Origin of the sequence: Amycolatopsis sp. NPDC051071 (assembly GCF_040682875.1) — a bacterium.
Lineage (GTDB): Bacteria > Actinomycetota > Actinomycetes > Mycobacteriales > Pseudonocardiaceae > Amycolatopsis.
The window spans coordinates 1-44,043 of sequence record NZ_JBFBBY010000062.1 but is presented as its reverse complement, the minus strand read 5'-3'; the positions used below and the strand labels follow the sequence as shown (position 1 = coordinate 44,043).

The window sequence follows — 44,043 nt, the reverse complement described above, 5'->3', positions numbered from 1 at the left end:
TACTTCCTCCGGTGCCCCTCCGGCGCGGTACTACTTTACCACCACCCCACCCTTCTCCTACGTCTTGTCCTGGTGGGGTCCCCATAGGACAATTTTTGTCCTATGGGGACCCCTCATGACATCTCTAGACACGGGGGATCAGGACACAGCGGCTTCGAACGGCTGGACGTTCGGCTGGAACACCTGGCCGTTGGCCGGAACCTTCAGGTCGATCAGGTAGTCGGCCGTCACCTTGTCCACGCCGAGCGAGTCACCCAGGATGCAGTGCCCGAAGGCGTCGACCGAGAGCAGGCGGGCGTTGCCCAGCTGGTCGGCCATCCGCTTCGCGAACAGGTACTGGGTCGCCGGGTCGTAGTAGTTGCCCACGACCAGCACCGGGGTGTCGGTCTTGGCCCGCCACGGGCCGCGGTAGACGTCCGGCCTCTTCGCAGGCCACACCGGGCAGCCCGCGACGTCGGAGAATGCCTGGTAGCGACCGAAAGTGGGCGATTCCTTCTCCCACTTCGCGGCGATCTCGGGAACCTTCTCCTGCTTGACCGTGATCTTCTTGTCCGAGCAGTTGACGGCGAAGTAGGAGTCGTCACCGACGTACGGGCTGTCCGGGTCCGCGTCGGCCCGCCCGTTCGCGCCCGACCGCAGCACCTTCAGCTGGACGGCCTGCGCCGTCTGTACCTGTGCCGACGGCGGGTGGATGGCGTTGTACAGCGCCTGCAGGTCGTCGGCCAGCGGCGGGAACGACGTCGGCGAGTACAGCACTCCGGAGACCGTGCTGGTGAACGCGTTAATGTCGTAGCTGCTCCCGTCCGGCAGCTTGATCGGCTGCCGGCGCAGGTAGGTCCGGATCTCGTCGAACTTCTGGCGCGGCGTGCCCGAGCTGAACGAGCACTTCGGCCCGACCTGCCCGCATTTGCGCAGGAAGCCGTCGAGCGAGATCTCGAACCCGCGAGCGCGTTCCCGGTCGTACTGCACGCCGTCGTTGGTGCGCAGTGCCGGGTCGACGTTGCCGTCGATGACGATCGCCCGGCTCTGCTTCGGGAACATGCCGGTGTACGTCGACCCGATCAGGGTCCCGTACGAGAAGCCGACGAAGGTCAGCTTCTGGTCGCCGACGCCCGCTCGCATCTTGTCGAGGTCACGCACGACGTCCTTGGTGGACATGTGGTTCAGCAGCGCACCGGCGTTGTTCTTGCAGAACTGGCCGTAGTCCCGGTACGCGGCGAGCGTGCCGGAGATCTCCTGCCTCGACAGCGGAACGGGGACCTGCGCGCCGAAGACGTCATTGGCGTCTTCCTGCGTGGTGAAGCATTTGAGCGGGTTGCTGTCGCCGACACCGCGCGGGTCGAACCCGATCAGATCGAACCGGTCCAGCACCTGCGGCTGGAAGTAGTTCGTCGCGCCGATCGGCATCCGGAATCCGGAGCCGCCCGGGCCACCCGGGTTGAGGAACAGCGAGCCGATCTTCTTGTCGGGGGTCTTCGCCGCCCGCTTCAGCATCGCGATGTCGATGGTGCCGAGAGCCGCGTTGTCGTGGTCGATCGGCACGCGGTACCGCGCGCAGCTGTAGAACTTCGCCTGGTCGGCGGGAACACCGCGGATCTGGTCCGCCGTGCAGGCACCCCAGTTCACCGGTGGCGTCGCACCGACCTGGGCGGCGGGTGTGCCCGCCGCCTCGGCGGCCACCGCCGTTCCCGGCATCCCGGTCAACGCGGCGCCGGCCACGAGTGCCCCGACCAGTGCGAGACCGCGCACCGGCTTCCTTGTGGATCTGGGCAAAACGACTCCTCCCTCGGCTGGCGACGTGCCTGGACACGTCGCGCGATGCGCCGTCGACGTCACGGCGCGTAACATCAAGCGAGCCTCGCACAAGCCAGTAACCCAGTCACCGTCCGAAAGGATGGTACGAACCTATCGAGTGGTGGGCTTTAAGGCGAAAATCGGTAACACGCGGCGAGCGGCCTTCTCTTCCATAGAGTAGCCCGGCCAGAAGGCCAGCAGCAGCGTCCACATCGCGTCGTACTCGTCACCGAGCAACTCCCTGGCCAGCACCGGAATCTCCTTACCTGCCAGCGCGACGACCGCCTCGGGTTTCGACCGCAGGTTGTAGGTCCACGCGGGATCGGCCGGTCTCCCCCAGTTGGAGCCGACGAGCACGAAATCCCCCTCGTGCGGGAAGTACAGCAGGTTGGTGCCGCGAGGCAGGCCACTCTTGCGGCCGATCGTGGTCAGCCGCAGGGAAGGGAGCCCGGCCAGCGCGACCAGGCTCACCTTCCCCTTGAACAGCCGGTGGAGTTTCTTGTCCACCCAGATGATCCCGCCCGCGAGCCCCATCAGCCACGGTTTCGTGCCGAGCGCGCGAGCGAGGACGGTAAGAGGGTTAGCCACGGACAGATCTTGCCAGGCTCACCCCGAAGCGCGATTTCGAGTCCGTCCACCATTTCTCCACCGCGAATCCAGCGTCGGCCAGCTCGGCGGCGATCCCCTCGCGCCGGAATTTCGCGGAGATCTCGGTGCGCACGTACTCGCCCTCGGCGAACTTCACCAGCAGATCGGTACCCGGGATGTCGACGGTCATCGACTCACGGGCGCGAAGCCGCATTTCGATCCATTCGTTCTCTTCGTCCCAATACGAGACGTGGTCGAAGGCGGCCGGATCGAAGTTCGCGCCGAGGCCGTTGTTGATCACGTGCAGGACGTTGCGGTTGAACTCGGCGGTCACCCCGGCCGCGTCGTCATAGGCGCGTTCCAGCGTCTCCCTCTCCTTCACCAGATCCGTCCCGAGGAGGAGCCACTCCCCCTCGTCGAGCACCTCCCGCACCGAGTGCAGGAAGGTCGCGCGGTCGGCGGGCAGGAAGTTGCCGATCGTGCCACCGAGGAACACCACCAGCCGCGGCCGGTCACCCGGCAGCAGGTCCAGGTGCTGGGTGAAGTCCCCGACCACACCGCGGACTTTGAGAGCCGGGTAGTCCGCCTTGATGGCTTCGGCGGCCTCGGCGAGCGCGGTCTCGGAGACGTCGAGCGGCACGAACTCCTTGAGCGTGCCGTGACTCGTGAGCGCGTCGAGCAGGAGCCGGGTCTTTTCACTCGACCCGGACCCAAGTTCGACGAGCGTATGCGCACCGGAGCTTTCCGCGATCTCGCCGCCGCGTTCGGCGAGCACCTCCCGTTCGCTGCGGGTCGGGTAGTACTCGGGCAGTGCGGTGATCTTCTCGAACAGTTCGCTGCCGCGCGCGTCGTAGAACCACTTGGGCGACAACCACTTCTGGTCCGCCTCCAGGCCGGCGCGGACATCCGCGCGCAGCTGCTCGGTGATGTCCGATTCACTGCGGTGTACGTCGAGGTCCACTTCGGTCATCGTGCCTCAGTGCTCCGATCGGCTTCGAGGGGAAGGATTTCCACGCCTTCACCGGTGACCCGGACGGCGTGGTGTTCGGGAACGGGAGTCCATTCCGGACTGTCGTCGCACGGTTCGGAGGCGACGACGACGCCACCGCCGATGTCCCGGTAGGACAACGCGTGCGTCCATGCGGTGCCGATGAGGGTCCCGCCGTCGGTCAACAGGAGGTTGAGCCGTGAACCCGGCCCCACCTCCTCGACGGCTCCGGTCAGCCAGGTGACGGCCACGAGCGGGTCTTCGCCCGCTTCGAGCCGCTCACGTAGCAAAGCCCACAACAGCAAGGAGTCCGTCGTCGCTTCCAGGGTCAGCAGTCGGGTGATGGGCAGCTTCGCGGCCAGCTCGGCCATCGAGCCGGGCCAGCCCTTCACCATCCCGTTGTGGCTGAAGAGGAACCCGCCGCCGGTGAACGGCGCGTTGGCCGCCTCGGCGACCGGCATCCCGGTCGTGCCGTTACGGACCGCCGCCATGAAGGCGTGCGACCGCACCGACTCGGCCAGCGCGGGCAAGTCCCCGTCCGTCCACAAGGGAGCGGATCGGCGAAGCCGCACGGGATCGGGACTCTCGGCGTACCAGCCGAGGCCGTACCCGTCCGCGTTGACCGATCCGCCGCCACGCATGTCGGCCGGGGCGTAGGACTGCACGAGCAGGGAATGCGCCGCATGGAAGAGCAGCTCGGCCGGCGAACGCGGCTCGCCGAGATACGCGAGATGACGGCACATGCCGCTCAGGCCACCTCACCCTGCCGCGCGTCCCGGGCACAGCGGAACCCGGAGAAGATCTGCCGCCGGATCGGATGATCCCAGTTGCGGAACGTGCCGCGGATGGCCGCCGCGTCCGTGCCGAACGAGCCGCCACGCAGGATCCGATAGTCACCGCCGAAGAACACGTCGGAGTACTCCTTGTACGGGAACGCGCTGAAGCCGGGGTAGGCCTCGAATCCGCTGCTGGTCCACTCCCAGACGTCACCGATCAGCTGGTGCACGCCCAGCGGTGACGCCCCGGCCGGATACGCGCCTGCTTCCGCGGGCCGCAGATGCCGCTGGCCGAGGTTGGCGTGTTCCGGGGTGGGTTCCTCGTCGCCCCAAGGAAAACGCCGCGAACGGCCGGTCGCCGGGTCGAACCGGGCCGCCTTCTCCCATTCCCGTTCGGTGGGCAGGCGCCTGCCTGCCCAGGCCGCGTACGCCTCGGCCTCGTAGAACGAGACGTGGACGACCGGCTCGGCGGCCGGGACCTTCTCGTAGACGCCGAAGCGGGTTCGCCACCAGCCGTCCTGCTCCCGTTTCCAGAAGCGCGGCGCGTCGATGCCGTTCTCGCCGCGGTATGCCCAGCCGCGCTCACTCCACCACCTCGGGTCCTGGTAACCACCGGAATCGAGGAACTCTGCGTACGCCCCGCAGGTGACGGGCACGGTGTCGATGAAGAACGCCTCGACGGCGACCTCGTGCGCGGGGCGTTCGTTGTCCAGCGCCCACGGTTCGGCCGACGTGCCCATGGTGAAGACGCCGCCGGGTACGAAGACCTCCGACGGCAGCCGCCCGGACCGCGAGGACGGCGGAGACGGCGCGTGCAGCACCGGATCGCCCTTGCGGAGCTGGTGGGTGGCCAGCATCGTCTCGTCGTGCTGCTGTTCGTGCTGAGTGATCATGCCGAAGGCGAAAGCGTCCTCGGTGAGGCGCCTGCCTTGCAGTGGAACGTTTTCCAGGATGTCGAAGGATTTGTCCCTGACCTCGCGGACGTACTTGCGCGTCTCCTCCGGACCGAGCAGCGGCAGCTCCGGACGATCCGCGCGGGCGTGCTGGAACGCGTCGTAGATGTCGTCGATGTCCGGGCGCAGCGCCTCGCGGCCGCCGACGTCGCGGACCAGCCAGAGTTCCTCCTGGCTGCCGATATGCGCCAGATCCCAGACCAGCGGCGACATCAGTTTCGAATGCTGGCGGATCAGGTCTTCGTCGTCGACGGCGTCGGTCAGCGCGACACTGCGCTCGCGGGCCCTCGTGAGTGCTTCGGCCGCGTGGGCCCGCAGGTCTTGCGGGCTCAGCGCGCGAAGCGGGTTGGTCTCGGTGCTTTCCACGCTCATGACTGGCGGCTCCTCGAACCGTGCACGAGGGACTGCACACCCTCGCTGATCTCCGTGATGATCTCCGGCGGCAGACCGGTCATGCCCAGTTCGGCACAGCCGAGGTCCACCACCTCGCTCGCGACATCGGCGATCGCCCGGTCGGCAAGGCCGAACCGGGCCGCGCACTCCCAGCCGCCCATGACCGGTTCGCACAGTTCGAGCACCTTGTCCACTGTGGACGGGCGCGCGAGCAGTGCGGCCAGCAGGGCCACCGGGTGCAGCCACCTGGCGGCGGGCTGGGCGTCCAGGTAGCGGATCTCGAGATACCCCTGCGGACGGACCGGTGTGAAGAAGGTCGTCAGGTGATAGGCCAGGTCGTCCTCGGTCGGCTTGCCGAGTCCGGCGCCCTCACCGCGTCCGTCGATCCAGTCGGCGAAGGTCAGGAAATCCGGCGCGTCCCAGCCGTGATCAGGCATCACCATCAGCGGGGTGTCCAGGACCCTGCGTGCCCATTCCCCCGCCGGATCCCGGGACGGTTCCGCCGACCGGGTACGGGCCTTTTCGGTGTCCATCACGCCCAGCCAGCGCGCGGACGCGTGACCGGTGTCGCGCCCGGCGTAGACCCGGGAGTTGGCGAAGGTGGCCAGCAGCGGCGGACCGAGTGCGTGGACGGCGGCCCAGCGGGCGGGCAGCTCCCCAGCCTCGCCGGTGTCCACACAGACTTGCAGGCCCGCGGTGCTGCACATCATCGTCGCTCCACCTTGACCCATCGGGGCGAAGCGGCGTTCCATCGCGGCGTAGCGGGGGGTGCCGAGTTTGCGCGCGGGGGCGCGATGCCTGTCTATCCCGGTGTCACCCAGGTACAGGCCTCGGGCGGTGAGAAGGGTTTCGAGGTGGGCCAGATCGGCCGAGACGACGGCGTCCAGGTGGCGCAGCGTGGTCTGGGGTTGAGCGGAGATCTCCACCTGACATCCGGGCTCGAGGCTCAGCGGTGAACCTGCCGGAAGCGGGAGGGCGGGGCTGTCGGGGCGCAACGTCCGCGGGGTGTGCGGGCCGAGCGCGGCGGCGAGATCGTCGGGATCGAGAGGCCGGGCGGGCTCGTCGGCGTAGTGCACGGTGAATTCCAGCTCCACGCCGAGAAGTCTCGGCGGGCCGTGCTTGAAGCACACGGAAGCCACATACGCCTCACCCTCGGCGCGGTCCGACAGGACCTTCGCCGTCGCGTTCGACGCGCTCCCGGACTTCTCGGGGAAATCATGAACAGTTGTCATCTTTCCGCCGTCCAGTCGGTTGTCCGATACTTGAGAAACCTTGACTTCGGACGCTACACGCGGGGTCCGACAAATTCAGGTGCGTTCTTGCCGGGCAGGATCGGCGGACCACCTATTAGGACTGGACGAATCAGGGCAAAGCGGGCTCGGTGCCCAAGCCCAATGCCGCGGCGGCGTTGCGGACGGCTTCGATCACCAGCTGCAAGGCGGGTCGCCGGGACGACGTCGTCCGGTAAGCGATCGAAACCGTTCGGAGCAACGGAGTGGTCAACGCCACGACGTCGATTCCCGCCGGCCGGAGGCCGAGTCCGAGGTCGGAGACGAGGGTGACACCGAGCCCGGCGCGGACCATCGCCATCGCCGTCGACTGCTCTTCGACCTCGTGGTTGATCTTGGGCTCGAATCCGTGCCGGTGACAGGCAGTGCGCACCGCCCGGCCGAAATGACTCTTCGGGCTGGCAAGGATCCACGGATGCTCGGCCAGTTCGAGCAGGGACGCGCTCCCGGCGGGAACCGCACCGGCAGGCACCGCCGCGTGCAGCCGTTCGACCGCGATCACCGCCCGCTCCAGGCCGGCGTCCCACGGCATCGGCGCGTCGGAGTAGTCGATGACGAACGACAGGTCCAATTCGCCGTCACGAACGGCGTCGGCGGTGTCCTCGGGCGCCAGTTCACGGGTCCTGACCTGGATTCCGGGATGCTCGCCCGCGAGCGCGGCCAGCGCGTGCGGCAGAAGTCCCGAGGCGACCGAGGCCCACACCCCGGCCATGAGGCGGACCGAAACCGTCGCCTGCGCCTCCTCCAGCGCGAGCGTCGCCCGCTCGACCGACCCCAGTATCTCTTCGGCGTGCTCGGTGAGCAGCAACCCCAGTTCGGTCAGCTGCACCCGTCTGCCGAATCGCTCGAACAGCTTCGCGCCCACGTCCCGTTCCAGCTGCGCCAACTGCTGCGACACCGCCGAAGCGGTGTAATGCAGCGAAGCAGCGGCCGCCGTGACGGTGCCGCGCCTGCTCAGCTCGCGGAGCATCCGCAGGCGGTGCAACGAAAGCTCCATGTCACCAACGTAATCGGGTGCGGTCGCGGATGCCGGATGGCGCGTTACACCAGTTTCTCTGCACGACATCGTTCAGATTCGGTAAATGGACGGCGGCGCCAGGGGAGGCGCACCCTCGGTGGTGGCGCAGGAACGACACCGAAACCCGAAGGAGGTGGCCGTATGGCCGCGAGGAACGCCGAACCGCTGATGAGGCTCATCTGGACCGACCCCGTCACCGGAGCCACCGGCTACCTCGTTGTGCACAGCCTGGTCTCCGGGATCGCGACCGGCGGGACCCGGATGCGCGCGGGCTGCACGATGTCCGAGGTCGAGGACCTGGCGAGGGGGATGGCGAACAAGACCGCGACCTTCGGCCTGCCGGTCGGCGGGGCGAAGGGCGGCATCGACTTCGACCCCAAGGACGAACGTGCTTTCGGTGTGCTGGAACGGTTCTGCGCGTTCCTGCGGCCATGGATCGACGACCACTGGGTGACCGCCGAAGACCTCGGCGTGCCGCAGCACCTGATCGACGAGGTGTTCGCGAAGCTCGGGCTGGAGCAGTCGTACCACGCCGCCATCCGCCGTTCGGCCGATCCGGCACACACCCTTCGCCGCGTACAGGCCGGACTGAGCACCCCGGTCCCCGGCGGTCTCCTGCTCGGTGACGTCGTCGGTGGCTACGGCGTCGCGCAGGCCTGCCTCGGTGTCGCCGACGCGTGGGAGTGGGCGGCCGGGAAGACCACCGTCGCCGTACAGGGCATCGGCACCATGGGTGGCGGCGCGGCCTGGTACCTGCACGAAGCCGGTATGCGCGTCGTCGCGGTCGCCGACGCGGCCGGGACGCTGTACCGGCCCGAAGGCCTCGACATCCCGGCATTGCTGGACCTGCGTGACGAATACGGCGAGATCGACCGAAGCCGGCTGCCCGCCGACGTCCAGCTTCTCCCCCGCGACGAGATCGTCTCGACGGAGGCCGACATCTTCGTCCCGGCGGCGATCTCCTACGCCCTGCGTGCCGCGAACCAGGGCGATGTCAAGGCGAAGGTTGTCATCGAAGCGGCCAACGCCGCGACCACACCCGACGCCGAAGCGGGCCTGACGGCTCGCGGCATCCCGGTGATCCCGGACTTCGTCGCCAACGCCGGTGCCGCCGCGTGGGCGTGGTGGCTGCTGCTTGGCGAGGTCGGCGCCGACCCGGCCGACTCGTTCCTGCGGCTGCGGACCGAGATGCGGGCGAAGGTAGCGCTGCTGCTGAGTTCGTGGAACCTCGACCGGATCTCACCACGCAGCACGGGACTGCGGCTCGCCGAAACCACCCGTTCGGACGCCACCAATCCGGAGTCGGCACCCGTTCTGGTCATTCCCTAGACGTCGCACGCGTGAAGGCCCCCTTCTTCGGGAGGGGGCCTCCACTTCGTCAGGCGGCGAAACGATCGGTGGCGCCGATGAGGACCTCGCGCATCGGCTCGTCCGCGGTGCTGTGCCCGACCTCGTCGATGACCACCAGCTCACTGCCCGGCCAGGCGTGCGCCAGCTCCCACGGAGTACCGACGAGGTTGCTGAGGTCGAGGCTTCCTTCGGCGAGCAACGCGGGGATGTGGGCCAGCGTCTTGGCCTCCCGCAGCACCACGCCTTCGTCCAAAAAGGACCCATGGCTCCAGTAGTGCGTGACCAGCCTGGCGAAGGCCAGCCGGAACGCGGGTGTCTCGAAACTCTTGTACGGCGGGGAAGTCGGGATGATCGCGTCCTCCCAGGCACACCAGTCGGCCGCCGCCTTCCCGTGCACCGCGGGGTCCGGATCCATGAGCAGCTTGAGATAGGCAGCCGCGAGATCGCCGTCGCGGTCCGCTTCGGGAACGCCGTCGCGGAACTTCGCCCACGCCTCGGGGAAGACGCCGCCGAGGCCGCGGACGAGCAGGTCGGTCTCGCATTGCCGTCCGGTGGCCAGGCCCATCAGGACCATCTCCGAAACGCGGCCGGGATGGCGCTCGGCGTAGACCAAGCCGAGCACGGAACCCCAGGAGCCGCCGAAGATCAGCCACATGTCGATGCCGAGGTGCTCCCGGAGTTTCTCCATGTCGGCGATCAGGTGGTCGGTGGTGTTGGCCGAGAGGTCGGCGCCGGGCTCGCTCGCGTGCGGCGTGCTGCGGCCGCAACCACGCTGGTCGAAGAGCACCACGCGGTACTTGGCCGGGTCGAAGTAGCGGCGCAGGCCCGTGCTGCAACCGGTGCCGGGGCCGCCATGCAACGTGACGGCGGGTTTGCCGTCGGGATTTCCGCAGACCTCCCAGTACACGAGGTGCCCGTCTCCGACGTCGAGCATCCCGTGGTCGTACGGTTCGATTTCCGGATACAGCCTTGTCACGTTCTCGTCCTTCCAGGCCAGGGAGTCGTGAGTGTTTTGGGTCGTTAGAACGACCCAAAACACTCACGAGAACCCGAGCGTCCCCGAGACGTGCCGGAGCGCGTCCGCCAGTTCCGCCGGTCCCGCGGGTCCGATGTGGACCACCGCGTCGTTGCCGTGCCCGGTGGTGTAGCTGAGGTAGCGGCCCCAGTCGGTGTCGGCGAAGTGCAGCGGGTCCTCGACGGCCAGATGCCTGCCGAGTTCGTCCCGCTTACCGACGTAAAGCTCACCGCTCCCCTCGACCGGCCGCTGCACCAGGCTGACGATATCCGCGATCACCGGCGGCAGGGAATGCGTGTCCGGGCCGCGCCGCGCGGCTTCTTCGAGTTCGTACGCGCGGACCGTACGCAGCCGGCCGCCGCCAGCCGGGACGGGCGGTAGTTGTTCGACGAGCGTCTCCGCCAGACGGCGCCGGTCGATCTCCTGCAGTCCCACCCAGTCACCGGACGACACCGCCAGCACCGCCTGCAACCCCAGCGAAGCCGCCAAGAGCCCATACGTCTGGCCCCCGGCGTTCACCCAGCCGTAGTACTCGATCGCCGGTTTGGTGAGCACCGGCAGCCAGTCCAGGAAATCGACCGACGCGCGGCCACTCGAGTCCAGGAGCCCGGCCTGCGCCAAGGCGGCTTCCACCCGCTTGTCCGCCTCCGCGCGGGCGGTCCGTGAGAGCCAGCGCGGTTCCGGGCGCAGCGTGATGTGCAGGTCGCCGACGCGTTCGCGTTCGGCGAGCACCGCCAAGGCTTCGACCGGGACGTCCACCCGGCCTGTTCTGACCGTCATCCGCTACTCGCCGATGACCGGCGGACTGGTCCGCTGGTCGGTGCCGAAGATCGCGTCGGGGTCGGCCTCGATCAGGTAGTCGGGACGCTGGTGCTCGTCGTCCTCGTCACCTTCGCCGCGCCTGCCGCCGGCTCCCATCGGACCCATCTGGCCGCCGCGTCCACCGGCGCCGCGGCCGCCCGCCGCGCCTCCGCCCGGCATGCCGCCACCCATACCGCCCATGCCCGAACCCTTGCCCGCGCCGAGACCACCCGAACCGGGACCACCAGGCCCGCCCGTACGGCCACCGGGGCCTCCTTCACCGCCGAGCAGCCTGCTCCCTGCGCTGCCGGGGCCAGGAGTGTTACGGCCGCTGGTGCTTCCGGGCGGGTTGGAGCCGCCTCCGCCGCCGGGGCCGTAGCTCTGCCCGGAGTTGTTGGGCAGGCCGATGACGTCGGTCGGGTCGCCCGGAGGACGGCCGAAGTCCCGCCCACCGGGGAGTTCGGTGGTCCCGCCCGGTTTGCCCTTGCCTCCGCCGACGCCGGTCGGGATCGTCGTATCCCCCGGCCCAGGCTTCTTCGTCGGCGTCGTGATGTTGGGATCGGGCCGGTTCGGGGGCCGATCGTCGCCACCCGGCTTGTTCTGGTTCTGGTTCTGGTTTTGATTCTGATTCTGGTTTTGATTTTGGTGCTGGTTCTGGTTGTTGTCCGTGTTGTTCGCGCCGCTCGTGTCGGTGCCGTCGTTCTCGTCGTCCCCACCGCCCTTGTTGACGCGCTTCGGCGGGATGACGGGCGGCGGCTTGATCGGCGGCGGCCCACCACCGACCTTGATGCTGACGTTCGCGCCGTCGTTCTTGAGCACGCCGTAGTCGGTCGGCAGACTGGACCTGGTGCTGCTGGTGGACGAGTCGTACTGGTCCATCACCCGGACGTTGTTCTGGTTCGCCGCCTCGTGCTTCGCGACGCCCTCTTGGTAGTTCTTGATGTCGTTGTTGACCATGAACGGCCCGGCGATCGGGATCGCGCCCTTGAGGCCGGTGGTCCACGGGTTCGGCTTGTCCGGCTTCGGCGGCACCGGGACGACGGTCTTCCCCGAGTCGTCGAAGCTGTCGGCCTGCGTGGTGACCGAATCCCTGGTCTTGAAGAGCGGATCCGCAGTCTCGCGGAAGGCCTGCTCGAGCGGACCCGCGCCCGCGTTCGCGGCGTCGGCGGCGCTACCGGTCCAGGACGACTTCATCCGCTCCTGGAGACCCTTGATGCTCATGCCGCGGTCGATGTACGCGTTCGAAAGGTCCGCGACGCGATCGGCCGCCGTGCGGAGGTTCCGGGTGTCGCCCTGAGTGAAGTTCTCGAAGATCTGCTTGCCGTCCACCCTCATGCCCCCTTGAGTGTCTTGATCACGGCCGACGCGAGCTTCTGCGCGGTCCCGCAGGAATCCTGTTCACCCTGATAACTCTTGGCCAGGGTGCCGATGGCCAGATCGTCGGCGACGCCGACGGCCATGGTGCAGTTCCCCTCGGCCCGCTCGTCGGACAGTCCGTAGAAGACCGTCGGATAGCCGTCGACCTCCGGTCCGGGCGCGACGAACTTCATCCGTCCCGTCTCCTTGGCCTGGTAGAAGCCGGCGAGCCCGCCGGTCCCCTTCTCGCGGTTTCCCGTTCCGATGAGGACCTGGAGTCCGTTGCCCTTGCCCTGTTTGGACATCGACCACCCGCACGACGGGTTGGTCCCTTCGGATCCGCTCGCACCGCCACCCGGGCGGCCCGCGTCGGTGTACCCCAGCGCGGAGAGGTCGGCTTGCGGCACGACGGTGCACGGTTCGGTCAGGAACGAATCGCGAACAGTGAGAGGTGAGGACACCTTCGGGACGTTCGGGTCGGCTGGCGCCGAAGACGCGCCCGGCGACGACTCCGCTCCCGAAGAAGGACTCGGCTTGCCCGGGTTCTCACCTGAGCATGCGACCAGAGCCGCCGAGACGAACACCAGCGTCGCGGCGGCCACACAGCTCTTCAGCACGTTATGCATCCTCAGCTCGACCGCATGGTGTTCGCCGCGTCGGTGGCCATCGTCTTCGTCTTGGCGAGCTCGAGCTTCGCGATGTAGCCGACGATGTATTCCTTCATGGACTCGTTCTGCTTCTTCAGCGCCTGCAAGGACTCCAGACCGGAATCCACGTAGCTGGAGCTGACGTCGTCCTGACCAGGGGGCATCAACTCGAAGAGAATGTCCTCGATCTTGTCGCCGTCGTCGGAAACCTTCTGCAGCTCGTCCTGCCACAGGCCGATGACGGTCTGGAGCTCCGACGGGCTCATTTCGAAACCGCCGCTCCCGCCGCCTCCACCGCCGTAAACGGTCGGTTCCGGCGGCGTGAGGAGGTCGCCCCAGACGGCCTTTATCGCGCTCGCGGCGTCGCCGATCAAGTTCACGCCCGCACCTTCCCCTCAGCATTCACCCACCGTGATGGACAAAGAGTAGCCAAGTGGCGGACGGCGTGTCAGCCGATCCGGCCGAGTGGTCGGACGCGTGTCGAGCCTGCCCGGTTCCTCTGGCGGACGAAGATCCCAGGAACTGGTCACAGTACGTACGTACGGATTGCATTAACCCGGTTCCCGGTGACAGGATTCCAGGATGCCACGGGTCAGCCAGGATCACCTCGACGCACGCCGGCGCCAGATCCTCGACGGCTCCCGCGTGTGCTTCGCGCGCTACGGCTACGAGGGTGCCACGGTCCGGCGCCTCGAGGAAGCCACCAGCTTGTCCCGCGGCGCGATCTTCCATCATTTCCGGGACAAGGAGTCCCTCTTCCTCGCTCTCGCGGAGGACGACGCGGTCCGCATGGCCGACGTCGTCGCCGAACAGGGCCTCGTCCAGGTGATGCGCGACCTGCTGTCGAATCGCAGTGAGCATCCGGCCGACTGGCTCGGCACGCGGCTGGAGGTCTCCCGACGGCTGCGCACCGATCCGGAGTTCCGCGCCCGCTGGGCGGAGCGATCCCATCAGCTGACCGCCGCCACCCGCCGCCGTCTGCTGCGTCAGCGTGACGCCGGGATCCTCCGCGACGACGTCGATGTCGACGTCCTGACCGCGTATCTCGAACTCGTCCTCGAAGGACTCGTCTCCCATCTCGCGATGGGCCTACCCGGGGACGATCTCGGGCCCGTCCTCGACCTGGTCGAGGAGAGCGTGCGGCGGCACCGCGCCCGCGCGGGTGGAGCAACGCGTTAAGATTGTCCCATCGCCGCAGGCAGTGGCGGTCTGGTTGATTCATCCGATTGAGGAGTGACTCTTTTCGTGCGCGACGCGCAGTCACCTGGTGACAGTATCGAGCCGGGTGGCACACCCGGCTGTTCCGTGAACATCCTCGCCGAGACCGTTCCGGTCGGTGAGGAATGATGGAAGTCCTGCTCGCCGTTCTCGGAATTCTCCTGTTCCTCTTGCTGACCATCGGAACCGGCCTGGCCGTCGCCGCCGAGTTCTCTCTCACCGCGCTCGAACGCAGCACGGTCGACGCGAACGTCCGCCAGGTCGGCGACCGTCGCGCGCACACCGTGCAGAAAGCGCACCGAACCCTCTCGTTCCAGCTTTCCGGCGCGCAGGTGGCGATCACCATCACCACACTGATCACCGGTTACCTCGCGGAACCGGTCATCGGCGACCTGCTGCACCCGCTGTTCGCCGGGATGGGCCTGTCGGAGGGCGTCGCGAACGGCGCCTCGCTGGCCGTCGCCCTGGTCCTGGCCACCTCGCTGTCGATGATCCTCGGCGAGATGATGCCGAAGAACCTCGCGATCGCCCGGCCGCTGCAGACCGCGCGCGCCGTCGCGGGGTACCACTCGCGGTTCTCGTCCTTGTTCCGCTGGCTCATCACGCTGATGAACAACAGCGCCAACTTCCTGGTCCGCAAGTTCGGTGTCGAGCCGCAGGAGGAACTGCGGTCGGCCCGTTCGCCGCAGGAACTCGGTTCGATCGTGCGCTCCAGCGCCGAAAGCGGCACGCTCGACACGTCGACGGCCGAACTGCTGGACAAGTCGCTGCGCTTCGGCGAGCGGACCGCGGAGGAGCTGATGACCCCGCGCGTCCAGCTCGAATCGCTGTCCGTCGACGACACGATCTACGACCTCATCGAGATTTCCCGTCGCACCGGGTTCTCGCGGTTCCCGGTCCACACCGAGGATCTCGACGACGTGCAGGGCGCGGTGCACATCAAGCAGGCCTTCACCGTCCCGGCGCCGCAACGCGCCACGGTGCGGATCGGCTCGGTCATGCGTCCTATCCCGACAGTGCCCGAATCCTTGCCCGGCGACTCCCTGCTCAACCGGCTGCGCGACTCCCGTTTCCAGCTCGCGATCGTTGTCGACGAGTACGGCGGCACCGCCGGACTGGTGACACTGGAGGACGTCGTCGAGGAGATCATCGGCGACGTCCGTGACGAGCACGACGAGCGGGAAGCGCCGTCCTCGCAACAGGTCGGCACCGACAGCTGGCTCGTTTCGGGACAGCTCCGCGCCGACGAGGTCACCGACGAGACCGGTTTCCGGATGCCGGACGGCGACTACGAGACCATCGCCGGCCTGATCCTCGAACGGCTCGGGCTGATCCCCTCCCCCGGCGCCACCACCGATCTCGACGGCTGGCGGCTCACCGTGACCAAAATGGACCGTCTCCGGATCGCCGAGGTCGAAGTCCGCCGGGTCGACGAAAACACCGCGAACACCGCGCCCGAGCAGGAGCCCGCCCGATGAGCGACTGGTTCAACATCTTCCTCGTCGTCGTCCTGCTGTTGCTCAACGCGTTCTTCGTCGGCGCCGAGTTCACGCTGATCTCGTCGCGGCGCGACAGGCTGGAAGCCTTGCTGGCGCAAGGAAAGACGCGTGCGCAGATCGTGATCAACGCGAGCAAGAACGTCTCACTCATGCTCGCCGGGGCGCAGCTCGGCATCACCATCTGCTCGCTGCTGCTCGGACGGCTTGGGGAGCCAGCGATCGCGCATCAGCTGGCGGGGTTCTTCGAGCTGCTCGGGATCCCCGACGTGCTGCTGCACCCGATCTCGTTCGCGATCGCGCTGGCGTTCATCACCGTCCTGCACGTCCTCATCGGCGAGATGGTGCCGAAGAACCTCGCCATCGCCGAGCCGGAGCGCCTGGCGCTGTGGCTGGTGCCGGTGCACGTGGGCTGGGTGAAGATCGCCAACCCGTTCATCTGGCTGCTGAACTTCGTGGCGAACTCGCTGCTGCGGTTGTTCAAGGTCGAGCCGAAGGACGAACTCGAAACCGCCTACACCTCCGACGAACTCGCCGAACTGCTCAGCGAGTCGCGGCGCGAGGGGCTGCTGGAACAATCCGAGCATCAGCGGCTGAGCAAGACGCTGTCCTCGGTGGAGAAGACGGTGGCCGACGTCCTGGTCCCGACGGCGCAGCTGACCACGCTGCCCTGTTCGCCCACGCTGGGTGACGTCGAGCGTGCGGTGTCGTCGACCGGGTTCTCGCGTTTCCCGGTGTGCACCGACGACGGGACGCTGAACGGCTACATCCACGTCAAGGACATCCTCGACCTCGTGGGCGAGGACCCGTCGACGGTGGTGCCGTCGGGCAAGACACGCACGCTGACCGAACTCCGCGCGGACGCCAGGCTGGACGAGGCGTTGTCGGCGATGCGCAAGGAAGGCAGCCACATGGCACGGGCGCTGAGCTCCGGCGGGGACGCCGTCGGCGTCGTCGCGCTGGAGGACCTCGTCGAGGAATACGTGGGAACTGTCCGCGACGGTACCCACGTCAGGTCGTGACCGGCGTGATCGTCCTCCCCGAGCCTGCCTGGCTGGCCAGGGAGGACGACCACGTGACGCGGATGCGGCGCTGGACCACCCCGCATCAGCGCCGCCGCTCGCGGGGCGAGAAGCATCCCGTGCTCGACTTCCTCTTCACCTACTACTCGCACCGCCCCGGCCACCTCGAACGCTGGCAGCCGGGGCCGCGTGTGGTGCTCGAAGGCCCGTCCGCGCACCGGTTCCTGGAGCGGAAGGGCTACGTCCAGACGGCGGACGGCGTCATGCTGGATCCGGCCGGGTTCACCGAAGGCCGGGCCAAGACCGCCGAATTCGTGCTGGGGCTGCTGTCGGCGACCGCGTCCCGCGCGCCGAGGCTCAGTTGTTTCGGGCTTCATGAATGGGCGATGGTTTACCGGGAATCGGCAAATGAGGTTCGTCACTCACAACTGCCGTTGCGGCTCGGTTCGGCGGGGACGGACGGCGTCGTCGAGTCACTGGAGATCCGATGCGGACATTTCGACGCGTTTCGGTTCTTCACCGAGCCCGCCCGGCCGCGCAACACGCTCCAGCCGGCACGGGAAAACCAGATCGAGTTCGAACAGCCGGGCTGCCTGCACGCCAACATGGATCTGTTCAAATGGGCGTACAAACTCGACCCGTTCGTCCCCGCCGAGCTGGTCGGGGACTGCTTCGAGCTGGCGGCGGACGTCCGGGCGCTGGACATGCGGGCCAGCCCGTACGACCTCGCGGCGTTCGGCTACCCGCCCGTGCGGATCGAGACCCCGGAGGGCAGGGCCGAGTACGCCCGCGCCCAGGCCGGTTTCGCCCGCCGGGCCGCGCCGCTGCGTGAGCACCTGATAGCGCATTGCCAACAGCTCCTGAGCGAGTTAAGGAAGACGTCCGCAACACGCGGAAAACAACTGTGAGTCATCGCATTCCCCGTAACATCCTCCCCTGTTAGAGTGATAACGGTTTGATTGCATACACTGCGCGTGCGCGCACGTTTCGAAAGGACAACGATGGGGCGACACAGCGTTGCCGAAGAGCCGGTACCGCACCCCCTCGACCCGCCGAAGCGACCTCAAGGCCGTGGTGAGGCGACTGGTTCACACCGGGTCATCGGGAAGAAGGCGCCTCGGCGCCGGATCGCCATGTGGCCCATCGCCTGCCTGGTACTGGTGGTGCTGATCGTGATCGGCGTGTTCAGCTGGAACTGGGCGGACGGCGAGCTCAACACCCGTGCGGAAGCCCAGGCCAAGGCCTGCAGCGCCGGCGACACCTCGATGCGGGTCATCGTCACCCCCAGCGTCGAGAAGCCGGTCCGCGTCGCGGCTGAACGGTGGAACAAGGCCGCGACCGTGGTCCGCGACCACTGCGTCGTGATCCAGATCGACGCGCTCTCCTCCGCTTCGGTGCTCGACGCGCTCGTCGGCCGGACCAACCTCGACGCCATCGGCGGCCTCCCCGCCGCCTGGCTGCCCGAGTCGTCCTACTGGGTGACCGAGCTGAACACCGCCAAACCGGAACTGGTCGGCTCGCCCGCCCAGTCCGTCGCGACCGCGCGGTCGGCCGACTACCCGCTCGTCGGGCTCGCGGGCAAGAACATCGACGAGGTCCAGATGCGCGCCTCGCAGACGTTCCGGCAGTTCCTGCAGCAGCCGGCCCAGCAAGCGGACTTCGCCGCCGCGGGCATCAAGGCCATCTGAGGCCTCTAAAGGTCCGAAGTACGTGAAGGCCCCCTTGCTTGCGTCTAGCGCAAGCAAGGGGGCCTTCACGTACTTCGGACCCTCATTAGACGAGGTCGAAGGTCTCCGGGTCCGGGCCGGTGCGTGTGCCGTCGTCGAAGTCGGCGAGCGCGGCCAGGTCGTCGTCGGCGAGTTCGAAGTCGAAGATGTCGAGGTTCTCGCGGATCCGGGACGGCGTCACGGATTTCGGGATCGCCACCGTGCCGAGCTGCAGATGCCACCGCAGCACCAGCTGCGCGGGACTCTTGCCGTACTTCGCCGCGAGCGCGGTCAGTGTCGCGTCCGACAGCAGCGATCCCTGCGCGAGCGGGCTCCAGGCTTCGGTGACGATGCCGTGCTCGGCGTGGAACTCCCGCAACGCCTTCTGCTGCAACCGCGGATGCAGTTCGACCTGGTTCACCGCCGGTACGATCCCGGTCTCGTCGAATAGGCGTTTCAGGTGAGGCGCATGGAAGTTCGACACCCCGATCGCCCGCGCGCGGCCGTCGGCGTAGATCTTTTCCAGCGCACGCCAGGTTTCGACGTACTTGCCGCGCGTCGGCATCGGCCAGTGGATCAGGTACAGGTCGACCCGGTCCAGGCCCAGCTCCGCGAGGCTCGCGTCGAACGCGCGGAGCGCCGCGTCGTAGCCGTGGCCGGAGTTCGGCAGTTTCGTGGTGATGAACAGTTCGTCGCGGGGTACACCGGCGGCGCGGATCGCATCGCCGACGCCTGCTTCGTTCCGGTATGACGCGGCGGTGTCGATGCTGCGGTATCCGGCCTCGATCGCGGTCCCGACGACCTTGGCCGTGTCGCCCGCAGGCACCTGCCAGACGCCGAAACCGAGTTGGGGGATGGCTACCTCGTTGTTCAGGACGACGGAAGGCACGGCCATGGAAGCGGAATCCTCACTGGGGTCTGTGGCTGGGCTTCTTGCCCCGCATCATTCCATCCCACGCCGCCCGTACGCGCGCAGATACTCCGCCGTGGTCGTGTCGGCCGGGAAGAACGACTCGATCACCAGCTCCGCGACCGTGATGTCGAGCGGCGTACCGAACGTGGAGACCGTGCTGAAGAACGTGAGTTCCACGCCGTCATGCCGCAGCCGCAGCGGGACGAAGATGTCGCCTGGACCCGGGACCTCCACCTCGGGAACGGGATCGTCACACGGATAGGTGAGCAGCTCCGCCAGCAGATCCGTCAGCGCCGGATCCGCCGTCTGGATCACCTGACGGCGCAGCCTGCCAAGGAGATGGGCGCGCCACTCCCCCAGGTTGAGCACATACGGCGCCATCCCCTCGGGATGCAGGGTCAGCCGGAGGACGTTGACCGGCGGTGTCATGAGCGTGGGCGACACCAGGTCGGTCATGATCGAGACGCTCGCGTTGGCGTCCACCAGGTTCCAGCCCCGATCGACGACGGCGGCCGGGTATGGCTCGTGGCTCGTCATCAGCTGGCGGACGGCCTTGCGGACGGCGGCCAGTTCCGGATCGCCGAGTCCGCTCTCCGGGTACGCGGGCGCGTAGCCCGCCGCCAGAAGCAGTTGGTTGCGTTCCCGCAAGGGCACCTCCAGGTGTTCGCCCAGCCGCAGCACCATGTCGCGGCTGGGCTTGGACCGCCCGGTCTCCACGAAGCTCAGGTGCCGGGTGGAGATTTCGGCGGAGATGGCGAGGTCGAGCTGGCTGATCCGGCGGCGGTCACGCCATTCCCGCAGCAGTTCGCCGACGGGGCGGCCCGCGCGGTTCGCCGTCAATGTCGTCGTCACGATCATGAACTTACGGCGGCGTCCGCCCGGCCGCCATTACCTCGCGCGTAATCGACGTGACCCACCTTCACCCGACAGAGTTGCGGCATCGGTTACCCCACAACGCGGTAACCCCAACGAAAAAGGAGACATCATGTCGGACATCCAGCGCGTCGCCGAGCAGTACATCGCCGTGTGGAACGAGACGGACACGGACAAGCGCCGTGCCCTCATCGCCGAAGTGTTCACCGAGGACGCCACCTACACCGATCCGCTGGCCGCGGTCACCGGACATGACGGTGTCGATGGCTTCATCGCCGGCGCACAGGCCCAGTTCGCCGGTCTGACCTTCAGCCTGCCCGCCGCTCCCGACGCGCACCACGACATCGCGCGGTTCCAGTGGTATCTCGGCCCGGAAGGCGCGGAAGAGCCGCTGGCGATCGGCTTCGACGTCATCACCGTCGAGGACGGGCGGATCAAACAGGTGCTGGGCTTTCTCGACAAGATGCCCGGCTGAGCCTCAGGCGAAGGCGTCCGGCGGCGGGCAGGAGCAGACGAGGTCGCGGTCCCCCGCGGCCCCGTCGATCCGCCGCACCGGAGGCCAGATCTTCGTCGCGGTGAAACCGGCCGGGAAGACCGCGATCTCCCTGCTGTACGGGCGATCCCACTCGCCCGCGAGGCAACGCGCGGTGTGCGGGGCGTTGCGCAGGGGGCTTTCGGCCAGCGGCCACTCCCCCGCGGCCACCTTCTCGATCTCGCCGCGGATCGCGATCATCGCGTCGCAGAACCGGTCGAGTTCGCGGAGGTCCTCGCTTTCGGTGGGCTCGACCATCAGCGTGCCTGCGACCGGGAAGGACATCGTCGGCGCGTGGAGACCGTAGTCGGCCAGCCGTTTGGCGACGTCGTCGACGGTGACACCGGTCCGCTTGGTCAGCGCGCGAAGGTCGAGGATGCATTCGTGCGCGACCAAGCCCTCACGCCCGGAGTACAGCACCGGGTAGTGCTCCGCGAGGCGTTTGGCGACGTAGTTGGCGTTCGCGACCGCGGTCAGGGTCGCACGCCGCAGGCCTTCCGCACCCATCATCCGGACGTAGGCCCAGGAAATCGGCAGGATCGACGCGCTGCCCCACGGCGCGGCACTGATCGGGCCGACACCGGTCACCGGTCCGGCGTCCGGCTGAAGCGGGTGGTTCGGCAGGAAGGGCGCCAGATGCGCGCGGACGCCGATCGGCCCGATGCCGGGACCGCCGCCACCGTGCGGGATGCAGAAAGTCTTGTGCAGGTTGAGATGTGAGACGTCGGCGCCGAATTTGCCGTACTGCGCGACCCCGATCAGGGCGTTCAGGTTCGCCCCGTCGACGTACACCTGGCCGCCCGCGTCGTGCACCAGCGCGCAGACCTCGCGCACGGTGTCCTCGTACACGCCGTGGGTGGACGGGTAGGTGATCATGATCGCGGCGAGGTCGTCGGCGTGCTCGTCCACAGTGGACTTGAGATGACCGAGGTCGATGTTGCCCTCGTCGTCGCATTTCACGACGACGACCCGCATCCCCGCCATCACGGCACTGGCCGCGTTCGTACCGTGCGCGCTCGACGGGATCAGGCAGACGTCGCGTGCCTCGTTCCCGCGCTCGCGGTGGTAGGCGCGGATCGCCAGCAGACCGGCGAACTCACCCTGGCTGCCGGCGTTCGGTTGCAGGGAAACCGCGTCGTAGCCGGTGATCCCGGCCAGCCAGCGCTCCAGGTCCTTGACGATGGACAGCAAGCCCGCCGCGTCCTCGGCGGGCGCGAAGGGATGCGGCCCGGCGAACTCCGGCCAGGTGATCGGCTCCATTTCGGCCGTGGCGTTGAGTTTCATCGTGCAGGAACCGAGCGGGATCATGCTCCGGTCGAGGGCGACATCCTTGTCCGACAACGCCCTCAGGTAGCGCAGCAGCGCGGTTTCCGAGCGGTGCGCGTGAAAGACCGGATGCGTCAGGTACGCACTGGTGCGACGGAGATCCGGCGGGAAACCGTCCGCGGTATCCGCGTCCAGGGAGTCCACATCGGACACCGCGATACCGAACGCCTTCCATACCAAGGAAAGATGCTCACGGGTCGTCGTCTCATCGCAGGCGACGGCGACGTGGTCCGCGTCGGCGGGCCGGAGATTGACACCGAGTTCCCGTGCCGTGGCGACGACTCCGGCCGCGCGGCCGGGGACGGCCACCATGACGGTGTCGAAGAACTCGCAGTGCACGACATCCACCCCGCTCTCGGCGAGCCCCGCCGCGAGCACGGTGGCCATCCGGTGGGCGCGGTTCGCGATGGCACGCAAGCCTTCCGGCCCGTGGTACACCGCGTACATCGACGCGATGACCGCCAGCAGCACCTGCGCGGTGCAGATATTGCTGGTCGCCTTCTCGCGGCGGATGTGCTGTTCGCGGGTCTGCAGTGCGAGCCGGTACGCGGGCGCGCCGTCGGCGTCCTTCGACACCCCGACGAGCCTGCCGGGCAGCTGCCGTTCGAGACCTTGCCGGACGGCGAGGTACGCCGCGTGCGGGCCGCCGAAACCCATCGGCACGCCGAACCGCTGCGTCGAGCCGACCGCGACGTCCGCGCCGAGTTCACCGGGCGACCGCAGCAGGGTCAGCGCCAGCGGATCCGCGGCCATCACCACGGCCGCGCCGAGCGCCTTGGCCTCGGCGATGGTGTGGTCCCATTCGCGGACGGCACCGGACACACCCGGATACGACAGCAGCACACCGAAGAAGTCGCCGCCGAGGCCGAGTCCGGTGATGCCCTGGGACAGGTCGGCGGTCACCAGTTCGATGCCGAGCGGTTCGGCGCGGGTGCGCAGCACCTCGATCGTCTGCGGGAGGGTGTCCTCGTCTACCACGAACCGGTTCGATCGCGGTTTGCCCGCCCGGCGGACCAGCGTCATCGCCTCCGCGGCCGCGGTCGCTTCGTCCAGCATGGACGCGTTCGCGATCGGCAGGCCGGTCAGGTCGGCGACCATGGTCTGGAAGTTGAGCAGCGCTTCGAGGCGGCCCTGCGAGATCTCCGGCTGGTACGGCGTGTACGCGGTGTACCAGGCCGGGCTCTCCAGCACGTTGCGGCGGATCACCGGCGGGGTCACGGTGTCGTGGTAGCCGAGGCCGATCATCTGGACCATCGGCCGGTTCCGCGCGGCCAGCGCGCGAAGTTCGGCGAGTGCCCCGGTCTCGGTGGCGGGTGGCGGCAGGTCCGGCGGCGTCGCGGAGTCCCGCAGCGACGCGGGAACGGCCCGCTCGGCGAGTTCGTCCAGGGAGCCGACGCCGATGACGTCGAGGATGCGTGCGAGTTCGTCCGGGCCGGGACCGATATGCCGGTCCGCGAAGGGAGTTCCGGCTTCGAGTGCGGCCAGTGAACCGGGCTCCATCGGGGACCTCCCAAGACGCGGGGGCGGGGCCGGGACGGATTGTCCTGGCCCTCCCCACTCTGTCCGTACCCCGTGGGGCGCCTGAGAGTTTCACCCGTGGGTTGAGTCGGGCTTGCACCGTCGGCGGAGCCGCCAGGTGGTGACCTGACGACTCACTTTCCAGAGGCGTCTCGTCCGCGCGGTCCAGGGTGCCTGAGAGGTTCCGGGGAGGACTTGCTCCTTCGGCGCCGAGCTGTTATCGGCTCGGTCTCTCCCGCGCGGATTCGTCGACCGCGGAAGTGAGCCTACCCTGCCGCGCGCGCGGCTTCATGATCAGCCGGTGCGACGTGCGTTACGGCGTTGCGTGAACTCGTCCGGCGTGACGGTTTCGATCACGCCGCCGTCGGCGCGCTCGGCCTGGAACTCGTGGATGGTGCCGCTGATCTCCTGCATCGCACCACTGACGGCGATACCGAAAACGCCCTGCCCACCCTGCAGTAAATCGACGATCTCCTCGGGCGAGGTGCACTCGTAGACGGTGGTGCCGTCGGAGAACAGTGTGACCTTCGCGAGGTCGCGGACGCCGCGCAGGCGCAGGTGATCGACCGCGACCCGGATGTTCTGCAGTGAGACACCCGTGTCGAGCAGACGCTTGACGACCTTCAGGACAAGGATGTCCTTGAACGAGTACAGCCGCTGCGAACCGGAACCGTGCGCGGTGCGGATACTCGGCGCGACCAGCTTCGTCCGGGCCCAGTAGTCGAGTTGCCGGTAGGTGATCCCGGCGATCTGACAGGCGGCGGGACCGCGGTAGCCGACGAGTTCGTCCGGAAGGGAAGAATCGGGAAACAGCTCACCCTGCTCGCCGTCAGCGACCGGAACGAGCGGCTCTTGAGGGCTACCAGCCTCGACCACGCCATGCCTCCCCTCGCCCGACCTGGCGGCCGGCGAACAAAGCCGCGCGGACCCACGTGAGTCCGCACCGGAGTCAACCGTCAAGACGAATGCCCCAGACATCCGAATCACACCTTGGCGATTTACCTCCATTGACGGTAAGCGCGTCCGGCAAAGCGGTCAACGCGACGCGCGGTGAACCTCAAGCTCTTCTTGAGGCTTGTTGGGGACACTCCCCCGAACGGCCGTACGGTTACCCGGTTGCCACGTTTACTCAGCCATGTTAATTTTTACTCATGCAAGTAACTCCGTCATCAGAGAGCGCCGTCGTCGAGGTTCAGGCGGAACTCGGACTGTCGGTCACCGAGGCCGCCCGGCGAGCCCAGATCATCGGGGCCACGATCGCGACTATTTCCGATCTCGGCTACCACAAGACGTCTTTCGCGAAGATCAAAGAACGGGCCGGGCTGTCCAGCACCCGGATCATCTCGTACCACTTCACCAACAAGGCAGGCCTGATGCAGGCCGTGGTCACCACCGCGACCGGGATGAAGGACAAGTTCCTCGAGGAGCGGATCCAGGGCACGACCGACCGGGCCGGGCTGCTGCGTGGCTACATCGAGTCGGAGATCGCGTTCCTCGGTTCGCACCCGCAACTCGTACGGGTCATGGTCGAGATGGCCTCCAGCGGATCGGATACCGAAGGCTGGTTCATGTCTGCGCCGATCGTCGAAGAGTTCCGCACCGGGCGGCTCGAACGCCAGCTGCGGCAGGGGCAGCAGGAAGGCGCTTTCGGCGGCTTCGCGCCGGACGTCATGGCGCTGTCGATCGCACAGGCCATCGACGGCGTCGCCGCGAAGTTCGCGGCGGACCCGAAGCTGGACCTGGAGCGGTACGGGCGGGAACTGGCGGACCTGTTCACCCGGGCGACCGCGGCCTGAGGTTCACTTCCCGTTCAGGCTCGATCCACCCGAACCCCGCCTTCGCACCGCACGCGAGAAGAAGGGGCGGCGCCACCGGCGCCGCCCCTTTCTTTCAAGATCTCGCGATGCGGATCAGGTATCCGCGCCGCGGAAGTCCTCAGGTGACACGGAGTCGAGGAACTCGCGGAACTTCTCGACCTCGTCCTCCTGCTCGTCGGGGATGATGAGGCCCGCTTCCTCCAGCACCGCGTCGACGGCGTGGATCGGGACCCCGACCCGCAGCGCCAGCGCCACCGAATCGCTCGGCCGCGCGGAAACCCGGATGTCCCCGTCGAAGACCAGTTCCGCGAAGAACGTGCCTTCCTTCAAGTCGGTGATGACGACCTGTTCCAACTCTCGGCCCAGCGCTCCGATGACCTCTTTGAGCAGGTCATGGGTGAGCGGACGGGCCGGGCGGACTCCCTGCTGCTCCAAGGCGATGGCGGTGGCCTCCACCGAGCCGATCCAGATCGGCAGGTATCGCTCGCCTTCGGTTTCCCGCAGCAACAAGATCGGCTGATTCGCGGGCAGCTCCACCCGCACGCCGACGACGCGCATTTCGCTCATCGGGCTTCGCCTCCCTCTCGTGCGCACGGGCCGCAACGCTTGTCTCGACGACCAAGCGACGCTGATGAACCCGACGCTACCCGTCTTCCGAGCGCTGTGCTCGCTGTCTCCGACATTCTCGGTTCGCCGCGGCAAACCCACTCTCACGGTACGGCATTGGGTGCCGAACATTCAGTCATTGACAAGTGGCCGCACAGCGGTTTCCTGTCCTCCGAAACCGTTCAACCACCCGTGACGGCCCGTATTCCCGCCTTCACAAGGAGCGTATGTAACGCTACGGACAGTGCCGCGAGCTCACGGACGACCTCGTCGCCCCTCGCTTGGGCGTCCTCGTCACGGTGCCGATACACCGGGGTCACGATCTGCTCCAGCAGGCCGACTTCGCGGTCGGCCGCGGCGCGGAAGGCACGCAGATGTCTCGGCTCGATACCGAATTCGGTCATCGCCTTCACGGTCTTGGCCACGACGACCGCGTCAGGGTCGAAGAACCCCGCCGCGCCTGGGCGAACGAGACCGTATTGCCGCAGCTCAGCGAGGGTGGCGGCGTCGATTCCCGCCTGGCGCAGCAGATCTTCCTCGGTCAGCCTGATCTCGCGATCGCATTCGAAATCCCCGGGGGACGGCAGTCCGCCGTTCTCCCCCGGGGCTTCGAGCGAAACAAGTTTTCGCGGCGGTCTCGGTACCTCCGCCGAGGGCGCGGCGCCCTGATCCGCCGCGTCCAGCTGTTCCTTGATGACCTTCAACGGAAGGTAGTGATCCCGCTGGGCGGACAGGACGAACCGCAACCGCTCCACGTCCGCCGGAGCGAACTGCCGGTACCCCGAAGGCGTCCGACCTGGCTGAACCAGACCTTCCGCCTCGAGGAACCGGATCTTGGAGATGGTGACATCGGGGAAGTCGCCACGCAGTTGTGCCAGCACGGCCCCGATGCTCAACCCATCGCGCTGCGACGCATCCCGATCAGGCCGCCCGGCCGCAGTCACTGTGCCCCCTGGCCCCCGGAACCCGGACCGGTCAGGAAGACCAGGCGGAACTTGCCGATCTGTACCTCGTCGCCACCGGCGAGAACAGCCTGGTCGACCGGCTCGCGGTTGACGTAGGTGCCGTTGAGGCTGCCGACGTCGATGACGACGAACTCCCCGCCCTCACGGCGGAACTCGGCGTGCCGCCGGGAAACCGTGACGTCGTCGAGGAAGATGTCGCTGTCCGGGTGCCGTCCCGCACTGGTGGTGTCGCGGTCGAGCAGGAAGCGCGAACCCGCGTTCGGGCCGCGCTTGACGACCAGCAACGCGGAACCGGCGGGAAGCGCGTCCACGCCCTGGACAGGGGCCTCGGCAGCCGGAGGAGCCTCGGTGCCTTCGACGTCGGCCAGGAAGTCGGCCCGGAAGACAGAGGTCCGCTCCGGAGACTGCTCCGGGGGAACGCCGGGCCCGTCGTTCGTGCTCACCTGAGCTCTCCTAACGCATGTGTGTTGCCACTACTCAAGAACGTGCAGAGGTCAAACGTACCGTGCCTGATCGAATCTCCGGCCCGCGGCTCCCCCTACTCCGGTCAAGGGGCCGCAGCCTGCGGCTATTCCTTGATCAGCGCCTGGTACGCCTCGGCCTCGAGCAAAGAATCGACCGAACTCGCGTCGTCGAGCCGGAGCTCGATGAGCCAGCCCTCGCCGTAGGGATCGCTGTTGATCAGCTCGGGTGACTCGGTCACCGCGTCGTTGGTCGCGACCACCTCGCCGTCGAGCGGGGCGAACAGCTCCGAAACGCTCTTGGTCGATTCGACCTCGCCGAACGCGTCGCCGGCGCCGACCTGCTTGCCGACCTCGGGGAGTTCGACGAACACGACGTCACCGAGCTGGTCTTGCGCGTACTCCGTGATGCCCACGCGTACGAGCCCGCCGTCGCGCACGGAGACCCACTCGTGCTCCTCGGTGTAGCGCAGTTCTTCTGGAGTGGACAACGCCGCTCCCCTTTCTCAAGCCCTCACTTGAAACCGACGCGCGCAGTTTCGCATCCCGCCGGACCGCGCGCCCGGCGCCTCCCGTTAGCCGGCTTGTCCGGCCGAACGCAGCGCCCGCACCGTCTGGACGACGTACAACACGCCCGAATAGACGTACAGGACCGCACCCCACGCGGTGAAGGCGTAGCCGATCGGACGGGCGATCGAGGCGATGTCGGAACCACCCTGGGTGAGCAGCAGGAACGGGAAGGCGTACATCAGCACGAAGGTCGCGCCCTTGCCGATGTAGGTGACCTCCGGCGGGGCGAACCCGCGGTGACGCAGCAGCAGCACGCAGACGCCCAGGACTGCTTCCCGGATGACCAGCGGAACCACGAGCCACCACGGGATGATGTCGCGAAGCAGGAACGCGATCAGCGTCGCGAGGATGTAGAGCCTGTCAGCGGCGGGGTCGAGCAGCTGACCGAGGCGTGACATCTGGTTGAGCCAGCGGGCGAGCTTGCCGTCGAGCCAGTCGGTGAGCGCGCTGAACACGAGCAGCGCGAGCGCCCAGCCGTCCTCCTTCGGGCCGAGCAGCAGCCACAGGAAGACCGGCACCCCGGCGAGCCGGAGGATCGAAAGCATGTTGGGAACGTTCAGAGCCTGCCGTAGCAAAGAAGGCTCTTCGCTGGTCACGCTCGGTTCGGGGGGCGTACTCACCCGCTCAGCCTAGCCAGTGACGCCCGCGTCGCCCGGCGTCAGCTGGCCCGGGTGTGGCTCCAGCCGCGGCGTTGCAGATCCGCGCTGGTCAGGGCCACCGGCCTGCCGCGATGATCGGTGCCCATCCAACGGGTGTGCCCCGTGGAACTCTCCAGGACGTACGGGCGGCCGCCGCACCAGACGACGGTGCACGGGGCTGTCGGTGGCAGCTCCGCGCTCGCCGGTGCGGTGGCCTCGAATGACGCGGGGTCGAGCTGTTCGTCGGTCTTCATCGCTCTCACGGTTTCGGTGACGGGGACTGGGACACGCCGGAGCGCTACCTTTGTTTTCGGCGGAACAGGCGTCGGCGTTAACCACCCGGCGCCGGATTCGTCCGATCGGTTCGCGACGGCAGCAGCGTGTTGTCGCGCTGTGAACGGCATGTTAATCGTCCACAATGGACAGTGAATGAGCGGTCCTCGCGTATCGCCGTGCCGCCGACGCGATAACCTCCCGCGAATCGAACGTGGATCAATGCCACGGCATCGGGTCCGGCCAGGTCAGAATGGGCGGGCCACGACCGGCCGACGAAAGGATCGCCTTGCCCGTCTCGACGACCACGGGATCGTGGCGGCGTCTGCTCGCGGCCGTCCTCGCCGCCGGAACACTCACCGCCTGTTCGAGCGAAGGGCCGCCACCGCCTGTCACCTCCGCGCCGCCGCCACCGTCCGCGCCCCCTTCGAGTACTTCCAGTCCTTCCGTGCCACCGATTCCGTCGCAGACCGCGCCGAGTCCGTCCGCTGCCCCGAATCCCGCCCCCAAGCCGAAACCGGCTGAACCGGTACAGGGTTCGTGCGGCACGGTCACCGCGGCGAGCGGGCTGACACTTCAAGTGCTCAACGGGCCGGGCGTCTCCTGCGCCGACGCCACCGGGATCGTCGGCTCGTTCCACAAGACCATCGCCGGCCGCCAGTCCGCGGGTTCGGACGAGCCGGTCAGCGAGACCGTCGACGGCTGGCTGTGCGTTTCCGGGGCACCCGCCGCGCAAGGCGGCACCAGTTGCAGCAAGGGCGAGCAGAACGTGTTCGCCGCCGTCGTCCCCGTCGAATGAACCATCCCCGAGAAGAAGGGCCCATGAAGAGCCTCTCCGTACTTCCCGCCGGCCTCACCATCCTCACCGCCGTCCTGTTGAGCGGTTGCGGAGCGGATCCCGCCCCCTCGGCCGCGCCGGCGCCGCCGTCCTCACCCGCCGCCGACCACGCCCTTGCCGGAACGCCATGCGGCGACTTCGCCGGCCCGCAGGGCGCGAAGAGCAAGGTCGTCGTCCGGGGGAAGACCGAATGCGCCGAGGCGACACAGGTGCTGACGGACTACTTCACGAAGCTGACGCCCGCCGAGGCCGCGTCGCCGCAGGGCCCCGGCCCGGTGGTGATCGGCGCGTGGACGTGCGGCAGCGGGCCGAACGATCCGGTGACCAGTTGCTCGACCGAGGACGAACGGCAGATCGAAGCCACCCGCTCCTGAGAGAGCCGCACGGTGCGAAGCCCCGCTTCAAGTACATGAAGGCCCCCTTCCTTGCGCTAGGCGCACGGAAGGGGGCCTTCATGTACTTCGGGAAGGTGACGTCCTAACGGGACTTACCACTCGCGACCCGGCCCCTCTTGCGGCGCGAAGTAAGAGTCTATTAGACTCAAACTAGGCTCACCAGCGACGACACCGTGGTCACGGCGACTTCAGCCTGATCTGATGCCTGCTCGACGAGCTGCACGGCGCCCTTCACCATCCCCGAGACAGGAGCCTGACCATGGGACACGGACAGTGGGACGACAACGCCTACGCCGCGGCGAAAACCTTCCGCGCGGCCAAGGGTGAGGACGATTTCGGCTACACCGCCGGCTTGCGCGGCAGGCCCGCGACCGAATGGCGGGTCGCGCCCGCGCTCGATCCGGCGGACGCCGTCCGCGAGTGCCGGGACTCGGCCGATCACGCGGACTCGACGCCGATCGCGGTGCTGTTCGACGTCACCGGTTCGATGCGCCGGGTACCGAGGATCATGCAAGGCAAGCTCGGGAAACTTCACGGCCTGCTGAAGCGCCGCGGGTATCTGGCCGACCCGCAGGTCCTGTTCGGCGCGATCGGCGACGCCGACAGCGACCGGGTCCCGTTGCAGATCGGGCAGTTCGAGTCGGACAACCGGATGGACGAGCAGCTGCGCACGATCTTCCTCGAAGGCGGTGGCGGTGGGCAGAAGAGCGAGTCCTACGAGCTGGCCGCCTACTTCATGGCCGAGCACGTGGTCACCGACGCGTGGCAGAAGCGCGGCCGCAAGGGATATCTGTTCCTCATCGGCGACGAGCTGAACAAACCCGCACTCGAAGCACGGCACATCCGGCGCGTCATCGGCGACAACGTCCGGCAGGACATCGATCCCGCGTCGGTGTACCGGGAACTGGCCCGCAAATGGAACGTCTACTACGTCCTGCCGAATCAGTCGTCGTACTACCACGACCCGGAGATCGGCGAGCACTGGAACAGCCTGCTCGGCCAGAACTTCCTCAAACTCGACGACCCCGGCGCGGTCTGCGAGCTGATCGCCGCCACGATCGGGCTACAGGAGCGGGTCGTCGACGTGGACGGGGCGCTCGCCGACCTCGCCGAGATCGGTTCGGCCGCCGAGAGCGCGGCGGTCGGCAAGGCCTTGGTGAAGCTCGGCGGCAAGACGCTCGTCAAAGCGGCCGTGCCCGAACGCGCGGTGCCGCGATGAGCGTCCTGGACGGACACGTGGTGGTGGTCGGGCTCGGCTTCGGCGACGAAGGCAAGGGGGCCGTGGTCGACGCGCTCTGCGCCGACCGGCCCACCACCGCCGTCGTCCGCTTCAACGGCGGCGCGCAGGCCGCGCACAACGTCGTCGCGGAGGGACGGCACCATACGTTCAGCCAGTTCGGGGCGGGCACGTTCGCCGGCGTGCCCACCCACCTCTCGCGGTTCGTGCTGGTCGAGCCGTTCGCGTTGGCCGCGGAGGTACGGCAGCTGGAAACGGCGGGCGTCCGGAATCCGCTCTCGCTGCTGAGTGTGGACGGCCAAGCCCTGCTCACGACCCCGTTCCACATTCACGCCAACCGGGCACGGGAGCTTGCCCGCGGCGGCGGACGGCACGGTTCGTGTGGCAAGGGCATCGGCGAGACGGTCTGGTACTCGCTGCTGTCCGGAGCCGCCCCGGGTGACGTGGTGGAAAGCCAGGAGGTGATCGGGACGCCGGGTGCGGCGCCCACGGTCGCCGACTGCGCCCGGCCATCGGTGCTGCGACGCAAACTCGACGCGCTCGCCCGGTTCTACGCCCCGCTCGCCACGCCGTCGCATACCGTGGACGAACTCGTGGCGACGTACCGGGATTTCGCCGGCGCGATACGGATTACCGACGGGGACGAAACGGGGCGGCTCGCCGACGCCGGGAGGCTGGTTTTCGAGGGAGCGCAGGGGGTTCTCCTCGACCAGCACCATGGGTTCGCACCGCATACGACTTGGTCCACCACCACCCCGCACAACGCGCGCGAGCTGCTGGGCGGGCGTCCGCACACCGTCCTGGGTGTCACGCGGACCTATCTCACGCGGCACGGCGCGGGGCCGCTGCCGACCGAGTCGGCCTCCGTGCTCGCCCGCTTTCCCGAGGCTCACAACGGCACCGGCGAGTTCCAGGGCGCGTGGCGGGCGGGGCACCTCGACGCGGCATTGCTGGACTACGCGATCGCGGCGTGCGAAGGCGTGGACGCCCTAGCGGTGACCCACCTCGACGCGACAGGGCTTCGAGTCGTACCTGCCGACGGCTCCCGCGCCGTCGGGCTTCCGGATCCCTTGGCGTGGTTCCACGACCGGCTCCCGGTGGCAGTCACCGGCTACGGCCCGGACCGCGCCGACTACCGGATCCCGGTCGCCGCGGCCGCCGGGGCACGGTCGACAATCAGCGTGTGATCGACTCGACTCCGGTGTCCGTGGACGTCCTGGTCCTGCGCTTCGACCCCGAGGCCAGGACCGTGCTGCTGGGCGTCGCGCCGAGAGCCGCCGAGCCGTTCGCGGGGGATCTCGCGCTGCCCGGGGTGCTGCTCGGGGTCGGGGAACGGCTGCGGGACGCGGGTGCCAGGGCGGTGGTCACCAAACTCGCCCTGCCGCCGGGCACGCTCACGGCGACGGGGCAGCTCATCACCTTCGACGAGCCGAATCGCGACCCTCGCGGGCCCACCCTGTCCGTCGCGTTGTGGGCGACGACCAATCCCGGGCCGGCCGTCAGCGAGAACGTGCTGTGGACGCCACTGGACAAGGTGCCCCCGCTGGCCTTCGACCACGACCGGATCGTGGCCGACTGCCGTCCGCTGCTTGCCGACCGGCTGTGGCGGGACACCGGGTTCACCGCCGGGCTGCTGGGGCGGATCTTCACCACGGCGCAGGCACTGGACGCGTCCGAGGCACTGACCGGCGACCGGCCCTATCCGGCGAACCTCGGCCGGACCATGGAGCGGGTCCCTGGCTTGCGACGCACCACCGAACACGCGGCCGCCCTCCCCAAAGGAGGACGGCCGCCTTCGCTGTGGCAATGGGAATGACGGGTCAGATCCCGCAGGACGACGCCGACCACAACCGGCCGGACCGGTGCGCCACCTGCGTGTGGTCGTCGTGGCCGGGGTAGCCCGGCCCGAGAATCTCACTGAACCCGTGGTTGCGGGCCTGCCGCGCGAGTCCGCAGAAGCCCTGCGCGCCCGCGCCGAGGTCGACGGCGTCCCGTAAAGATGACGGCTGCCCGTGGCGCCGCCGACCGCTCCCGGTGTGTCATGAGGGGTCCCCATCGGACACTTTTCGTCCTATGGGGACCCCTCATGACGGGTAAGTCAAACGTGGCGTGGTGCCTGGGCTCGCTGTGACCGACTTGTTCGCGGGGTTGGCGGCCGGAGCGACGGCGTGACTCGCGTGCTTGAGCACGTAACTCGCGTGCTTGAAGCCGTAACTCGCGTGCTTGAGCACGTAACTCGCGTGCTTAAAGACGGAACTCACGTGCTGGATGCCGAACTCACGTGTGCCGAGTCTGAGCACGCGAGTCACGGCTTCAACACGCGAGTGCGGTGTCGGGCCCCTGAAGAGTCCGCTCCGGCCGCCGAATCAGTCACGCCACGTTTGCCTTACCCCTCAAAATGACACACCGGCGCGAACGGCCCGTTACTTGCGAATTTCGCAAGTAACGGGCCGTTCATGGCACCTGAGGTCAGCCCTTCAGCTGCGGAAAGTCCTCCTCGCGGAACTCCCCCGCCGGCCGCCCGGCCGCGTCGTTCTCCCGGCCCCGCAACTCGACGCGACGGATCTTGCCGGAGATCGTCTTCGGCAGTTCCGCGAACTCGAGGCGCCGGATTCGCTTGTACGGCGCCAGATGCTCACGGCAGAAGGCCAGAATGGACTCCGCTGTCCCGGCTGTCGGCGGGTGTCCGTCGGTGAGGACGACGTACGCCTTCGGCACCGCGAGCCGGATCGGGTCCGGCGCCGGGACCACGGCCGCCTCGGCGACGGCTTCGTGCTCCAGCAGGACACTTTCCAGTTCGAACGGCGAGATCCGGTAGTCCGACGCCTTGAAGACGTCGTCCGTCCGGCCCACGTACGTGATGTAGCCGCGTTCGTCGATCGAGCCGACGTCGCCGGTGTGGTAGAAGCCGTTCGCGAAGGCCGCGGCGGAGCGCTCCTCGTCGTCCGCGTAGCCGGTCATCAGGCCGACCGGACGGTGATCCAGGTCGAGGCAGATCTCTCCCTCTTGTGCTCGCTCGCCGGTGACGGGATCGACGAGCGCGACGGTGAACCCGGGGAGCGGGCGGCCCATCGAGCCGGGGACGACGTCCTGGCCGGGGGTGTTCGCGATCTGGACGCTGCTCTCCGTCTGCCCGAAACCGTCGCGAATCGTGACTCCCCAAGCCTTTTCGACCTGATCGATCACTTCGGGGTTGAGCGGCTCGCCCGCGCCGACCACCTTGCGTGGCGGGGTCTTCAGCACGGTCAGGTCGGCCTGGATCAGCATCCGCCACACCGTCGGCGGCGCGCAGAAACTGGTGATGCCGCAGCGGTCCATCTGCGCCATAAGCGAAACCGCGTCAAAGCGCGCGTAGTTGTAGAGGAACACCGTCGCCTCGGCGTTCCACGGCGCGAAGACGTTGCTCCACGCGTGTTTCGCCCATCCCGGCGACGAGATGTTCAAATGGACGTCACCCGGTTCGAGACCGATCCAGTACATGGTGGACAAATGCCCGACCGGGTACGAGACCTGCGTGTGCTGCACCAGTTTCGGCTTCGCGGTGGTACCCGAGGTGAAGTACAGCAAGAGCGGATCGCCCGCGGCTGTCGGCCCGTCCGGGGTGAACTCGTCCGGTTCCTCGTAGGCGTCCACGAAGGACTTCCAGCCCTCGACGGGGTCGCCCACCGTGATCCGCGTGTAGTCCCCGGGGACGTTCTCGAACTTGTGCACGTCGGCGGAGCGGATCACGACGTGCTTCGCCGCGCCCCGCTCGACCCGGTCGGTGAGGTCGGCCGGGCCGAGCAGGGTCGACGACGGAATGATGACCGCGCCCAGTTTGATCGCGGCGAGGATGGTCTGCCACAGCTCACCCTGGTTGCCCAGCATGAGGATCAGCCGGTCACCGCGTCGGACGCCGAGCGAGCGCAGCCAGTTCGCGACCTGGTTGGACCGGCGCGCCATCTCCGGATAGGTCCAGCGGTTCTCGATGCCGGTCTCTTCGACGATCCACAACGCGTACCGGTCCTGGTTGGCCGGATCGGCCGCGATGACGTCGAACCAGTCCAGGGCCCAGTTGAACTCGGCCGGGCGGGGCCAGCTGAAGTCCCGGTACGCGGTTTCGTAATCCTCGCGATGGGCCTGCAGATAGTCCCGCGCCTCGCGGAACGTGCGGTGTGCCTCCGAAGCGCTCACGATCTTCCTCCTGGTCCGCTGGATGGCCGCCGGTTCTTTCTACTCTCCCTTGAACTCGGGCGCCCGCCGCTCGAGGAAGGCCTGCACGGCCTCGCCGAGGTCCTTGCTCGGCAGGAACGCCGAGTTCCAGGCCGAGACGTACCGCAGGCCTTCGGCGACCTGGCGTTCGGTGTTGGCCGAAAGGACGTTCTTGGTGCCTTGCACGACCAGCGGCGGGTTGACCGCGATATCCAGCGCCAGTTTGCGGGCCTCGGCGAGCAGCGTCTCCTGGTCCGGGCAGACGTCGTTGACCAGGCCGATCTTCTCCGCGCGGGCCGCGTCGATGTCCTTGCCCGTCAAGGCCAGTTCACGTAGATGCCCCTCGCCGATGATCGGCGCGAGCCGCTGCAGGCTGCCGAGGTCGGCGACGATCGCGACCTTGACCTCCCGCACGCTGAACTTGGCGTCCGTGCTCGCCAGGCGGATGTCGGCGGCCGCGATGACGTCGACACCGCCGCCGATGCACCAGCCGGAAATGGCCGCGATGACCGGTTTACGGCATTCGGCGATCGAGGACACACTCGCCTGGAGCGTCTTGACCTCGTCCAGGAATTTCGTCCGCGGGCCCGCGAGCGCGTCGCCGCCGAGCATCTCGCCCCAGCTGGGCATCATCGCGGGCAGATCGAGCCCGTAGGAGAAATGCTTGCCGCTTCCGGTCAGCACGACCGCCCTGACCTGCGGGTCCGCGTCCAGCGCACGGAAGACGATCGGCAGTTCGCGCCAGAAATCGGGACCCATCGCGTTGCCCTTGGACGGGCCGAGCAGTGTCACTTCGGCGACGTGCCCGTCGATGTCCACCTTGAGCGAAACGAGATCAGGAAGACTGTCAGTTGTAGCGGTCATAGGGTCATCTTGACTTATGCGATTGACAGGCTGCCAATGGCCACTGTGCCCCAGTGGCCGCGAGATGCTTTCCTGGTACCACCGAGTACTACCGATGAGTACCGACGACCGACGTAAGGACGGTGGGAGATGAGCCCGGCCAGCAGCGCCACCGCGGTCGCCGACCTGCCCGCACCGATCCCCGCACAGGGACGCTCTTCCCGGCCGATCGAACTGTCGGGATCGTTCACCCATGAGGGTCACCGGCTCGCCTACACCGAGTTCGGCTCCGGCGACCGGGTGGTCGTGCTGACTCACGGGATGATGCTGACCAGGCGGATGCACGCCCCGCTCGCACGCAAGCTGGCGCGAGCGGGCTTCCGGGCCATCACCCTCGACCTGCTGGGCCACGGCGACTCGGACCGGCCGACCGACTCTTGGCTGTATTCGATGCCCGCGTTCGCGGAGCAGACCGTCGCCCTCCTCGACCATCTCGACATCGAGTCCGCCGTCATCGGCGGGACGTCGCTGGGCGCCAACGTCGCGCTCGAAGTGGGTGTCTCCGCGCCGGATCGCGCGCTCGGCCTGGTCGTGGAGATGCCGGTGCTGGACAACGCGATCGTCGCCGGGCTGATCACGTTCACCCCGCTGCTGATGGCCGCCCGGTTCCTGCCGGTGACCGTCCAGGGGGTGGCGATGGCGGTGAAACTCGTCCCGCACGGCAACCAATGGGTCGACGTCGTCACCGACACGCTCTCCCAGCAGCCCGCGCCGATGGCCGCGCTCCTGCACGGCGTGCTGTTCGGCCGTATCGCGCCACCCAAGTCGATCCGGCGGAAGATCACCACTCCGGCACTGGTCATCGGCCACGAACGCGACCCGATCCACCCGTTCGGCGACGCCGACACCCTGGCCGTGGACATGCCGGCGGCCGAGTTCGTCCAGGCACGCAGCCCGGTCGAACTACGTTTCGACCCCAGCCGCCTGACCGAAGCCATCGCCGACTTCTCAGCCCGATGCCATGACCGGTGACACGGGAGCGGAAGAACTCCGGACCGGACGCCTGCTCCTGAGCAGGCCCGTACCGGCCGACCTCGACGCGATCCTCGCCCTCCACACCGATCCGGAGGCCTGCGAGCACAATCCCTCGGACATGCTGGCGACCCGTGAGGACGCCGACGAGCTGCTGCTGCGATGGTCGGACCAGTGGAACGAGTACGGGTTCGGGTACTGGACGGTCCGGCGGCACGGTTCACCGGAGCCCCTGGGGTTCTGCGGCGTGAAGACCGTCGGCTTCCGGCGGCGCTCGATCTTGAACCTCTTCTACCGGTTCTTCCCATCGTCCTGGGGTTCCGGGTACGCCGGTGAGGCCGCGACCGCCGCCGTCGACTGGGCACGCGCCCACCGGCCGGACGACCTCGTGATCGCCCGCGTCCGGCCGGAGAACGTCGCGTCACAGCGGGTGGCCGTCCGAGCGGGACTGGTCCGGATGGAGCATCTCGACGCCCCCGGCGACGACGGGATCGACTGGTTTTACATCTCGGACTAGGGCGTGTCTGACAAATCTCGTTCGCGGTCTTCGCGCCCAGGCGGCCCCTGGCGGCGCGGGCCCTTCGACCGAGTACATCCAGTACGAGGCCAAAGGGCCCACACCACCAGGAACCACCTGGATCACGAACCCCATCGAACAGATTTGTCAGACACGCCCTAGGGCGTGGCCAATCCTGCCACCGGGCCGATGACGATCACCGCGGGCGGGCGCACCCCGGCCGCGGCTGCCTCGTCGACCACACTGTCCAAAGTGGAGCGCAGTACCCGCTGCGTGCGCATCGTGCCGTCCTCGACGATCGCGACCGGTGTGTCGCCGGACCGCCCCTCCAGGAGCGCCTTCGCGAACAGCGGAAGGCGTTCGACGCCCATCATCAGCACGATCGTGCCCCGCATCTTCGCCAGCAGTTCCCAGTCCACCAGCGACTTCTCGTCACCCGGCGCGACGTGACCGGACACCACCACGACCTCGTGCGCGACCCCCCGATGCGTCACCGGGATGCCCGCGACCGCGGGCACGGAGAACGCACTCGTGATACCCGGGACCATCGTCACCGGGATACCCGCTTCGGCGCAGGCGAGGACTTCTTCGAAGCCGCGGCCGAACAGGTACGGGTCGCCGCCCTTGAGCCGGACGACGAACTTGCCCGCCTTGGCCCGCTCGATCAGCGTGGAGTTGATCACTTCCTGGCTGGCAGCGCGGCCGTACGGGATCTTCGCCGCGTCGACGATCTCGACGTCGGGTGAGAGTTCGTCGAGCAGTTCGCGCGGGGCGAGCCGGTCGGCGACGACGACGTCGGCCCTGGCGAGCAGCCTGCGGCCGCGGACGGTGATCAGTTCCGGGTCACCGGGGCCGCCGCCCACCAGCGCGACGCCGGGAAGCTCGTCGCGGGCCTCCGGCACGCGTCCGTCGGCGACGGTGCCGGCGCGAAGGCCGTCGAGGACGCTGTCCCGGACGGTGGCCGACCGCAGCGGCTCTCCGCCGGAGAGGACACCGACCAGCAGCCCGCCGTGCCTGCCCGAGGCCGGGGTGACCGCACTACCGCGGTCACCGTCGTCGGCGCGGACGCAGAACACCCGCTCGCGTTCGGCCTCGGCGCACACGGCGGCGTTGACCTCGGGGTCGTTCGTGCAGGCCAGCGCGTACCAGGCGTCGGCGAGGTCGCCTTCGGTGTAGCCGCGCTCGTGCCAGACGATCTCCCCCGCGTCCACCATGGCGCCGACCGACGGCGTCGTATGGGGCGAGACCAGTTCGACCCGCGCGCCGGCGCCGATCAACCGGGGCAAGCGGCGCTGGGCGACCGTCCCGCCACCGATCATCACGACACGACGGCCTGCCAGGTCGAGGCCGGAGAGGTAATGCGGGTCATCCATGCGGGGCAGTGTAAGGAGGCACCGCCCCGGATCGCGATCCGAGTGAGAACTACCTCAGCTCTCCAGCAGGGCCAGGAGTTCGGTGTTGCCGAACATCCTGGCCGCGTCGATCGCCGACGGCTCCCCCGCCCTCGGGTCCGCACCGCCCTTGAGGAGCGCCTTCACCACGTCAGGCACATTCTTGAACACCGCCCCGGCGAGCGGGCTCTGCCCCTTGTCGTTCTCGCGGTTCGGGTCGGCGCCGCGTTCGAGCAGCGCGGCCACCGTCTCCGCGTGACCGTGGTACGCGGCGAGCATGACCAAGGTGTCGCCCCGGTCGTTGGTCAGGTTCGCCGAAACACCCGCGTCGACGTACGCGGCGAGATCGGCCGTGGAGCCGGCCCGGGCGAAGCCGAACACCTTCGCCCACAGCTCCAGCAGTTCGGGATCGAATTCCTCGGCCTGTCCGGGGTTCTCCGTCATGCGGCCGATTCTTCCACAGGTTTCAGCCCCGGGCTGCCTTCCAGCAGCGCGATCAGCAGGTGACCGGCGTCCACAGTGGCCTGCCCGCCGCGTGATCGCGGGAACGCCGCCTTCGCGTCCCCCGAATTGGTCGTGACGCCGGGCGCGGCCATCAGCCCGAGTGCGACGTGACCGACGTCCACCGTCTCCGCGTGCTTCCTCCTGGCGTCGAGCATCGCGAGGCGCAACGCCTCCCGGCAGGCTCACCGAACTGCTGGAACACCGCGGCTCCCCAGGTCGGCGAGGACCGTCCGGAATACCGGAGTCCGCCGGTATTCCGGACGGCTTCCTCAGCGGCCCGCGTTCGGATAAGGCAGCAACGCCATCTCACGGGCGTTCTTGATCGCGGTCGCGACTTGTTTCTGCTGCCGGGGAGTCAGCCCGGTGACCCGGCGGGCACGGATCTTGCCCCGGTCGGAGATGAACTTCCGCAGCAGGTCGGCGTCCTTCCAGTCGACCTCGGTGATCTTGTTGGCGTGCAACAGGTTCGTCTTGCGCTTGAGCGGGCGGTCCCGGTCCGGCCGTGCCATCGCCCTCACCAGCTCGACTTCGTGACGCCGGGCAGTTCGCCGCTGTGCGCCAGCTGGCGCATCCGGACCCGGGACAAGCCGAATTTCCGCAGGTAACCACGCGGGCGGCCATCGGCGGTGTCGCGGTTGCGGATCCGGGTGGCGCTGGCGTCGCGTGGCATCGCCTGCAGGGCCGACACGGCGGCGGCCTTCTCCTCTGGCGACGCGGACGGCGAGGCGATGGTGGCCTTCAGTTCGCGCCGTCGTCCGACGTACCGAGCGGCGATCACCTTGCGCTGCTCGTTCTTGGCGATCTTGGACTTCTTGGCCATCAGCGCTCTTCCTTGAACTCGACGTGCTTGCGCGCGACCGGGTCGTACTTGCGCAGCACCATGCGATCCGGGTTGTTCCGGCGGTTCTTCTTCGTGACGTACGTGTAGCCGGTGCCGGCGGTCGAGCGAAGCTTGATGATCGGCCGGATGTCGGTGCTCTTGGCCATCAGAGCTTCACCCCTTTCGCGCGGAGTCCGGCCACGACGGCCTCGATCCCCCGCTTGTCGATGGTCTTCATGCCCTTCACCGAGACCCGCAGCCGAACCCAGCGTCCTTCGCTCGGCACGAAGTACCGCTTCGCCTGCAGGTTCGGCTCCCAGCGCCGGGACGTGCGCCGATGCGAGTGCGACACCTGCTTCCCATAGCCCGGTTTGCGGCCGGTGACCTGGCATACGGCGGACATACACCCTCCCGAGTTGATATCGGTTGTCGTTTTCATTTACTGTACACAGTCGTACCAGACCGCCATCGACGCCCCGGAGCTTCAGTGACCGAAAACCCGCGCGTGCCCCTCGTCCTGATCAGTGGCCTCGCACCGGGACCGAACGCCGACCTCGCCGAGCGGCTGCGCCTGGCCGGGCCCGGTACCGCCGTCGTGCACCACGACCTGAGGCAGATTCACTCCGGAGTGGTCAGGCGGCGGCTCCGGCTCGGCGACCGCGACCAGCTCACGGTCCTCGAACTGGCGCACGGCTGTGTCTCGTGCACCCTTCGCGAAGACTTGTTGCCGTTGCTGCGCAAGCTCTCTCAGCTGCCGCAGGTGCGGCGGATCGTGGTGCGCCTCGACGAGGCCATGGAGCCGGAGCCGGTCAGCTGGGCGCTGAGGAACGTCCTGGTCGGCGAGCGGCCCGTGATCGAGGACGTCGACCTCGAAGCCGTACTGGCCGTCGTCGACCGCGAAAGCTGGCTGGCCGACGCCACCGGCGACGACACACTCGCCGAACGGAACCTGCGAGCCAGCCCGGAGGACGAGCGCACCGTCGCCCAGGTCGCGTTGTCGCAGGTGGAGTTCGCCGATCTGCTCGTCCTCGCGGGCGCGGCGGGCGACGCCTGGTCGGCGGCGAAAACGTCGGCCGTACTCGACCGGGTCGCGCCGTCGATCCCGCGGATCGAACTGCCCGACGTCGAGGGGAAGACCGTGCTGGACGCCGTTCCCGCCGGAGCCCGTCGCGGCGAGGTCACCGACATGCACGGACCGCTGTCGCACGGCGAGCCGCCCTTGCACACCGACTGCGGGATCGGCTTGCTCACCTTCACGTCACAGCGCCCGTTCCACCCGGAGCGTCTCCACGACGCGATCGACGTCCTGCTCGACGGTGTCGTCCGCAGTCGGGGACGGCTCTGGGTGGCGAGCCAGCCGGAGATGGCGCTCTGGATCGAGTCTGCGGGCGGCGGGCTCGGCGTCGGGCATGCCGGGCCGTGGCTCGCGGCCGACGACGGGCCGGACTGGGCCGACGTCTCCCCCGAACGCCGCACGCTCGCCTCTCTCCGCTGGGACCCGCTGTACGGCGATCGCGCGCAGGAACTGGTGGTGGTCACCGATCAGGCCACCCCGGACGAGATCGAGGTCGCACTGAACGGGGCGCTGCTGACCGACGAGGAACTCTCCGCCGGGGAACGGGAATGGCTCCGCTACCCGGATCCCTTCGGCGAGTGGCACGAAGAACCGTGTGAGGACACGGAAACCGACCCCGAGAAGCACGACGCGAACGTGTCGAACCGAAAGGACGAAACGCAGTGAAACCGGGTATCCACCCCGACTACCACCCTGTGGTGTTCAAGGACCTCTCCACCGGTGACGCGTTCCTGACGCGCTCCACCGCCACTTCCGAGCAGACCGTCGAGTGGACCGACGGCAACACCTATCCGCTCGTGAACGTCGAGATCAGCTCGTGGTCGCATCCGTTCTGGACCGGCAACCAGCGGATCATGGACACCGCGGGTCAGGTCGAGAAGTTCCACCGCCGCTACGGGCGTCGCGGAGGTGCGAAGTAATGGCCGTCCCGAAGCGCAAGATGTCGCGCGGCAACACCCGTTCCCGCCGAGCGCAATGGAAGGCGGCCGTACCGGATCTGGTGCCGATCAAGGTGAACGGCGAGACGAAACTCGTGCCGCGCAAGCTGATGAAACACTTCTTCAATGAGCACGGCCACCAGGGTGGAGAGTGACGACGCCGGTCACGGTACTGTCCGGGTTCCTCGGCGCGGGCAAGACGACCGTGCTCAACCACGTCCTCGCCAACCGCGAAGGGCTGCGGGTGGCGGTGATCGTCAACGACATGAGCGAGGTCAACATCGACGCCGCGCTGGTGCGGGACGGGAACAGCCTGTCCCGCACCGAGGAACGGCTCGTCGAGATGACCAACGGATGCATCTGCTGCACCTTGCGTGACGATCTGCTGGAAGAGGTCGCGCGGCTCTGCGCGGACGGACGGTTCGACTACCTGCTCATCGAATCGAGCGGGATCTCCGAGCCGATGCCCGTGGCGGCGACGTTCTCCTTCGCCCGTGAGGACGGCGTCACCCTGCTGGACGCGGCGCGCCTCGACACGATGGTGACCGTGGTCGACGCCGTGAACTTCGAGCGCGAACTGGCGTCCGGGGACGCACTGACCGAACGCGGGCTTGACCAGTACGAAGACGACGAACGAACGGTCAGCGACCTGCTGATGGACCAGATCGAGTTCGCCGACGTGCTCTTGCTCAACAAGGCGGATCTCGTCCCGCCCACGTCGCTCGAACGGCTGACGGCGGTGCTGCGGCGACTCAATCCCGCCGCGGAGGTACTCGTCTCGACACGCGGACGGGTTCCGCTCGACCGGCTGCTCGGCACCGGGCGCTACGACGTCGAACGGGCACAGGAAGCGCCCGGCTGGGTGGCGGAGCTCAACGGCGATCACGTTCCGGAGACCGAGGAGTACGGGATCTCCAGCGTGGTTTTCCGCTCCGGGCTGGCTTTCGACCCGGAACGGCTATGGGACTTCGTCGGCAGGCTCGATTCCGGCGAGTTCGGGACGGTGCTGCGGTCGAAGGGGTTCTTCTCGCTGGCTTCGCGGCCTGGGATGACCGGGTTGTGGTCGCAGGCCGGGACGGTCGCACGGTTCGAGCCGCAGGGCGTCGAGGAGGCGCCGCGGCAGGAACTCGTGTTCATCGGGGTGGGGCTGGAGAAGGACGCTCTGATGGACGCACTGGCGGGCTGCTTGTCCACTGTGGACTTCGTCGGCGCGGATCCTTTTCCGGAGTGGGAGGCGGTGCACGTTCACTGAAGTGTCATGAGGGGTCGCCCAAATAACAAATTAATAGATATTGGGGCGCCCAAGAAAACACGCGGGGGGGGGGGGGGGCCCGGGGGGGGGTGTGGCGGGGAGGTAATC

The 44,043-nt window shown here is 68.0% G+C and carries 51 protein-coding genes, 1 pseudogene and 1 riboswitch; of the genes and pseudogenes, 19 read left to right on the top strand and 33 right to left on the bottom strand.

What is annotated here, in order from left to right; genetic code table 11:
* Nucleotides 1-138 precede the first annotated feature (138 nt).
* The 7 genes from AB0M65_RS20990 to AB0M65_RS20960 all read right to left on the bottom strand — a co-directional run bounded on the left by AB0M65_RS20990 (nucleotide 139) and on the right by AB0M65_RS20960 (nucleotide 7,778).
* Complete coding sequence (locus AB0M65_RS20990; RefSeq protein ID WP_364029723.1) at nucleotides 139-1,749, bottom strand: alpha/beta hydrolase; 1,611 nt, start codon at nucleotides 1,747-1,749, stop codon at nucleotides 139-141.
* Between the two features lie 156 nt (nucleotides 1,750-1,905).
* Nucleotides 1,906-2,382 carry a nitroreductase family deazaflavin-dependent oxidoreductase gene (locus AB0M65_RS20985; RefSeq protein ID WP_364029720.1) on the bottom strand — a complete coding sequence of 159 codons (477 nt, stop codon included), beginning with the start codon at nucleotides 2,380-2,382 and terminating at the stop codon, nucleotides 1,906-1,908.
* Nucleotides 2,375-3,352, bottom strand: coding sequence for an L-histidine N(alpha)-methyltransferase (gene egtD, locus AB0M65_RS20980; protein WP_364029717.1), 978 nt, complete (start codon nucleotides 3,350-3,352; stop codon nucleotides 2,375-2,377). Before egtD ends, AB0M65_RS20985 begins: the two co-directional genes overlap by 8 nt.
* The gene (egtC, locus tag AB0M65_RS20975; protein WP_364029714.1) at nucleotides 3,349-4,113 is read right to left on the bottom strand and encodes an ergothioneine biosynthesis protein EgtC; all 765 of its coding nucleotides are present in this window, start codon (nucleotides 4,111-4,113) and stop codon (nucleotides 3,349-3,351) included. Before egtC ends, egtD begins: the two co-directional genes overlap by 4 nt.
* Nucleotides 4,114-4,118: 5 nt before the next feature.
* Nucleotides 4,119-5,471 (bottom strand): ergothioneine biosynthesis protein EgtB, encoded by a 1,353-nt coding sequence (gene egtB / locus AB0M65_RS20970; protein WP_364029711.1) that lies wholly within the window; start codon nucleotides 5,469-5,471, stop codon nucleotides 4,119-4,121.
* A complete protein-coding gene (locus AB0M65_RS20965; protein WP_364029708.1) occupies nucleotides 5,468-6,724 on the bottom strand; it encodes a glutamate-cysteine ligase family protein in 1,257 nt (418 codons plus the stop codon). Before AB0M65_RS20965 ends, egtB begins: the two co-directional genes overlap by 4 nt.
* 130 nt (nucleotides 6,725-6,854) lie before the next feature.
* Nucleotides 6,855-7,778: a LysR family transcriptional regulator gene (locus AB0M65_RS20960; protein WP_364029705.1), complete on the bottom strand. Its 924-nt coding sequence runs from the start codon at nucleotides 7,776-7,778 to the stop codon at nucleotides 6,855-6,857.
* 162 nt (nucleotides 7,779-7,940) lie between these two features.
* Here AB0M65_RS20960 and AB0M65_RS20955 point away from each other — a divergent pair, with 162 nt between their 5' ends.
* Nucleotides 7,941-9,128, top strand: a complete 1,188-nt coding sequence (locus AB0M65_RS20955; RefSeq protein ID WP_364029702.1) for a Glu/Leu/Phe/Val dehydrogenase dimerization domain-containing protein — start codon at nucleotides 7,941-7,943, stop codon at nucleotides 9,126-9,128.
* Between the two features lie 49 nt (nucleotides 9,129-9,177).
* Here the strand turns inward: AB0M65_RS20955 and pip are convergent, their stop codons facing one another.
* The 5 genes from pip to AB0M65_RS20930 form a co-directional block, all read right to left on the bottom strand.
* Entirely contained in the window at nucleotides 9,178-10,125 is a 948-nt protein-coding gene (gene pip / locus AB0M65_RS20950; protein WP_364029699.1) for a prolyl aminopeptidase, read from the bottom strand.
* 63 nt (nucleotides 10,126-10,188) lie between these two features.
* Nucleotides 10,189-10,923, bottom strand: coding sequence for an ESX secretion-associated protein EspG (locus AB0M65_RS20945; protein ID WP_364029726.1), 735 nt, complete (start codon nucleotides 10,921-10,923; stop codon nucleotides 10,189-10,191).
* Between the two features lie 24 nt (nucleotides 10,924-10,947).
* Nucleotides 10,948-12,300, bottom strand: coding sequence for a hypothetical protein (locus AB0M65_RS20940; protein WP_364029696.1), 1,353 nt, complete (start codon nucleotides 12,298-12,300; stop codon nucleotides 10,948-10,950).
* The gene (locus AB0M65_RS20935; protein ID WP_364029693.1) at nucleotides 12,297-12,947 is read right to left on the bottom strand and encodes a DUF3558 domain-containing protein; all 651 of its coding nucleotides are present in this window, start codon (nucleotides 12,945-12,947) and stop codon (nucleotides 12,297-12,299) included. The genes AB0M65_RS20940 and AB0M65_RS20935 overlap by 4 nt, the downstream gene beginning before the upstream one ends.
* Nucleotides 12,948-12,949: 2 nt before the next feature.
* Nucleotides 12,950-13,348 (bottom strand): hypothetical protein, encoded by a 399-nt coding sequence (locus tag AB0M65_RS20930; protein WP_364029690.1) that lies wholly within the window; start codon nucleotides 13,346-13,348, stop codon nucleotides 12,950-12,952.
* A gap of 202 nt (nucleotides 13,349-13,550) precedes the next feature.
* Between AB0M65_RS20930 and AB0M65_RS20925 the strand changes: the two genes are divergently transcribed.
* From AB0M65_RS20925 to AB0M65_RS20905, 5 genes are all read left to right on the top strand, one after another.
* Entirely contained in the window at nucleotides 13,551-14,147 is a 597-nt protein-coding gene (locus tag AB0M65_RS20925) for a helix-turn-helix domain-containing protein (RefSeq protein ID WP_364029687.1), read from the top strand.
* 164 nt (nucleotides 14,148-14,311) lie between these two features.
* Nucleotides 14,312-15,664, top strand: coding sequence for a hemolysin family protein (locus tag AB0M65_RS20920; RefSeq protein WP_364029684.1), 1,353 nt, complete (start codon nucleotides 14,312-14,314; stop codon nucleotides 15,662-15,664).
* Complete coding sequence (locus tag AB0M65_RS20915) at nucleotides 15,661-16,704, top strand: hemolysin family protein (protein WP_364029681.1); 1,044 nt, start codon at nucleotides 15,661-15,663, stop codon at nucleotides 16,702-16,704. Before AB0M65_RS20920 ends, AB0M65_RS20915 begins: the two co-directional genes overlap by 4 nt.
* Nucleotides 16,701-17,612 (top strand): 3-methyladenine DNA glycosylase, encoded by a 912-nt coding sequence (locus AB0M65_RS20910; RefSeq protein ID WP_364029678.1) that lies wholly within the window; start codon nucleotides 16,701-16,703, stop codon nucleotides 17,610-17,612. Before AB0M65_RS20915 ends, AB0M65_RS20910 begins: the two co-directional genes overlap by 4 nt.
* Nucleotides 17,613-17,705: 93 nt before the next feature.
* Nucleotides 17,706-18,392, top strand: a complete 687-nt coding sequence (locus tag AB0M65_RS20905) for a hypothetical protein (protein WP_364029675.1) — start codon at nucleotides 17,706-17,708, stop codon at nucleotides 18,390-18,392.
* 85 nt (nucleotides 18,393-18,477) lie between these two features.
* Here AB0M65_RS20905 and AB0M65_RS20900 read toward each other — a convergent pair whose 3' ends face one another.
* A complete protein-coding gene (locus tag AB0M65_RS20900; protein WP_364029672.1) occupies nucleotides 18,478-19,305 on the bottom strand; it encodes an aldo/keto reductase in 828 nt (275 codons plus the stop codon).
* Nucleotides 19,306-19,353: 48 nt separating this feature from the next.
* Nucleotides 19,354-20,181: a helix-turn-helix transcriptional regulator gene (locus AB0M65_RS20895; RefSeq protein ID WP_364029669.1), complete on the bottom strand. Its 828-nt coding sequence runs from the start codon at nucleotides 20,179-20,181 to the stop codon at nucleotides 19,354-19,356.
* Between the two features lie 127 nt (nucleotides 20,182-20,308).
* Here AB0M65_RS20895 and AB0M65_RS20890 point away from each other — a divergent pair, with 127 nt between their 5' ends.
* Nucleotides 20,309-20,671 (top strand): nuclear transport factor 2 family protein, encoded by a 363-nt coding sequence (locus AB0M65_RS20890; RefSeq protein WP_364029666.1) that lies wholly within the window; start codon nucleotides 20,309-20,311, stop codon nucleotides 20,669-20,671.
* Between the two features lie 3 nt (nucleotides 20,672-20,674).
* Here the strand turns inward: AB0M65_RS20890 and gcvP are convergent, their stop codons facing one another.
* Together gcvP and AB0M65_RS20880 are read right to left on the bottom strand one after the other, a co-directional pair.
* Complete coding sequence (gene gcvP, locus AB0M65_RS20885) at nucleotides 20,675-23,554, bottom strand: aminomethyl-transferring glycine dehydrogenase (protein ID WP_364029663.1); 2,880 nt, start codon at nucleotides 23,552-23,554, stop codon at nucleotides 20,675-20,677.
* A 169-nt stretch (nucleotides 23,555-23,723) separates the two neighbouring features.
* A riboswitch (glycine riboswitch) is annotated at nucleotides 23,724-23,820 on the bottom strand.
* Nucleotides 23,821-23,866: 46 nt separating this feature from the next.
* Nucleotides 23,867-24,448: a MerR family transcriptional regulator gene (locus AB0M65_RS20880; protein ID WP_364029660.1), complete on the bottom strand. Its 582-nt coding sequence runs from the start codon at nucleotides 24,446-24,448 to the stop codon at nucleotides 23,867-23,869.
* A 275-nt stretch (nucleotides 24,449-24,723) separates the two neighbouring features.
* On the opposite strand from AB0M65_RS20880, the gene AB0M65_RS20875 reads away from it, so the two are divergent.
* Complete coding sequence (locus AB0M65_RS20875) at nucleotides 24,724-25,368, top strand: TetR/AcrR family transcriptional regulator (RefSeq protein WP_364029657.1); 645 nt, start codon at nucleotides 24,724-24,726, stop codon at nucleotides 25,366-25,368.
* Between the two features lie 114 nt (nucleotides 25,369-25,482).
* Here the strand turns inward: AB0M65_RS20875 and AB0M65_RS20870 are convergent, their stop codons facing one another.
* From AB0M65_RS20870 to AB0M65_RS20840, 7 genes are all read right to left on the bottom strand, one after another.
* Nucleotides 25,483-25,956, bottom strand: coding sequence for a bifunctional nuclease family protein (locus tag AB0M65_RS20870; RefSeq protein WP_005150031.1), 474 nt, complete (start codon nucleotides 25,954-25,956; stop codon nucleotides 25,483-25,485).
* 221 nt (nucleotides 25,957-26,177) lie between these two features.
* Nucleotides 26,178-26,939 (bottom strand): MerR family transcriptional regulator, encoded by a 762-nt coding sequence (locus AB0M65_RS20865; protein ID WP_364029653.1) that lies wholly within the window; start codon nucleotides 26,937-26,939, stop codon nucleotides 26,178-26,180.
* Nucleotides 26,936-27,403: a glycogen accumulation regulator GarA gene (gene garA / locus AB0M65_RS20860; protein ID WP_076162071.1), complete on the bottom strand. Its 468-nt coding sequence runs from the start codon at nucleotides 27,401-27,403 to the stop codon at nucleotides 26,936-26,938. The genes AB0M65_RS20865 and garA overlap by 4 nt, the downstream gene beginning before the upstream one ends.
* Nucleotides 27,404-27,528: 125 nt before the next feature.
* On the bottom strand, nucleotides 27,529-27,912 hold the full coding sequence (gene gcvH, locus AB0M65_RS20855; protein ID WP_364029649.1) for a glycine cleavage system protein GcvH: 384 nt from the start codon (nucleotides 27,910-27,912) through the stop codon (nucleotides 27,529-27,531).
* An 84-nt stretch (nucleotides 27,913-27,996) separates the two neighbouring features.
* Complete coding sequence (locus AB0M65_RS20850) at nucleotides 27,997-28,611, bottom strand: CDP-alcohol phosphatidyltransferase family protein (RefSeq protein ID WP_364029646.1); 615 nt, start codon at nucleotides 28,609-28,611, stop codon at nucleotides 27,997-27,999.
* Between the two features lie 38 nt (nucleotides 28,612-28,649).
* The gene (locus AB0M65_RS20845) at nucleotides 28,650-28,883 is read right to left on the bottom strand and encodes a hypothetical protein (protein WP_364029643.1); all 234 of its coding nucleotides are present in this window, start codon (nucleotides 28,881-28,883) and stop codon (nucleotides 28,650-28,652) included.
* A 238-nt stretch (nucleotides 28,884-29,121) separates the two neighbouring features.
* Nucleotides 29,122-29,457 carry a hypothetical protein gene (locus AB0M65_RS20840; protein WP_364029640.1) on the bottom strand — a complete coding sequence of 112 codons (336 nt, stop codon included), beginning with the start codon at nucleotides 29,455-29,457 and terminating at the stop codon, nucleotides 29,122-29,124.
* A gap of 25 nt (nucleotides 29,458-29,482) precedes the next feature.
* Between AB0M65_RS20840 and AB0M65_RS20835 the strand changes: the two genes are divergently transcribed.
* From AB0M65_RS20835 to AB0M65_RS20815, 5 genes are all read left to right on the top strand, one after another.
* The gene (locus tag AB0M65_RS20835) at nucleotides 29,483-29,701 is read left to right on the top strand and encodes a hypothetical protein (RefSeq protein ID WP_364029637.1); all 219 of its coding nucleotides are present in this window, start codon (nucleotides 29,483-29,485) and stop codon (nucleotides 29,699-29,701) included.
* A 23-nt stretch (nucleotides 29,702-29,724) separates the two neighbouring features.
* Nucleotides 29,725-30,114, top strand: a complete 390-nt coding sequence (locus AB0M65_RS20830) for a hypothetical protein (protein WP_364029634.1) — start codon at nucleotides 29,725-29,727, stop codon at nucleotides 30,112-30,114.
* Between the two features lie 280 nt (nucleotides 30,115-30,394).
* Nucleotides 30,395-31,354 (top strand): hypothetical protein, encoded by a 960-nt coding sequence (locus AB0M65_RS20825; protein WP_364029631.1) that lies wholly within the window; start codon nucleotides 30,395-30,397, stop codon nucleotides 31,352-31,354.
* Entirely contained in the window at nucleotides 31,351-32,559 is a 1,209-nt protein-coding gene (locus AB0M65_RS20820) for an adenylosuccinate synthetase (protein WP_364029628.1), read from the top strand. Before AB0M65_RS20825 ends, AB0M65_RS20820 begins: the two co-directional genes overlap by 4 nt.
* Nucleotides 32,556-33,188, top strand: a complete 633-nt coding sequence (locus tag AB0M65_RS20815) for an NUDIX hydrolase (protein WP_364029625.1) — start codon at nucleotides 32,556-32,558, stop codon at nucleotides 33,186-33,188. The genes AB0M65_RS20820 and AB0M65_RS20815 overlap by 4 nt, the downstream gene beginning before the upstream one ends.
* 4 nt (nucleotides 33,189-33,192) lie before the next feature.
* Here AB0M65_RS20815 and AB0M65_RS20810 read toward each other — a convergent pair.
* The 3 genes and pseudogenes from AB0M65_RS20810 to AB0M65_RS20800 form a co-directional block, all read right to left on the bottom strand.
* A pseudogene (locus AB0M65_RS20810) lies at nucleotides 33,193-33,401 on the bottom strand (D-Ala-D-Ala carboxypeptidase family metallohydrolase); the annotation flags it as partial.
* A 440-nt stretch (nucleotides 33,402-33,841) separates the two neighbouring features.
* A complete protein-coding gene (locus AB0M65_RS20805; protein WP_364029622.1) occupies nucleotides 33,842-35,545 on the bottom strand; it encodes an AMP-binding protein in 1,704 nt (567 codons plus the stop codon).
* A 39-nt stretch (nucleotides 35,546-35,584) separates the two neighbouring features.
* On the bottom strand, nucleotides 35,585-36,427 hold the full coding sequence (locus AB0M65_RS20800) for a crotonase/enoyl-CoA hydratase family protein (RefSeq protein ID WP_364029619.1): 843 nt from the start codon (nucleotides 36,425-36,427) through the stop codon (nucleotides 35,585-35,587).
* A 129-nt stretch (nucleotides 36,428-36,556) separates the two neighbouring features.
* Between AB0M65_RS20800 and AB0M65_RS20795 the strand changes: the two genes are divergently transcribed.
* Together AB0M65_RS20795 and AB0M65_RS20790 are read left to right on the top strand one after the other, a co-directional pair.
* Complete coding sequence (locus tag AB0M65_RS20795) at nucleotides 36,557-37,438, top strand: alpha/beta hydrolase (protein ID WP_364029616.1); 882 nt, start codon at nucleotides 36,557-36,559, stop codon at nucleotides 37,436-37,438.
* Nucleotides 37,428-37,955, top strand: a complete 528-nt coding sequence (locus AB0M65_RS20790) for a GNAT family N-acetyltransferase (protein ID WP_364029613.1) — start codon at nucleotides 37,428-37,430, stop codon at nucleotides 37,953-37,955. The genes AB0M65_RS20795 and AB0M65_RS20790 overlap by 11 nt, the downstream gene beginning before the upstream one ends.
* Before the next feature lie 158 nt (nucleotides 37,956-38,113).
* Here AB0M65_RS20790 and cobA read toward each other — a convergent pair whose 3' ends face one another.
* The 7 genes from cobA to rpmB form a co-directional block, all read right to left on the bottom strand.
* On the bottom strand, nucleotides 38,114-39,328 hold the full coding sequence (cobA, locus tag AB0M65_RS20785) for a uroporphyrinogen-III C-methyltransferase (RefSeq protein ID WP_364029610.1): 1,215 nt from the start codon (nucleotides 39,326-39,328) through the stop codon (nucleotides 38,114-38,116).
* A gap of 54 nt (nucleotides 39,329-39,382) precedes the next feature.
* Nucleotides 39,383-39,790 carry an ankyrin repeat domain-containing protein gene (locus tag AB0M65_RS20780; RefSeq protein ID WP_364029608.1) on the bottom strand — a complete coding sequence of 136 codons (408 nt, stop codon included), beginning with the start codon at nucleotides 39,788-39,790 and terminating at the stop codon, nucleotides 39,383-39,385.
* Nucleotides 39,787-40,017: a hypothetical protein gene (locus tag AB0M65_RS20775; RefSeq protein WP_364029605.1), complete on the bottom strand. Its 231-nt coding sequence runs from the start codon at nucleotides 40,015-40,017 to the stop codon at nucleotides 39,787-39,789. Before AB0M65_RS20775 ends, AB0M65_RS20780 begins: the two co-directional genes overlap by 4 nt.
* 102 nt (nucleotides 40,018-40,119) lie before the next feature.
* Nucleotides 40,120-40,368 carry a 30S ribosomal protein S18 gene (gene rpsR, locus AB0M65_RS20770; protein ID WP_364029602.1) on the bottom strand — a complete coding sequence of 83 codons (249 nt, stop codon included), beginning with the start codon at nucleotides 40,366-40,368 and terminating at the stop codon, nucleotides 40,120-40,122.
* A complete protein-coding gene (rpsN, locus tag AB0M65_RS20765; RefSeq protein WP_364029599.1) occupies nucleotides 40,365-40,670 on the bottom strand; it encodes a 30S ribosomal protein S14 in 306 nt (101 codons plus the stop codon). The genes rpsR and rpsN overlap by 4 nt, the downstream gene beginning before the upstream one ends.
* Nucleotides 40,670-40,837: a 50S ribosomal protein L33 gene (gene rpmG / locus AB0M65_RS20760; RefSeq protein WP_116205050.1), complete on the bottom strand. Its 168-nt coding sequence runs from the start codon at nucleotides 40,835-40,837 to the stop codon at nucleotides 40,670-40,672. The genes rpsN and rpmG overlap by 1 nt, the downstream gene beginning before the upstream one ends.
* Nucleotides 40,837-41,073 (bottom strand): 50S ribosomal protein L28, encoded by a 237-nt coding sequence (gene rpmB, locus AB0M65_RS20755; RefSeq protein ID WP_020635051.1) that lies wholly within the window; start codon nucleotides 41,071-41,073, stop codon nucleotides 40,837-40,839. Before rpmB ends, rpmG begins: the two co-directional genes overlap by 1 nt.
* Nucleotides 41,074-41,157: 84 nt before the next feature.
* On the opposite strand from rpmB, the gene AB0M65_RS20750 reads away from it, so the two are divergent.
* From AB0M65_RS20750 to AB0M65_RS20735, 4 genes are read left to right on the top strand one after another with little or no spacing between them, the layout of a single operon-like run.
* Nucleotides 41,158-42,411, top strand: coding sequence for a GTP-binding protein (locus AB0M65_RS20750; RefSeq protein WP_364029595.1), 1,254 nt, complete (start codon nucleotides 41,158-41,160; stop codon nucleotides 42,409-42,411).
* Nucleotides 42,408-42,665 carry a type B 50S ribosomal protein L31 gene (locus AB0M65_RS20745; RefSeq protein ID WP_364029593.1) on the top strand — a complete coding sequence of 86 codons (258 nt, stop codon included), beginning with the start codon at nucleotides 42,408-42,410 and terminating at the stop codon, nucleotides 42,663-42,665. Before AB0M65_RS20750 ends, AB0M65_RS20745 begins: the two co-directional genes overlap by 4 nt.
* Nucleotides 42,665-42,838, top strand: a complete 174-nt coding sequence (gene rpmF / locus AB0M65_RS20740; protein WP_364029591.1) for a 50S ribosomal protein L32 — start codon at nucleotides 42,665-42,667, stop codon at nucleotides 42,836-42,838. Before AB0M65_RS20745 ends, rpmF begins: the two co-directional genes overlap by 1 nt.
* Nucleotides 42,835-43,935, top strand: a complete 1,101-nt coding sequence (locus AB0M65_RS20735; protein ID WP_364029589.1) for a GTP-binding protein — start codon at nucleotides 42,835-42,837, stop codon at nucleotides 43,933-43,935. The genes rpmF and AB0M65_RS20735 overlap by 4 nt, the downstream gene beginning before the upstream one ends.
* Nucleotides 43,936-44,043 lie beyond the last annotated feature (108 nt).

What these genes read in the sequence shown, in the direction of transcription:
- AB0M65_RS20790 (WP_364029613.1), top strand. Translation starts at nt 37,428, where the DNA reads ATGACCGGTGACACGGGAGCGGAAGAACTCCGGACCGGACGCCTGCTC.
- rpmG (WP_116205050.1), bottom strand. Translation starts at nt 40,837, where the DNA reads ATGGCCAAGAGCACCGACATCCGGCCGATCATCAAGCTTCGCTCGACC.
- rpsN (WP_364029599.1), bottom strand. Translation starts at nt 40,670, where the DNA reads ATGGCCAAGAAGTCCAAGATCGCCAAGAACGAGCAGCGCAAGGTGATC.
- AB0M65_RS20820 (WP_364029628.1), top strand. Translation starts at nt 31,351, where the DNA reads ATGAGCGTCCTGGACGGACACGTGGTGGTGGTCGGGCTCGGCTTCGGC.
- AB0M65_RS20935 (WP_364029693.1), bottom strand. Translation starts at nt 12,947, where the DNA reads ATGCATAACGTGCTGAAGAGCTGTGTGGCCGCCGCGACGCTGGTGTTC.
- AB0M65_RS20915 (WP_364029681.1), top strand. Translation starts at nt 15,661, where the DNA reads ATGAGCGACTGGTTCAACATCTTCCTCGTCGTCGTCCTGCTGTTGCTC.
- cobA (WP_364029610.1), bottom strand. Translation starts at nt 39,328, where the DNA reads ATGGATGACCCGCATTACCTCTCCGGCCTCGACCTGGCAGGCCGTCGT.
- AB0M65_RS20800 (WP_364029619.1), bottom strand. Translation starts at nt 36,427, where the DNA reads ATGACCGCTACAACTGACAGTCTTCCTGATCTCGTTTCGCTCAAGGTG.
- egtB (WP_364029711.1), bottom strand. Translation starts at nt 5,471, where the DNA reads ATGAGCGTGGAAAGCACCGAGACCAACCCGCTTCGCGCGCTGAGCCCG.
- rpmB (WP_020635051.1), bottom strand. Translation starts at nt 41,073, where the DNA reads ATGTCCGCCGTATGCCAGGTCACCGGCCGCAAACCGGGCTATGGGAAG.
- AB0M65_RS20830 (WP_364029634.1), top strand. Translation starts at nt 29,725, where the DNA reads ATGAAGAGCCTCTCCGTACTTCCCGCCGGCCTCACCATCCTCACCGCC.
- AB0M65_RS20780 (WP_364029608.1), bottom strand. Translation starts at nt 39,790, where the DNA reads ATGACGGAGAACCCCGGACAGGCCGAGGAATTCGATCCCGAACTGCTG.
- egtD (WP_364029717.1), bottom strand. Translation starts at nt 3,352, where the DNA reads ATGACCGAAGTGGACCTCGACGTACACCGCAGTGAATCGGACATCACC.
- AB0M65_RS20825 (WP_364029631.1), top strand. Translation starts at nt 30,395, where the DNA reads ATGGGACACGGACAGTGGGACGACAACGCCTACGCCGCGGCGAAAACC.
- AB0M65_RS20895 (WP_364029669.1), bottom strand. Translation starts at nt 20,181, where the DNA reads ATGATCGTGACGACGACATTGACGGCGAACCGCGCGGGCCGCCCCGTC.
- egtC (WP_364029714.1), bottom strand. Translation starts at nt 4,113, where the DNA reads ATGTGCCGTCATCTCGCGTATCTCGGCGAGCCGCGTTCGCCGGCCGAG.
- AB0M65_RS20920 (WP_364029684.1), top strand. Translation starts at nt 14,312, where the DNA reads ATGATGGAAGTCCTGCTCGCCGTTCTCGGAATTCTCCTGTTCCTCTTG.
- AB0M65_RS20925 (WP_364029687.1), top strand. Translation starts at nt 13,551, where the DNA reads ATGCCACGGGTCAGCCAGGATCACCTCGACGCACGCCGGCGCCAGATC.
- AB0M65_RS20960 (WP_364029705.1), bottom strand. Translation starts at nt 7,778, where the DNA reads ATGGAGCTTTCGTTGCACCGCCTGCGGATGCTCCGCGAGCTGAGCAGG.
- rpmF (WP_364029591.1), top strand. Translation starts at nt 42,665, where the DNA reads ATGGCCGTCCCGAAGCGCAAGATGTCGCGCGGCAACACCCGTTCCCGC.
- gcvP (WP_364029663.1), bottom strand. Translation starts at nt 23,554, where the DNA reads ATGGAGCCCGGTTCACTGGCCGCACTCGAAGCCGGAACTCCCTTCGCG.
- AB0M65_RS20940 (WP_364029696.1), bottom strand. Translation starts at nt 12,300, where the DNA reads ATGAGGGTGGACGGCAAGCAGATCTTCGAGAACTTCACTCAGGGCGAC.
- AB0M65_RS20965 (WP_364029708.1), bottom strand. Translation starts at nt 6,724, where the DNA reads ATGACAACTGTTCATGATTTCCCCGAGAAGTCCGGGAGCGCGTCGAAC.
- AB0M65_RS20875 (WP_364029657.1), top strand. Translation starts at nt 24,724, where the DNA reads ATGCAAGTAACTCCGTCATCAGAGAGCGCCGTCGTCGAGGTTCAGGCG.
- AB0M65_RS20890 (WP_364029666.1), top strand. Translation starts at nt 20,309, where the DNA reads ATGTCGGACATCCAGCGCGTCGCCGAGCAGTACATCGCCGTGTGGAAC.
- AB0M65_RS20795 (WP_364029616.1), top strand. Translation starts at nt 36,557, where the DNA reads ATGAGCCCGGCCAGCAGCGCCACCGCGGTCGCCGACCTGCCCGCACCG.
- AB0M65_RS20955 (WP_364029702.1), top strand. Translation starts at nt 7,941, where the DNA reads ATGGCCGCGAGGAACGCCGAACCGCTGATGAGGCTCATCTGGACCGAC.
- AB0M65_RS20900 (WP_364029672.1), bottom strand. Translation starts at nt 19,305, where the DNA reads ATGGCCGTGCCTTCCGTCGTCCTGAACAACGAGGTAGCCATCCCCCAA.
- AB0M65_RS20845 (WP_364029643.1), bottom strand. Translation starts at nt 28,883, where the DNA reads ATGAAGACCGACGAACAGCTCGACCCCGCGTCATTCGAGGCCACCGCA.
- AB0M65_RS20905 (WP_364029675.1), top strand. Translation starts at nt 17,706, where the DNA reads ATGGGGCGACACAGCGTTGCCGAAGAGCCGGTACCGCACCCCCTCGAC.
- AB0M65_RS20870 (WP_005150031.1), bottom strand. Translation starts at nt 25,956, where the DNA reads ATGAGCGAAATGCGCGTCGTCGGCGTGCGGGTGGAGCTGCCCGCGAAT.